At 58.6% G+C, this 57,671-nt stretch carries 47 protein-coding genes and 1 tRNA gene; 41 read left to right on the top strand and 7 right to left on the bottom strand.

All coding sequences use genetic code 11. From position 1 onward, the window contains the following. Nucleotides 1-29 precede the first annotated feature (29 nt). The 8 genes from dnaB to carB all read left to right on the top strand — a co-directional run bounded on the left by dnaB (nucleotide 30) and on the right by carB (nucleotide 12,852). The gene (gene dnaB / locus DWW12_RS06265) at nucleotides 30-1,427 is read left to right on the top strand and encodes a replicative DNA helicase (RefSeq protein WP_117855495.1); all 1,398 of its coding nucleotides are present in this window, start codon (nucleotides 30-32) and stop codon (nucleotides 1,425-1,427) included. A 93-nt stretch (nucleotides 1,428-1,520) separates the two neighbouring features. After that, the gene (locus DWW12_RS06260) at nucleotides 1,521-2,807 is read left to right on the top strand and encodes an adenylosuccinate synthase (RefSeq protein WP_022094075.1); all 1,287 of its coding nucleotides are present in this window, start codon (nucleotides 1,521-1,523) and stop codon (nucleotides 2,805-2,807) included. A 118-nt stretch (nucleotides 2,808-2,925) separates the two neighbouring features. Next, entirely contained in the window at nucleotides 2,926-4,230 is a 1,305-nt protein-coding gene (purD, locus tag DWW12_RS06255) for a phosphoribosylamine--glycine ligase (protein WP_117786843.1), read from the top strand. Nucleotides 4,231-4,251: 21 nt separating this feature from the next. Continuing rightward, on the top strand, nucleotides 4,252-4,947 hold the full coding sequence (locus DWW12_RS06250; protein ID WP_199570719.1) for an NUDIX domain-containing protein: 696 nt from the start codon (nucleotides 4,252-4,254) through the stop codon (nucleotides 4,945-4,947). 184 nt (nucleotides 4,948-5,131) lie between these two features. Continuing rightward, nucleotides 5,132-6,904 carry an ABC transporter ATP-binding protein gene (locus DWW12_RS06245; protein WP_117855493.1) on the top strand — a complete coding sequence of 591 codons (1,773 nt, stop codon included), beginning with the start codon at nucleotides 5,132-5,134 and terminating at the stop codon, nucleotides 6,902-6,904. Nucleotides 6,905-6,923: 19 nt separating this feature from the next. Further along, the gene (locus tag DWW12_RS06240) at nucleotides 6,924-7,889 is read left to right on the top strand and encodes a hypothetical protein (RefSeq protein WP_055251358.1); all 966 of its coding nucleotides are present in this window, start codon (nucleotides 6,924-6,926) and stop codon (nucleotides 7,887-7,889) included. A gap of 207 nt (nucleotides 7,890-8,096) precedes the next feature. Continuing rightward, entirely contained in the window at nucleotides 8,097-9,536 is a 1,440-nt protein-coding gene (gene carA / locus DWW12_RS06235) for a glutamine-hydrolyzing carbamoyl-phosphate synthase small subunit (protein WP_117840263.1), read from the top strand. 1 nt (nucleotide 9,537) lies between these two features. Beyond that, nucleotides 9,538-12,852 carry a carbamoyl-phosphate synthase large subunit gene (gene carB / locus DWW12_RS06230; protein WP_117855492.1) on the top strand — a complete coding sequence of 1,105 codons (3,315 nt, stop codon included), beginning with the start codon at nucleotides 9,538-9,540 and terminating at the stop codon, nucleotides 12,850-12,852. A gap of 217 nt (nucleotides 12,853-13,069) precedes the next feature. On the opposite strand, the gene DWW12_RS06225 is transcribed toward carB, so the two are convergent. Then, nucleotides 13,070-13,852: a GntR family transcriptional regulator gene (locus DWW12_RS06225; RefSeq protein WP_158564419.1), complete on the bottom strand. Its 783-nt coding sequence runs from the start codon at nucleotides 13,850-13,852 to the stop codon at nucleotides 13,070-13,072. A gap of 308 nt (nucleotides 13,853-14,160) precedes the next feature. On the opposite strand from DWW12_RS06225, the gene DWW12_RS06220 reads away from it, so the two are divergent. The 10 genes from DWW12_RS06220 (at nucleotide 14,161) to DWW12_RS06175 (ending at nucleotide 27,008) form a co-directional block, all read left to right on the top strand. Continuing rightward, nucleotides 14,161-14,595, top strand: coding sequence for a PTS sugar transporter subunit IIA (locus DWW12_RS06220; protein ID WP_089572603.1), 435 nt, complete (start codon nucleotides 14,161-14,163; stop codon nucleotides 14,593-14,595). A 79-nt stretch (nucleotides 14,596-14,674) separates the two neighbouring features. Continuing rightward, the gene (locus tag DWW12_RS06215) at nucleotides 14,675-15,163 is read left to right on the top strand and encodes a PTS sugar transporter subunit IIB (protein WP_089572604.1); all 489 of its coding nucleotides are present in this window, start codon (nucleotides 14,675-14,677) and stop codon (nucleotides 15,161-15,163) included. Between the two features lie 72 nt (nucleotides 15,164-15,235). Continuing rightward, nucleotides 15,236-16,093 (top strand): PTS sugar transporter subunit IIC, encoded by an 858-nt coding sequence (locus DWW12_RS06210; protein ID WP_089572605.1) that lies wholly within the window; start codon nucleotides 15,236-15,238, stop codon nucleotides 16,091-16,093. After that, nucleotides 16,093-16,920, top strand: coding sequence for a PTS system mannose/fructose/sorbose family transporter subunit IID (locus tag DWW12_RS06205; protein ID WP_117646152.1), 828 nt, complete (start codon nucleotides 16,093-16,095; stop codon nucleotides 16,918-16,920). The genes DWW12_RS06210 and DWW12_RS06205 overlap by 1 nt, the downstream gene beginning before the upstream one ends. 195 nt (nucleotides 16,921-17,115) lie before the next feature. After that, a complete protein-coding gene (locus DWW12_RS06200; protein ID WP_117646153.1) occupies nucleotides 17,116-17,442 on the top strand; it encodes a hypothetical protein in 327 nt (108 codons plus the stop codon). A 104-nt stretch (nucleotides 17,443-17,546) separates the two neighbouring features. Next, on the top strand, nucleotides 17,547-17,987 hold the full coding sequence (locus tag DWW12_RS06195) for a MarR family winged helix-turn-helix transcriptional regulator (protein WP_158564418.1): 441 nt from the start codon (nucleotides 17,547-17,549) through the stop codon (nucleotides 17,985-17,987). A gap of 512 nt (nucleotides 17,988-18,499) precedes the next feature. After that, nucleotides 18,500-24,808 (top strand): discoidin domain-containing protein, encoded by a 6,309-nt coding sequence (locus DWW12_RS06190; protein ID WP_117855489.1) that lies wholly within the window; start codon nucleotides 18,500-18,502, stop codon nucleotides 24,806-24,808. Nucleotides 24,809-25,025: 217 nt separating this feature from the next. Beyond that, nucleotides 25,026-25,490: a 5-(carboxyamino)imidazole ribonucleotide mutase gene (gene purE / locus DWW12_RS06185; protein WP_117776632.1), complete on the top strand. Its 465-nt coding sequence runs from the start codon at nucleotides 25,026-25,028 to the stop codon at nucleotides 25,488-25,490. Between the two features lie 35 nt (nucleotides 25,491-25,525). After that, nucleotides 25,526-26,524 (top strand): class B sortase, encoded by a 999-nt coding sequence (locus DWW12_RS06180; protein WP_117646156.1) that lies wholly within the window; start codon nucleotides 25,526-25,528, stop codon nucleotides 26,522-26,524. 88 nt (nucleotides 26,525-26,612) lie between these two features. Beyond that, complete coding sequence (locus DWW12_RS06175) at nucleotides 26,613-27,008, top strand: molybdenum cofactor biosynthesis protein MoaE (protein WP_187362348.1); 396 nt, start codon at nucleotides 26,613-26,615, stop codon at nucleotides 27,006-27,008. 90 nt (nucleotides 27,009-27,098) lie between these two features. Here the strand turns inward: DWW12_RS06175 and DWW12_RS06170 are convergent, their stop codons facing one another. Beyond that, nucleotides 27,099-28,328 (bottom strand): putative ABC transporter permease, encoded by a 1,230-nt coding sequence (locus tag DWW12_RS06170; RefSeq protein ID WP_117855488.1) that lies wholly within the window; start codon nucleotides 28,326-28,328, stop codon nucleotides 27,099-27,101. Between the two features lie 286 nt (nucleotides 28,329-28,614). Between DWW12_RS06170 and purF the strand changes: the two genes are divergently transcribed. The 5 genes from purF to DWW12_RS06145 all read left to right on the top strand — a co-directional run bounded on the left by purF (nucleotide 28,615) and on the right by DWW12_RS06145 (nucleotide 35,529). Then, nucleotides 28,615-30,285, top strand: a complete 1,671-nt coding sequence (gene purF, locus DWW12_RS06165; RefSeq protein ID WP_117564038.1) for an amidophosphoribosyltransferase — start codon at nucleotides 28,615-28,617, stop codon at nucleotides 30,283-30,285. Between the two features lie 157 nt (nucleotides 30,286-30,442). Then, on the top strand, nucleotides 30,443-31,546 hold the full coding sequence (gene purM / locus DWW12_RS06160; protein ID WP_117646159.1) for a phosphoribosylformylglycinamidine cyclo-ligase: 1,104 nt from the start codon (nucleotides 30,443-30,445) through the stop codon (nucleotides 31,544-31,546). Continuing rightward, on the top strand, nucleotides 31,536-32,234 hold the full coding sequence (gene purN / locus DWW12_RS06155) for a phosphoribosylglycinamide formyltransferase (protein WP_117855487.1): 699 nt from the start codon (nucleotides 31,536-31,538) through the stop codon (nucleotides 32,232-32,234). Before purM ends, purN begins: the two co-directional genes overlap by 11 nt. Before the next feature lie 453 nt (nucleotides 32,235-32,687). Next, the gene (locus DWW12_RS06150) at nucleotides 32,688-33,911 is read left to right on the top strand and encodes a zinc-ribbon domain-containing protein (protein WP_117855486.1); all 1,224 of its coding nucleotides are present in this window, start codon (nucleotides 32,688-32,690) and stop codon (nucleotides 33,909-33,911) included. Nucleotide 33,912: 1 nt separating this feature from the next. Further along, nucleotides 33,913-35,529 (top strand): zinc ribbon domain-containing protein, encoded by a 1,617-nt coding sequence (locus DWW12_RS06145; RefSeq protein ID WP_117855485.1) that lies wholly within the window; start codon nucleotides 33,913-33,915, stop codon nucleotides 35,527-35,529. Between the two features lie 43 nt (nucleotides 35,530-35,572). Here the strand turns inward: DWW12_RS06145 and DWW12_RS06140 are convergent, their stop codons facing one another. Next, entirely contained in the window at nucleotides 35,573-36,955 is a 1,383-nt protein-coding gene (locus tag DWW12_RS06140) for an ATP-binding protein (protein ID WP_117855484.1), read from the bottom strand. Nucleotides 36,956-37,057: 102 nt separating this feature from the next. Continuing rightward, a complete protein-coding gene (locus DWW12_RS06135) occupies nucleotides 37,058-38,416 on the bottom strand; it encodes a hypothetical protein (RefSeq protein WP_117855483.1) in 1,359 nt (452 codons plus the stop codon). A gap of 139 nt (nucleotides 38,417-38,555) precedes the next feature. On the opposite strand from DWW12_RS06135, the gene DWW12_RS06130 reads away from it, so the two are divergent. The 18 genes from DWW12_RS06130 (at nucleotide 38,556) to DWW12_RS06050 (ending at nucleotide 53,825) form a co-directional block, all read left to right on the top strand. Then, nucleotides 38,556-39,173 carry a zinc ribbon domain-containing protein gene (locus DWW12_RS06130; protein ID WP_117855482.1) on the top strand — a complete coding sequence of 206 codons (618 nt, stop codon included), beginning with the start codon at nucleotides 38,556-38,558 and terminating at the stop codon, nucleotides 39,171-39,173. 150 nt (nucleotides 39,174-39,323) lie between these two features. Beyond that, nucleotides 39,324-40,817 (top strand): zinc ribbon domain-containing protein, encoded by a 1,494-nt coding sequence (locus tag DWW12_RS06125; RefSeq protein ID WP_117855481.1) that lies wholly within the window; start codon nucleotides 39,324-39,326, stop codon nucleotides 40,815-40,817. 98 nt (nucleotides 40,818-40,915) lie between these two features. Further along, nucleotides 40,916-41,005, top strand: a tRNA-Ser gene (locus DWW12_RS09855). Nucleotides 41,006-41,200: 195 nt separating this feature from the next. Further along, nucleotides 41,201-42,577, top strand: coding sequence for an SPFH domain-containing protein (locus tag DWW12_RS06120; protein ID WP_117855480.1), 1,377 nt, complete (start codon nucleotides 41,201-41,203; stop codon nucleotides 42,575-42,577). Nucleotides 42,578-42,589: 12 nt separating this feature from the next. After that, nucleotides 42,590-43,291 carry a hypothetical protein gene (locus tag DWW12_RS06115; protein WP_117855479.1) on the top strand — a complete coding sequence of 234 codons (702 nt, stop codon included), beginning with the start codon at nucleotides 42,590-42,592 and terminating at the stop codon, nucleotides 43,289-43,291. 54 nt (nucleotides 43,292-43,345) lie between these two features. After that, entirely contained in the window at nucleotides 43,346-44,152 is an 807-nt protein-coding gene (locus DWW12_RS06110) for a hypothetical protein (protein ID WP_147345474.1), read from the top strand. A 72-nt stretch (nucleotides 44,153-44,224) separates the two neighbouring features. Beyond that, nucleotides 44,225-45,880, top strand: a complete 1,656-nt coding sequence (locus DWW12_RS06105; RefSeq protein WP_117855477.1) for a hypothetical protein — start codon at nucleotides 44,225-44,227, stop codon at nucleotides 45,878-45,880. Nucleotides 45,881-45,921: 41 nt separating this feature from the next. Beyond that, on the top strand, nucleotides 45,922-46,113 hold the full coding sequence (locus DWW12_RS06100) for a hypothetical protein (protein ID WP_089572626.1): 192 nt from the start codon (nucleotides 45,922-45,924) through the stop codon (nucleotides 46,111-46,113). A 284-nt stretch (nucleotides 46,114-46,397) separates the two neighbouring features. Beyond that, nucleotides 46,398-46,742, top strand: coding sequence for a type II toxin-antitoxin system RelB/DinJ family antitoxin (locus DWW12_RS06095; protein ID WP_117855476.1), 345 nt, complete (start codon nucleotides 46,398-46,400; stop codon nucleotides 46,740-46,742). Further along, nucleotides 46,739-47,206, top strand: coding sequence for a PIN domain-containing protein (locus DWW12_RS06090; RefSeq protein WP_199570717.1), 468 nt, complete (start codon nucleotides 46,739-46,741; stop codon nucleotides 47,204-47,206). The genes DWW12_RS06095 and DWW12_RS06090 overlap by 4 nt, the downstream gene beginning before the upstream one ends. A gap of 65 nt (nucleotides 47,207-47,271) precedes the next feature. Next, the gene (locus DWW12_RS06085) at nucleotides 47,272-47,739 is read left to right on the top strand and encodes a PTS sugar transporter subunit IIA (RefSeq protein WP_117855474.1); all 468 of its coding nucleotides are present in this window, start codon (nucleotides 47,272-47,274) and stop codon (nucleotides 47,737-47,739) included. A gap of 224 nt (nucleotides 47,740-47,963) precedes the next feature. Then, the gene (locus DWW12_RS06080; protein WP_117855473.1) at nucleotides 47,964-49,184 is read left to right on the top strand and encodes a peptidylprolyl isomerase; all 1,221 of its coding nucleotides are present in this window, start codon (nucleotides 47,964-47,966) and stop codon (nucleotides 49,182-49,184) included. Between the two features lie 54 nt (nucleotides 49,185-49,238). Then, nucleotides 49,239-49,682: a GatB/YqeY domain-containing protein gene (locus tag DWW12_RS06075; protein WP_006235801.1), complete on the top strand. Its 444-nt coding sequence runs from the start codon at nucleotides 49,239-49,241 to the stop codon at nucleotides 49,680-49,682. 319 nt (nucleotides 49,683-50,001) lie between these two features. After that, the gene (locus DWW12_RS06070) at nucleotides 50,002-50,733 is read left to right on the top strand and encodes an amino acid ABC transporter ATP-binding protein (protein WP_117803476.1); all 732 of its coding nucleotides are present in this window, start codon (nucleotides 50,002-50,004) and stop codon (nucleotides 50,731-50,733) included. 14 nt (nucleotides 50,734-50,747) lie between these two features. Continuing rightward, the gene (locus tag DWW12_RS06065; RefSeq protein ID WP_233540533.1) at nucleotides 50,748-51,617 is read left to right on the top strand and encodes a transporter substrate-binding domain-containing protein; all 870 of its coding nucleotides are present in this window, start codon (nucleotides 50,748-50,750) and stop codon (nucleotides 51,615-51,617) included. A 25-nt stretch (nucleotides 51,618-51,642) separates the two neighbouring features. Beyond that, entirely contained in the window at nucleotides 51,643-52,389 is a 747-nt protein-coding gene (locus DWW12_RS06060) for an amino acid ABC transporter permease (protein ID WP_035136546.1), read from the top strand. A gap of 3 nt (nucleotides 52,390-52,392) precedes the next feature. Further along, complete coding sequence (locus DWW12_RS06055; protein ID WP_117855472.1) at nucleotides 52,393-53,031, top strand: amino acid ABC transporter permease; 639 nt, start codon at nucleotides 52,393-52,395, stop codon at nucleotides 53,029-53,031. A gap of 170 nt (nucleotides 53,032-53,201) precedes the next feature. Next, nucleotides 53,202-53,825 (top strand): AAA family ATPase, encoded by a 624-nt coding sequence (locus DWW12_RS06050; RefSeq protein WP_117840354.1) that lies wholly within the window; start codon nucleotides 53,202-53,204, stop codon nucleotides 53,823-53,825. Nucleotides 53,826-54,203: 378 nt separating this feature from the next. Here DWW12_RS06050 and gltA read toward each other — a convergent pair whose 3' ends face one another. The 3 genes from gltA to pth form a co-directional block, all read right to left on the bottom strand. Continuing rightward, the gene (gene gltA / locus DWW12_RS06045; RefSeq protein ID WP_022094914.1) at nucleotides 54,204-55,613 is read right to left on the bottom strand and encodes an NADPH-dependent glutamate synthase; all 1,410 of its coding nucleotides are present in this window, start codon (nucleotides 55,611-55,613) and stop codon (nucleotides 54,204-54,206) included. Then, nucleotides 55,604-56,443 carry a sulfide/dihydroorotate dehydrogenase-like FAD/NAD-binding protein gene (locus tag DWW12_RS06040; RefSeq protein WP_117647773.1) on the bottom strand — a complete coding sequence of 280 codons (840 nt, stop codon included), beginning with the start codon at nucleotides 56,441-56,443 and terminating at the stop codon, nucleotides 55,604-55,606. Before DWW12_RS06040 ends, gltA begins: the two co-directional genes overlap by 10 nt. A gap of 374 nt (nucleotides 56,444-56,817) precedes the next feature. Further along, the gene (gene pth, locus DWW12_RS06035) at nucleotides 56,818-57,447 is read right to left on the bottom strand and encodes an aminoacyl-tRNA hydrolase (protein ID WP_192934494.1); all 630 of its coding nucleotides are present in this window, start codon (nucleotides 57,445-57,447) and stop codon (nucleotides 56,818-56,820) included. Between the last annotated feature and the right edge of the window lie 224 nt (nucleotides 57,448-57,671).

The following is a 57,671-nucleotide window of genomic DNA, read 5'->3' as shown; positions in this document are numbered from 1 at the left end:
ATGGATGCTCGCAAGCGATATGAATGAGGATGCTCATGGCATATAACGATAGGGAGACCGGGCTGACGGTTGAGGACCGCGGCTCAAAGTTGGGTCTTCCCCAAAACCAAGATGCAGAGGCCAATGTACTGGCCGCTATGCTGCTATCGCCCGAGGTGGTCGAAGAAGCCCAGGTCGAGCTGCAGCCCGATGACTTCTACCGGCCCATTCATAAGACCATCTATACCGCGATGGTCGATATGTACAACAGCCGCATTCCCATCGACTCCATCTCGCTGATCGATTACCTGCGAAGCATCAACAAGCTCGATGCCGTGGGCGGCGAGGCCTACATTTTGGAGCTGATGGGTCAGACCCTGTCGCTCGTCAACTGGCAGCACCATGCCGCCATCGTGCGTCGCGACTCGATGCTGCGCGAGCTGATCGGTGCCACCAACGAGATCAACGCGCTGGCCTATAACGCCCCTACCGACACCAAGGAGGTCGTGGAGCTGGCCGAGAGCAAGCTGCTCAAGGTCACGGCGCGCGAGGTCAAGTCGAGCTACAAGACGTTGACCGAGTTTATGGTCGAGGCCTATAACGAGGCCGAGGAAGTATGCCAGGCCGGCGGCCAGGCTGCGGGCGTGCCCACGGGTTTCCCGTCGCTCGACCGCATGCTCATGGGTTTTCGCGAAGGCCAGCTCATCATCATCGGCGCCCGTCCTGCCGTGGGTAAGACGTCGTTCGCTCTGAACCTGGCACTTAACGCTGCCGCTGCTGGTTATACCGTCGGCTTCTTCTCACTGGAGATGTCGGGCAAGGAAATTGCCCAGCGTCTGATTTGCGCCTACGCCATGATCTCGATCAGTGACTTCCGCATGGGCCGCATTAGCCCCGAGCAGTGGGCCAATATCAACGAGGCCACGCAGACCTTGTCCAAGCTCGATATTCTGATTGACGATACGCCCGGCACCACAGTGACTGAGATTCGCGCCAAGAGCCGCCGCATGCTCCATAACAAGGAAAAGGCAATCATCATTTTGGACTACCTGCAGCTGGTGAGTCCTCCACCGGGACGCCGCTCCGAGAGCCGTACCGTCGAGGTTTCGGAGATGTCGCGTGGTCTTAAGATTATGGCCAAGGAGCTCAAGATCCCGCTCATCGCGCTGTCACAGCTCTCGCGTCAGGTCGAATCCCGTACCGGCAAGCGCCCGCAGCTTTCCGACCTTCGTGAATCGGGCTCCATCGAGCAGGACGCCGATATCGTCATGTTCTTGGACCGCTCCGCCGACGAGGCCGAAGCCTCGCGCGACGATCGACCCGACGAGGGCGTTACGCGTATCGTCGTGGCCAAGAACCGTTCGGGCCCGATCGGCGACGTCGACCTGATGTTCCTGCCGGCATCCACCAAGTTCTATGAGCTTGATGGGGCACATGCCGAGGAGTAGGACAGGCGCCCGTTGCACGGGTATACTGGGAATGTTTTGTGCTTCTGCGTGCCGGCGTGGCGCGTAGACAGTCCATGAATGTAAGGAGTAAACATGCCGTCAACCGTTTTGGTCGGTGCCCAGTGGGGCGATGAGGGCAAGGGTAAGATTTGCGACCTGGTCGCCGGCGACTTCGATGCCGTCGTGCGCTATTCGGGCGGCAACAACGCCGGTCACACCATCGTCGTCAACGGCAAGAAGTACGGCCTGCACCAGGTGCCCTCCGGCATCATGTATTCCGACCATGTGTCGGTGATCGGTAACGGCTGCGTCGTCAACCCCAAGGTTGTCCTTGAGGAGATCGATATGTTCGAGGCCGACGGCATCACCACCAAGAACCTCAAGATTAGCGGCAACGCGCATGTCATCATGCCGTACCACATCGACCTGGATGGCGCCTTTGAGCAGAAGCTCGGCAAGAAGAACATCGGTACCACCAAGCGCGGTATCGGTCCGTGCTATCAGGACAAGATGGCCCGCATCGGCCTGCGCATGCAGGACATGCTGGACGAGGCACTGTTCCGCGACAAGCTGGAGACCGCTCTCGCCCGCGTGAACCCTGAGCTCGAGCTCATCTACAACCTGCCCACCTACACCGTGGACCAGATTTGCGACGAGTACCTGCCGATGGCCGAGCGCCTGCGCCCCTACATCACCGAGACGAGCCTGCTGCTCAACAACATGATCGATGAGGGCAAGGACCTGCTGTTTGAGGGCGCCCAGGCGACGCTGCTCGACATCGACCACGGCACCTATCCGTACGTGACGTCTTCTAACTGCACCGCCGGCGGCGCCATCACCGGTTCCGGCGTGGGCATGAAGAACGTCGACCGCGTGCTGGGCGTCATGAAGGCCTACATCACCCGCGTCGGTTCGGGCCCCATGCCCACCGAGCTTTCCTATGAGTCCGAGGCCGGCCACACGCTGACCGAGGAGGGCTATGAGTACGGCGTGACCACCGGTCGCCGTCGTCGTTGCGGCTGGTTTGACGGCCCTATCGCCAACTATGCCTCGCGCGTCAACGGCCTCACCGACATCGCCGTGACCAAGCTTGACGTGCTTTCGGCTTTCGACACCATCAAGGTGTGCGTGGCCTACGACGTCGATGGCGAGCGCTACACCAGCGTGCCCGAGCATCAGGTGCGCTTTGAGCATGCCAAGCCCATCTACGAGGAGCTCCCCGGCTGGAAGTGCGACATCACCGGTTGCCGCAGCTTTGATGAGCTGCCGCAAGAGGCTCAGGACTACGTGGCGTTTATCGAGGATCTGGCACACACCCGCGTGACGTTTATTGGCGTTGGCGCTGGTCGCGAGCAGATCATCAACCGATTCTGGAAGTAATCGGGACTATTTGGTTATTGCGATATACCCCTTTGCAGCCCGGACGGGCGGCCGAGGGGTATATTTGCTTGCAAAGGGCTCGCGCGGAGCGGGCCATTCATCCATAGAGGAGGCACCCTTGAAGGCGGACACTCAAACCATCGACATCCTGTTGTTGGGCAGCGGCGGCCGTGAGCATGCTTTGGCAGCTAAGCTCGCAGCATCACCGCGCGCCGGCAAGCTCTACATCGCGCCGGGCAACGGCGGCACCGCGAGCTGCGGCGAGAACGTTGTTCTCGACGACTGCGATCCTGCGGCCGTGGCGGCGTTTGCGCAGAGCCACGGATGCGGACTCGTGGTAATTGGCCCCGAGGCTCCGCTCGTGGCGGGCGTGGCCGACGCCGTGCGCGCGGCGGGTATTCCCTGCTTTGGCCCGGGTGCCGAGGGCGCCCAGATGGAGGGCTCCAAGCTGTTCTCCAAGCAGCTCATGGAGCGTGCGGGCATTCCGACGGCAGCCTATGGTTCGTTTACCGACGAGGCTTCGGCTCTCGCCTACGTGCGCGAGCAGGGCGCTCCGCTGGTCGTGAAGGCCGACGGCCTTGCCGCGGGCAAGGGCGTTATCGTGGCGACCGAACTTGAGCAGGCCGAGGAGGCCGTGCGCGAGTGCTTTGGCGGCACCTTTGGCGATGCCGGCAACACCGTGGTTATCGAGGAGATGCTCGTTGGTCCCGAGTGCTCACTGCTCGCCTTTACCGACGGCAAGACCGTGCGCCCCATGGCCACCTCGCAGGACCACAAGCGCGCCCTCGAGGGCGACAAGGGACCCAACACCGGCGGCATGGGCGTCTACAGCCCGGTGCCCATCGTGACCGACGAGGAGCACGCCACCATGGTGGCGGTCATGGAGCAGACCGTTGCCGAGCTTGCTGCCGAGGGCATCGACTACCGCGGCTGCCTGTATGGCGGCTTTATGCTCACGCCTGCCGGCCCCAAGGTGCTGGAGTTCAATGCCCGCTTTGGCGACCCCGAGACGCAGGTCGTGCTGCCGCGCCTTAAGAACGACCTGGTTGAGGTCATGCTCGCCTGCGCCAACTGCGAGCTCGATCAGATTGAGCTCGACTGGCGTGACGAGTGGGCCGTGGCCGTTGTCCTGACGAGCGCGGGCTATCCCGGCAGCTACGAGAAGGGCAAGGTCATCACTGGTATTGAGGATGCCGAGGCCATGGAGAACGTGACCGTGTACCACGCGGGCACCGCCGTGGTGGATGGCCAGCTCGTGACCAACGGCGGCCGCGTGCTTGCCGTAACCGCTCTGGGTGACACGTTCGAGAACGCTCGCAACCTTGCCTACGAGGCCTGCGAGAAGATTGATTTTGAAGGCAAGACCCTGCGCCACGACATCGGCCTGCGCGCGCTGCGCGGCCGCGACGCCTGGGATGCCTAAAATCCGAGAGGAATGAGACGGATGGACGAGAAGAACGAAGAGCTCGTGGATGCGCAGATCGTTGAAGAGGGCAGCCGCATGTATGGGCACGCCGAGGGCGAGCCTGGCGGCGAGGTCGCTGACGAGCCGGCGCTGGTGCTGGGCGACGACGACCCGCACGATGCCGAGCTGCACGAGAAGATTCTTTCGGAGGAGTGCGCCTGGAAGGGCAAGATCCTCGACGTCCACCGTCTTGAGGTTGAGCTGCCCAACGGTCGCCGCAGCGCCCGCGATATCGTTCGCCATCCGGGTGCGGCGGCCGTTGTAGCGCTGACCGAGAGCGGCAAGATCGTACTGGTGCGTCAGTACCGCACCGCTATCGACCGCGTGACGGTCGAGATTCCCGCCGGCAAGCTCGATCCAGGCGAGGACCCGCTCGATTGCGCCAAACGCGAGCTGCATGAGGAGACGGGCTTTAGGGCTGATCGCATTCGCTTTTTGACGTCGATTGTCACGTCCTGCGGTTTTTGCGACGAGATCATTCACATCTACTTGGCTACCAAGTTGGAGTTTGATGCGCCCAACCCCGACGATGACGAGTTTGTCAACGTTGACCTGGTGCCGCTGCACGAGCTGATCGACGCCGTGCTCGACGGCAAGATCGAAGACGCCAAGACCGTCGTGGGCGCCTTGGCCTGCGACAGCATCGCGCATCGCCTTGGGGGTGCGGAGCTTTAACGAGCGGGGATGATCCCGCAGGTTTGTGTAAGTCAGCGAAAGTGCTCCATTTGAGACAAGGTGGCCCAAAAGAGGAGGGAAGCGTATGGATATACGCGACCGACGATTGAAGGCCAGATTGTCCAAATGGAGCACTTGCAGCGTCGAGACGAAACGCGGTTTGGTAAAACCGCGTAAGGTGATTATGCTGAAGAGGTTTCTTTCTTACTACAGGCCCCAGATGGGGCTTTTTGTTGCTGATACTGTTTGTGCTCTGGTGCTTGCCGCCATTGACCTTGCGTTTCCTATTATTCTGCGCAATTTGACCGGTGGGCTGTTTACCCAGGGTCATGCTGCCATTATGCAGGCGCTCGGTATGATCGCGGTAGGTTTGGTGCTGATGTATGTCATCCGCTGCGCCTGCCGCTATTTTGTGAGCTATTGGGGTCACGTGATGGGTGCGCGCATGGAGTCCAAGATGCGCGAGGACCTGTTCGACCAGTATGAGCGCTTTAGCTTTGCGTACTTCGACCGTAACAGCTCGGGCGACATGATGAGCCGCGTGGTCAACGACCTGTTCGATATCTGCGAGGCGGCGCACCACGTGCCCGAGTGGATCATCATCTGCGGCATCGAGATTATCGGCTCGTTTGTGATCCTCTTTACCATCGCCCCGGTGCTGGCGCTTGCCATGGCTGCGGTGACAGCAGCGTTTTCGGTCATCATGTTTTGGCAGAACATGCGCATGCGCGAGGTCTTTAGCGACAACCGCAAAAAGATCAGCGGCATCAATGCGCAGCTGCAGGATTCGCTGGCGGGCATGCGCGTGGTCAAGAGCTTTGCCAATGAGGAGACCGAGCGCTTCAAGTTCCGCGCCTCCAACAATCGCTATCTTTCGTCCAAGGAGAACATGTATCACGCCATGGGCGTCTATACCGCGACGTATGGCCTGCTCTCGGGTGTGCTCTATGTGATCGTGGTGCTGCTGGGCGGCTGGCTGGTCGCCCAGGGACAGCTGCAGGCGGTCGATATGGCGACCTTTGCACTCTATATTTCGCTGTTCTGCACGCCGCTCGAGACACTCGTCAATTCGGCCGAAACGTATCAGAAGGCCATCGCCGGCTTTAAGCGCATGGACGAGGTGCTCTCGACCGCGCCGGATATCCAGGACAAGCCGGGCGCTACGGATCTGCAGGTGACTGCCGGCGCCGTGGAGTATCACGACGTGTGCTTTAACTACGAGGACGTTGAGCTGGGCGAGGGCGATGCCGAAGAGCGTCCCGTTATCGACCATATGAACCTGTCCATCAAGCCCGGGCAGACCATCGCTTTGGTTGGCCCTTCGGGCGGTGGCAAGTCCACGACCTGTTCGCTGCTGCCGCGCTTTTATGACGTGGCTGCCGGATCCATTAGCATCGACGGTCAGGATGTACGCGATGTGACGCAGCAGAGCCTGCGCCGCGCTATCGGCCTGGTGCAGCAGGATGTCTACCTGTTTGACGGAACAATCGGCGAGAACATCGCCTACGGCAAGCCGGGCGCCACGGCAGAAGAGATCGCCGGAGCCGCCCGTCGCGCCAACATCGATGCCTTTATCGAGTCGCTTCCGCAGGGCTATGACACCGTGGTGGGCGAGCGCGGCAGCCGTCTTTCGGGCGGACAGAAGCAACGCGTCGCCATCGCGCGCGTGTTTCTCAAGAATCCCAAAATCTTGATCTTGGACGAGGCGACGAGTGCTTTGGATAACGAGAGCGAGGAGGCGGTGCAGGAGTCACTCGAGGAGCTGGCACGCGGCCGTACCACAATCATCATCGCCCACCGTCTTTCGACCATTAAACATGCCGATGAGATTGCGACCGTTGAGCATGGTCGCGTTGTGGAGCGTGGCACGCACGAGGAGCTTCTCGCCCGTGGCGGCACCTATGCCCGTTACTATCGAATGCAGTTCGAAGGTGCGCGTGCGCACGAGCTCGACTGATTGATATGACAGGAAGTTTATGGCTGACAAGAACCCTTTGACTCCGGAAGAAGTGACGGAGTTATTCTCCGAAATCGATGCATCCGGCGTCTTGGATCCCACGCTTGCCAAAAAGCGAACCGAGCGCATGCGTGAGAAGGAGGCTGCGGCCAAGCGCGGTGACAAAGCGGCGCTAGCGCAGCTGCGCAGCGAGGACCGCGCGAGCCAGGCAAAACATATCGACCCGCTGTCCGAGGACGATCCTTCGGGCTCGCAGGTGAGCCATACCATTACGAAGACCGCGATGGCCGTAGTCATTGGTATTTTGGTGCTGATCGTGGGCATGCAGATCGGCTACGGCGTGATGCGCCGTCTGAATACCGCCAACCTGTCCGAGAGCGTTTCGGTGGATACCGTCTCGACCGCGCTCAAGGGTGGACTCGAATGGGGCAACGGCTTTACGCAGTTCCCGCTCGATTTTTCTGTCGACGAGGCCGATGAGCGTACGGGCACGGTTGAGGTGACGGTGTTGGACACGTCGTCTGCCAATGAGCTCGAGCTGCTGTCCAACGGGCAGATCCAGGCCGCGGCGCTTGCGACCAACGCCCTGCTCAACGACAAGATTGACCGCGTGGTGTATAACGTTCACGCCTATATCGACGAGGATAGCAACATTCAGCACGATTCCTTTTTTGGCATGTTCCCCGCGCGGGGTCATCAGAGCGCCATTTTGACGTTTGTGTGGACCAAGAGCTCATCCAACGCCACGAGCATCGACTGGAAGATGCGCATCGTAAGCATGGACGACACCATTGCCGAGCGCATTCAAAAACAGGTGAACTCGGTTTCGTCGCTGATCGAGGACCCGGTGGTGAGCCAGACCAAGATTGACGAGGAAAAGGCCGAACGTGACCTGGAGCATCGTCTGCATGGCCGCGAGATTTTCCGCGGCGGCAAGCCCGATCGCTCACCGTCCGATCTGCTGGAACAGGACAAGAAAAAGTAAGACGCCATCATCCCGCGTGAGCCACAAGCCCCGCGGGATGATTTTTCTGGGACGGGGATTAAATAATCATTATGCATAGAAAGTCATAATTATCATTTCGTAAACAATTTGATGAAATTAACGCCATGAGGCATGCTTGCGGTTACAATACCGCGAGGCCTAACTACACACCTTTAAGCCGGTCCTGTGAGACCGGGAAGGAGAATTATGGCGAACAACCATACCGCGGGCGCTGCCGCCCGCACCTTCGCGCCCAGCGAGCTTTGCCAGCATATGCTGGCCAAAACCAGCAAGGGCACCTGCGGTCCCTGTATCCTGTATCTTGAGGATGGGACCATTTTTTATGGACGTGCATGCGGCGCCGAGGGCACCGCGACCGGCGAAGTCTGCTTCAACACCTCGCTCGAGGGCTACTTTGAGGTCATGACCGACCCGAGTTATGCCGGCCAAATTGTAACCATGACCTATCCGCAGATCGGCAATTACGGTATCGACGAGACCGATGTCCAGTCGGCCTTCCCTGGCGACGCCGTGCGCCCTGCGAGCGCTCCGGCTATGCGCGGCATGATCGTTCGCGACATGTGCGCCACGCCTTCTAACTGGCGCTCGGCCGTCAGCGTGCCGGAGTACCTGCGCGCTCACGGCATCGTCGCTATCGAGGGTGTCGACACCCGCGCTCTGGTGCGCCATCTGCGCGACAATGGTTCCAAAATGGGCATTATCTCGACCGAGATCTTCGACGTCGACGAGCTTGCCGAGCGTCTGGCCGCAGCGCCCACGCTGGTAGGCGAGAACCTGGTCAAGACCGTAAGTTGCCCCGCGCCTCACGAGTTTGTGGCCGCCGACCTGCCTGCCACGCATGACTTTGCGCTTGCGGTTGCCGCTCCTGCCCGTCAGAAAGTGGTCGCCTACGACTGCGGTGTGAAGCGCGGCATTCTGGAGGGGCTGGTCCGCGCCGGCTGCGACCTTACCGTCGTGCCGTGGGATACTCCCGCCCAGCAGGTGCTCGAGATGAATCCCGATGGCGTCTTTTTGTCCAACGGCCCCGGCGACCCCGACGCCGTGGTGGAGACCTACGAGCAGGTGCAGCAGCTGATCGGCAAGGTGCCGGTCTTTGGTATTTGCCTAGGTCACCAGATGATCAGCTTGGCCTGCGGCGCCCAAATGGAAAAGCTTAAATTCGGTCACCGTGGCGGTAACCAGCCGGTTATGAATCTGGTGAGCCGTCGCGTGGAGATCACCGCGCAAAACCACGGCTTTGGCCTGCTGTTCCCCAGTCTGGGCAAACTGATTCCGGAGCTTTCCGGCGGCGAAACCGAGCATGCGGCCGATGGCGACCTGCGCGCCTGGGTGCGCCGCGGTATCGCGCCGGTCGTGATGAACGAGCGCTTTGGCCGCATTCGTCTGACACATGTGAACCTCAACGACGGCACCGCCGAGGGCATCCAGCTGCTCGACGCCCCGTGCTTCTCGGTCCAATACCACCCCGAGGCTTCGCCCGGCCCCACCGATGCCCACTATCTCTTTACCGCCTTTACGCGACTCATGGACGGCGAGGAGAACTACCTGGACATCGACACCGCGAAGGACCGCCTCGCCGGCTGGAATTTCGCCGAGTCCGAGAACGCTGCGACCGAGGAGAACTAACATGCCGAAACGTACCGACATCAAGCGCATCCTCGTTATTGGTTCGGGCCCCATCGTTATTGGCCAGGCCTGCGAGTTCGACTACTCCGGCGCCCAGGCCTGCAAGGTGCTCAAGGAGGATGGCTTTGAGGTCATCCTGGTCAACTCCAACCCGGCGACCATCATGACCGACCCGGGCTTGGCCGACCGCACCTATGTCGAGCCCATCACCGCCGAGTTTATCGAGCGCGTAATCAAGAAAGAGCATCCGGACGCGCTGCTGCCCACGCTGGGTGGCCAGACCGGTCTGAACGCCGCCGTCGAGCTGGCGAAAGACGGCACGCTGGACAAGTACGGCGTCGAGATGATCGGCTGCGACCTGGCCGCTATCGAGCGCGGCGAGGACCGCAAGCTCTTTAACGAGGCCATGGCCGAGATCGGCCTGGAGGTCGCGCGCTCGGGCTATGCCTACAGCGTGGCCGACGCCGAGGCTATCGCCGAGCGCGTGGGCTATCCCTGCGTGCTGCGTCCGAGCTTTACCCTCGGCGGCGCCGGCGGCGGCATCGCGCACACCCACGAGGAGCTCGTCTCCATCGTGAGCCAGGGCCTTGAGCTCTCGCCTGCCCATGAGGTGCTGGTCGAGGAGTCCATCGAGGGTTGGAAAGAGTATGAGATGGAGGTCATGCGCGACCACGCCGGCAACGGCATCATCGTGTGCTCCATCGAGAATCTCGACCCCATGGGCGTGCACACCGGCGACTCCATCACCGTGGCGCCGGCGCAGACCCTCTCCGACCTGGAGTATCAGCGCATGCGTGTCGCCTCGCTCGCCATCTTGGAGAAGATCGGCGTCGAGACCGGCGGCTCCAACGTGCAGTTTGCCGTGAACCCCCAGACCGGCCGCCTGATCGTCATCGAGATGAACCCGCGCGTGAGCCGTTCGTCCGCGCTGGCCTCCAAGGCCACGGGTTTCCCCATCGCCAAGGCCGCCGCTCGCCTGGCCGTGGGCTACACGCTCGACGAGATCGTCAACGACATCACCAAGGCCACGCCCGCCTGCTTTGAGCCCACGATCGACTACTGCGTGGTCAAGGTGCCGCGCTTTGCCTTTGAGAAGTTCAAGGGCACCGACCCCACGCTCACCACGCGCATGAAGGCCGTGGGCGAGATTATGGCGATCGGCCGCACCTTTGAGGAGGCCTTCGGCAAGGCCATGCGCTCACTGGAGGACGGGCATCAGGGCATTTGTGCCGGTGGCAAGGAAGGTGCCGAGAAGCTGAGCGACGATGAGCTCGCTCAGGCCGTGGCAATCCCGACCGAGCATCGCATCTTCTTTGTGGTCGAGGCCCTGCGCCGCAGCTGGGACGTTGCGCGTATCCATGCCATTTGCGGCATCGACCCGTGGTATCTCAACCGCATCAACGACATGGTGCAGGTCCAGGAGAGCATCCGCGGCCTGCGTGTGGAGGATATCGACGCCGACGCGATGCGCCTGCTCAAGCAGTACGGCACGAGCGACGCCGAGATTGCCGCGCTGACCGGCTCGGACGAGCGCTTTGTGCGCGCCTATCGCAAGGGTCTGGGCGTGGTTCCCAGCATGAAGACGGTCGATACCTGCGCTGCGGAGTTTTCGAGCGCCACGGAGTACCACTACAAGACGTACGAGAACATCTACCGCACGAGCCCGGATGCCAAGAAGTGCGTGGCTCCCGACGAGACCACGCCGGCGGACAAGCCCAAGGCGATGATCCTGGGCGCCGGCCCCAACCGCATTGGCCAAGGTATCGAGTTCGATTACTGCTGCGTGCACGCGAGCTACGCACTGGCGGCTCGCGGCTTCGAGACCATCATGGTCAACTGCAACCCCGAGACCGTTTCGACTGACTACGACACCTCGGACCGCTTGTACTTTGAGCCGCTCACCTACGAGGACGTCATGGACGTTATCGATGTTGAGCGCCCCGACGGCGTCGTGGTGACGCTCGGCGGCCAGACTCCGCTTAAGCTGGCGCGCATGCTCGAGGAGAGCGGCGTGAACATCATGGGCACCAAGCCCGATGCCATCGACTTTGCCGAGGACCGCGAGCGCTTTGCCGCCCTGCTCGACAAGCTGGGCATTATGTATCCGCCGGCGGGCCAGGCAACCTCGTTTGAGGAGGCCGAGGCCGTGGCCGCGCATATTGGCTACCCGCTGCTGGTGCGTCCGAGCTACGTGCTGGGCGGCCGCGGCATGATGATCGCCTACGATGCCGAGCATCTGCGCGATTACATGGCCGAGGCTGCGCGCATTAGCCCCGACTACCCGGTGTACCTCGACCGCTTCCTGGAGGGTGCGATTGAGTCCGATGTCGATGCCCTGTGCGACGGCGAAGAGGTCTACATCGGCGGCATCCTGGAGCATATTGAGGAGGCCGGTATTCACTCCGGCGACTCTGCGACCTGCATTCCGCCGTTTAGCTTTAGCGAGAGCCTGCAGGCGAAGCTCCGCGAGACCACGCGCCGCATCGCGATGGCGCTGGGCGTACGCGGCCTGGTCAACGTGCAGTATGCCATCAAGGGTGAGACCGTCTACGTGATCGAGGCCAACCCGCGTGCCAGCCGTACCGTGCCGTTTATCTCCAAGGCCACCGGCGTGCCGCTGGCCAAGTGCGCGGCGCGTATCATGGCGGGCGATTCCATCGCGAGCTTGGGCCTGCCGAGCGATGAGCGTCAGCTGGACTGGTTCTGCATGAAGGAAGCCGTTATGCCCTGGGGCCGTTTCCCGGGCGCCGACGTCATCCTGGGGCCCGAGATGAAGTCGACGGGCGAGGTCATGGGTATCGCCAAGAGCTATCCCGAGGCATACGCCAAGACGCAGCTGGCGATCGACTACAAGCTGCCCGACCCGAGTTGCGGCAAGGTGTTCATTAGCGTGTGCGACCGCGACAAGCGACATATCCTTTCGGTCGCCCGTATCCTGCGCTATCTGGGCTTTGACATCTGCTCTACCGAGGGTACGGCGCGCGTGCTGCGTGGAGGCAACGTGACGTGCGAGATCGTGGAGAAGATTAGCGGCCCGCACGACGGCGAGCGCCCCAACATCGGCGACCTCATCGCCGATGGCAAGATCGCGGTGATCATCAACACGCCGTACGGTCCGGGCTCGCGCGGCGACGGCTATCTGCTGCGCACCGAGGCAGTGCGACGCGGTGTGACCTGCGTGACCGCGATGTCTGCCGCCAACACGTACGTGAGTGCCATCGAGGCGGTGCGTGAGGACCAGCAGGGTCACGGCAGCGCCAACGACATGGGCATGGACGTCATCGCCCTGCAGGACCTGCCGCAGCACACGGTGTAGGTTGAGCTGGCCGGCCGGGGCGGGGGGCTGAGTTTCCCCCTTCGCTCCGGCTGCAAGCAGAGTCGCTCAGTGAGAAACTCAGCCCCCTCCGCCCCGGCCTACGGTGACTCGGTTGCACCGTGTGCTGCCGAAGGGGCTTTGTGCGATGACTAGGGCTGAATAGAAAATGAGTGTGGGCGCCGTCGTTCGTTTGAACGACGGCGCCCATGTTTTGGATTTATTGGGCTGTGGCGGTGAAAGTTGTTTTGTCGGCGGCGATGTGCACGTGCAGCTTTGCCTGACCGTCGCAGCTGATGAGCACGCCTACCTCGAACGGGGTTCCCGTCTTGTCGTAGGTCGAACGCACGATGCGCATCGCCGCCTTATCGGTGTTCTGTCCCAAAAGACGCGCCTCATGCTTGTCGAGGTTGACCGTCTCGTAGACGGCATCGACGCTTGCGGGCAGGATGCCGGTCTTTTCCGCGATGTAGGCGTAGAGCGAGCCATCCACGTCTTTGCGCGTGAGCTCGGGGCAAAGTGACACGGGGATATAGACGTAGTTGAGCTCCATGGGTTTGTCGTTGGCGAGACGCAGGCGGCGAATCTCCCAGACGGGTGTCCCTTCGGGCACTTTGAGCCCGGAGGCGATGCCGCGGACGGCCGGTATGCTTGAAAAGGCGAGAATCTGCGAGCTCGGAACCCGTCCCGCTTCGCGCATCCGCGCGCTGAAATTCAGGGCCAGGTCGATGCCGGGTGCTGAAGTTTGGGGCTTGATGAACGTGCCCTGGCCGCGCTTGCGCACCACGCGCCCCTCGATGACGAGATCTTGGAAGCAACGGCGCACGGTCGCGCGCGATAACTCCAGCCGCTCACAGATTTCGAGCTCGCGTGGCAGCGGCGTCTTGGTGTCGAACGCCTGGCTGGCGATAAGCAGAGCGATTCGATGTTTAAGCTGGACATAGAGCGGCGTATCACCGCTGCGGTCGAAGGGTTCGGAGGCGAGAAACGAGATCATATCCATGGGGTACCTCCATGTCGTGGGCGTACGTGACATGGTCTGACACTGCGGGGCAAACCGGAGATGCCAGGCCCGATTCTTGCTGGTATGTATGGTGCATAAGGAACATAAAACATTTATCAGGCAATCTACCTGCTATTTTAAAAATAATTAGAAGAAAAAATAATTTAGGCACAAAAATAGTTGCTACCGTTAACCGATGAATAGTTGCCGTTCACAACTATTTTCTTGTACCGAACATGCCCCGGCGCAACAATAATCTCAGCAAAAAGCAAAGCCGTGCGACACACGGCAGGTCGAGAGGAGACCGCATGCGGTATCTGGTAATGGTCAGTCACGGAACGCTCGCTCCCGGACTGCACAGTGTCCTCAAGATGCTCGGCAATGACGCCCCGAACATCTTGTCGACGAGTCTCGTGGACGGCATGGGCGCTGACGAGTATGTCGAGAACGTCAAGGCGATGCTCGCTCCCGTTACCGCCGATGACGAGGTTGTCCTGCTTGGTGACATCCTGGGCGGATCGCCGCTCACCAATGCCATGAACACGCTGGCCGAGAAGGGTTTGCTCGCCCACACCATTGCCTTCGGCGGTATGAATCTGCCCATGGCTATGACCGCCATGATGGGGCTTGCCACCATGGACCTGGATTCCCTCAAGCAGATGATGCTGCAGGAGGGCAAGAACGGTATGTCCGAGCTCGTTGTCCCGACCGATGACGCCGACGACGAGGACGACGACATCTAGGCAGCGCATCCGCCCAAATTTTCGTGATGGAGCGGGGGTTAAGAGGAAAGACCCCCGGTGATAAAGAAAGGGAGAACGCATGATTTCGTTCATCCGTATTGATGACCGTATGATCCATGGACAGACCGTTACCCGTTGGGCCCTCGAGTATCCCTGCGACGGTCTTATCGCCGTCAACGACGCTGCAGCGTCCAACCCCGTGCTCAAGGAGGCCTACAAGAGTGCCTCGGGCAAGAAGACGTTCGTGTGGACCAAGGAGCACTTCAAGGAGGTCTCCGAGAAGGTTCTCAAGTCCGACACCAAGTACTTCCTGATCACCAAGAACCCGCTCGACATGAAGGAACTTCTCGTCGATTTTGGCTTTAAGCCCGGCATGGACCGCATCATCGTCGGTCCCTGCAACGATCGTCCCGGCACCACCAAGCTTGGCAACAACCAGTCGATCACGCAGGAAGAGGCCCAGGCGCTCGAGGATCTCACCAACGCCGGCTACACGGTCGAGTTCGCCCTTATCAAGGAGAAGTCCATCGGTGAGTGGCCCAAGTTCCGCGGTCAGTTTGGCTTCTAGTTAGGTGCCAGCCGCATTTTGGTATCTACAGCCCTTGGTGAAAGGGGCTGAGGAATAAAGAAAGGGGAAAGCATGGCAATCAATGCATTCCAAGCCGCGCTGTTCGGCCTGTTCGCCTGCCTGGCATCACTGCCTGGCATGGGCGGCACGACGATCGGCAACTACACTCTGGGTCGTCCTCTGGTCGCCGGCCTCATCGTCGGCATCATCATGGGCGATATGCAGACGGGTATCCTCGTCGGCGCTGCCATCCAGGTTGTCTACATCGCTCTCGTGACCCCCGGCGGAACCGTCTCCGCCGACGTCCGCGCCGTGTCCTATATCGGCATCCCGCTGGCGATCCTCGCCATCAAGAACTCGGGCATCGATCCCGCCTCCGCTGAGGCTGCCGGCATGGCCGCATCCCTCGGTGCCGCCGTCGGCACGCTCGGCACTGTGCTCTTCTATGGCACCGCCACCATCAACCTGGTGTGGCAGGGCATGGGCTGGAAGTGGCTCGAGAAGGGCGATCTCCACAAGCTCTACCTGGTCAACAACGTTCTGCCTTGGATCGGTCACATCGTCTGCTCGTTCCTCCCGACGTTCATCATCACCATGGGCGGCACCGCCATGGTCGACCTCATGAAGACCTACATGCCCATGGACGGCATCGCGATGAAGACGCTGTTTACCGTCGGCTCGCTGCTGCCTACCGTCGGTATCGCCATCCTACTCAAGCAGGTCATCTCTAAGCCCACGGACTTCCTGACGTTCTTCTTCGGCTTCACCCTGTCCGCTGTTATGGGCTGCAACCTGATCGCCGCTGCCGGCATCGGCTGCTTCTTCGCCCTGATCAACTATGAGATCGCTTCGCTCAAGATCGACCTCGCAAACGCTCCCAAGGCAGCTATCGCCTCGGGCTCAGATGATGAGGAAGAGGAGGACATCTAATGGCAGAGAAGAAAAAGCTCTCTAAGAAAACGCTTGCCAAGTCGTTCCGTAACTGGTCCTATGGCAACCTGACCTGCTTCTCGCAGGAGCACATGCAGACCTTCGGTTACCTGTGCGCCATGCTTCCGATTGTCGAGGAGCTCTACGACACGCCCGAGGAGCAGAAGCAGGCCCTCCAGACCTACTCCGCGTTCTTCAACACCGAGCCGCAGATCGGCACCATGATTGTCGGCGTCACCGCCGGCCTCGAGGAGGCTCGCGCAAACGGCGAGGCCATCGACGACGACGCCATCAACGGCATCCGCGCCGGCCTCATGGGCCCGCTCGCCGGCCTTGGCGACTCGCTGATCGTCGGTACCCTGATCCCGATCCTGCTCGGTATTGCCCTCGGTCTCTCGACCGGCGGCTCCCCGCTCGGCGCCATCTTCTATATTGTCGTGTGGAACCTGCTCATGTTCCTTGGCATGCGCTTTGCCTACAACCAGGGCTATGAGCTCGGCGGCAAGGCGGTCGAGGCCCTCGTCGGCCCCAAGGCCAAGGCTCTGCGTGATTCCATCGTGATGGTCGGTACCATGGTCATCGGTGCAGTCGGTGCTACCTGGGTCTCCATCACCTGCAGCCCCAACCTGGTGCTGCCCGGTGGCGGTAAGTTCCAGGACACGCTCGATGGCATCTATCCGCACCTGCTGCCGATGATCTTCATCATCTTCTGCTGGTACATGATGACCAAGAAGAAGGTCAACCCCATCGTTATGATGCTGATCCTCGTTGTGATCGCATTTGTGGGCGTTCTCATTGGCTTCTTCGACCCGGCACTGAGCTACTAGTCATCATCCCCTGGCCCCCTGTAAGGCCGTGCGGCCTCAACCGCACGGCCTTCTGATTTTGCGCCGCCCTTCAAGGGCAATATGGCCAGCGACCTCCATCGCCTACACGACACCCGCTATATTGCTCTTGAAAGATGACGTATTCGACAAACGATGCACTTGCGCATGATGCACACTTTGCACGAGGAGGACCATATGCACGAGAAACATGGACACGACCTTTCGCGCGACGACTTGATTCGCGAGGCAAAGATGCAGACCGATGCTATTCAGCGGCTCAATGTTTGGCTGCGCCTGGGCTATTCGCTCGTGGCGATTGGCTTTTTGATGGGGATGTGGGGTATGCAGGGCGGCCCCGGCTGGGGTGTCCCCGTGGGCATCGTGTGCCTGGTGGTGGGCACTCCGCTTTCGATCGTGCTTAAGGTCGGCACGACCAACGCCAAAAAGAATGTCGAGCGCATGCTCGAGGCCGCTGGTGTCGACGTTGAGGAGCTTATGCGACGCAAGAAGGACGAGCAATAGACTTCCGCGTTGGGGTATCATAAATAATTGTTGCGAATGTTAACTAATGTACGGCAAATGACGGTTTTATGGCCCTTCTAGAGTTGCAAAGGACAATATCCCCAGTGGATTACGATGACGTCGCTCGAAAACTGATTGTGTACTCACGTTCCCTTGCCAAGGGATCCTTGAGTGCTGCCGGCGGCGCCAGTGTGGGCGAGGCACCGGTTTTACAGTATCTATCGGGTATTGACGGTGATGTCATTCCCTCCGAGATTGCCAAGAAGCTGAAATTCTCCCGTGCGCGCATGTCGCATATCTTGGATTCACTCGAGAGTAAGGGTTACGTTCAGCGCAGGACTGATCCAAACGATCGTCGGCGTGTGCTGGTGAGCATTACCGAGGAAGGCCGTGATTTCGCGGCGAAAAAAAATGCCGAGAGTGTGGCATCGCTCTCGAAACAACTCTCAGCGCTCGGCGAGCACGATGCCCAGGAGCTCGTGCGCATCCTGAATAAAGCTTACAGCCTTACCTATGATACCGACGACTACCTGGACAATCTATAAGGATAAAGACAGACATTTAGGTGCATCTTGAAATGCACCCGGGACAGTTGTGCCCATCAGCCACCGTCAACATCTCATTCCAAACCAAATCAGCCAACGTACGTCATGGCAATCCCCGGTAGGTTGCAGGATGGCGGCTGAGCCTTTCCCTCGGGAAACTTCGCGAAGCCCAGTTCCCGAGGGAAAGGTATGGTCTGTGTAATACCAGACAAACAGTACATTTTTGCTAGATTGGTATTTGACTGAAGAACCAATTGGTATGGCTTATTAAGCCCACCTTGCCGTTGACGCTTATTTTGCTGCCGCTGGGAGAATTCCGAACTTGGGTGCGCAAGTGCTCCCATATGTTGATATGACCTAGTAGGTGGCTATCTGGTTACTACCAGTTGGCCCCTTGGTAACGGGTGGCCCCCATTGTGCGGAATGTACCGAACATCTCCGTTTGATACGTTTTCCCATGCTGCCGGGGGGGCGTCCTCGGCACCTCAGCATGTCGGAAGAAAGGAGACCAGATGCGCAGGAATTCCATTTTTACGAAACGGTGGGTGAAGGGAAGCGCGGTCCTCGTTGCCACTGCAGCGACGCTCGTGTTTGCCAATCCCCAGCAGGCGATTGCCACGCCACTCAAGGGCGTCGACTCGGCGACCGTGTCCCAGTCTGCCTCGAATGTCGTCGACATCGATTTCGCTGACGGCATCAAGGGCCGTATTACGTTCCTCGAGGACGGTATTTTCCGTTATAACGTCGACCCCAAGGGTGAGTTTTCCGAGTACGCCACGCCGCGTAGTAAGTCCCACACGGCTAAGATCCAGGCTCAGCCCGATACCTCGGACACCTACAGCAAGCCGAGTGCGACGGTTGCCGACAAGGGCGACACTATCGAGATCACCGGCGGAAAGGCGACCGTGATCCTGGACAAGGCGACTGGCAAGATGAGTATCAAGTCAGGCGACCGTGTCGTGGTTTCCGAGTCCGCGTCCCTCGACCTTGATAAGAAGGGTACCGTCCAGACGCTCGCCAAGGAGAAGTCCGAGAACTTCTTTGGCGGCGGCACCCAGAACGGACGCTTCCTGCACACCAACCAGACCATCGCCATCTCCAACACGAACAACTGGACCGATGGCGGCGTTGCCTCGCCCAACCCGTTTTATTGGACGAGTGACGGCTACGGCGTACTCCGAAACACGTTTGCAGAGGGTTCCTACGACTTCGGTTCCACGGACTCATCGACGGTCACGACTTTGCACAGCGAGAATGAGTTTGATGCCTACTACTTCGTGGCGACCAACGAGGGCGCTTCGAACGTGGCAACCGAGATGCTGCAGGACTACTACAAGGTGACCGGTAACCCGGTACTGCTGCCCGAGTACGGGTTCTACCTTGGTCATCTTAATGCCTATAACCGTGATGGCTGGTCAACGACCTCGGGTCAAAAGAAGTGGGAGACCAAGGGCAGCAAGTCCTCGAGCGAGAAGGGCGACGTTAAGTACGAGTCTGGCATGTCGACGGGCTACAAGCTCGACGGCACACTTGCGGCCGAGACGCTCAACGGTGAGGGCCCTACGGTTGATACCGAGAACATGAAAGCGACCGATTTCGACCGCCAGTTCTCTGCTCGGCAGGTTATCGATGACTACGAGGACAACGACATGCCGCTCGGCTGGTTCCTGCCGAACGACGGTTACGGCGCCGGCTATGGCCAGAACGGTTACTACAAGACCGGCGGCGTCAACTCCGACGGAGCGAGCTCGGCCGACCGTCTTAACGCTGTGCGTGCCAATGTCGACAACCTTAAGAAGTTCACCGAGTATGCCAACTCCAAGGGTGTGAGCACGGGCTTGTGGACCCAGTCCAACCTTGAGCCCGACAGCAACCCTGAGACCCCGTGGCATCTGCTTCGCGACTTCGACGCCGAGGTCAAGACGGGAGGCATCACTACCCTTAAGACCGACGTTGCCTGGGTTGGATCTGGCTACTCCTTTGGTCTTAATGGCATCAAGACAGCTTATGACACGGTGACGACCGGCGCTAACAAGCGCCCCAACATCATCACGCTCGATGGTTGGGCCGGCACGCAGCGCTTTGGTGGCATTTGGACCGGCGACCAGTATGGCGGTAACTGGGAGTACATTCGCTTCCATATCCCCACGTATATCGGTCAGAGTCTTTCGGGCAACCCCAACATCGGCTCCGACATGGATGGCATCTTTGGCGGCGACCCCATCATCTCTGCGCGTGACTACCAGTGGAAGACGTTCACGCCCTCTATGCTTGACATGGACGGTTGGGGCACCTACCGTAAATCGCCCATGACGCACGGCGATCCCTACACAGGCATCTCGCGCTTCTACCTCAAGCTCAAGGCGCAGCTCATGCCCTATATCTACACGAGCGCGGCCTCGGCGGCCAACATCGACACGGGTAACGGCGATGCCGGCCTGCCCATGATCCGCGCCATGCTGCTTTCCGACAACTCCGAGTACGCCGCAAGCACTTCGACGCAGTACCAGTATATGTTCGGTGAGAACTTCCTAGTGGCACCGGTGTATCAGGATACCCAGGCAGACGAGAACGGCAACGACATTCGCAATGGGATTTACCTCCCCAACTACGGCACCGACGAGAATCCCACCATCTGGATCGATTACTTCTCGGGTAAGCAGTATCGCGGCGGCCAGGTTCTCAACAACTACGAGGCTCCGCTTTGGAAGCTGCCGCTGTTTGTGAGGGCCAACGCTATCGTGCCGATGTACGCCGAGAACAACAACCCCGAGGCCGTGAGCGACACCAACACCAAGGGTACCGACCGCAGCCAGCGTATCGTCGAGTTCTTCGTCACCGAGGGCGACGGCACCTTTACGCAGTACGAGGACGACGGCTCCTCCATCGAGAACAACACGACTGAGGACGATTCCTACGGCACGATCGACAATATCTCCTACGGTGAGCATGTGAGCACCGTCTACAGCTCCAAGGCCGCAGGCGGCACCGCGACCTTTACCGCCGAGGCCTCGCAGGGCGGCTACAACGGCTACGACTCCAACCGCACCACGACCTTCGTGGCCAATGTGTCCGCCAAGCCCACGAGCGTTGTCGCCAAGAACGGCGGATCCGCACTCAACGTGGTTGAGGTCGACTCGCAGGAGACCTTTGACGCCGCGACCCCCGAGGCCGGCCAGGCGGTCTACTTCTACAGCGAGACCCCCAACCTCAACCACTACGGCAGCGATGCGGACGGCACCGAGGCCGAGCAGGGCGAGAGCTTTAACAACACCAAGATCACCACGAACCCCAAGGTCTACGTCAAGTTCGCGAAGACCGATGTTGCTGCAGCGGCGCAGACGCTTGAGCTGGGCGGTTTCGTGAACGCCGACGCCACGCTCACAGCCGATCGCCTCAACGAGAACCTCTCCGCACCCACGAACCTTACTGCCCCCGAGGACGCCACGACCCCAACGAGCATCAAGCTCACCTGGGGAAAGGTCGATGGTGCTACCTCCTACGACCTTAAGGTCGACGGCACTGTGTTTGCCGTGGGTGATGCGGCCGAGTTCACGCACACCGACCTCGCCTACAATAGCAAGCACACCTACCAGATTCGTTCGCGCAACGCCGAAGGTTACTCCGCCTGGAGCGATGTGCTCGAGGCGAACTCCGCACTCGATCCGTGGCGGAACGTCCCCGACGCCGAGGAAATCACCTGGGAGGGCTCACTTTACGGCAGCCATAAGGCCGAGCTCGCCTTCGACCATGAGTTCCAGTCGGGCGACGGCGGTTTCCACTCCGGTGGCAACGATCTGGGCAAGGCGCTTACCGTTGACTATGGACGCGCTTACAAGCTCGATAAGCTCGAGTACTATCCGCGCGATGACGCCGGCAACGGCACCGTGACCAAGATGCGTGTTGAGACGAGTCTCGATGGCGTCCACTGGACGAGCCAGGAGGTCGATTGGGCACGTTCCGCTGATTGTAAGACGGTAGCGTTTGACGGCACCGTGGCCGCTCGTTACGTGCGCATGACACCGCTCGCCTCGGTCGGCAATTTCTTCTCCGCGTCCGAGATTGCCATCTACAAGACCGACGGCACGGATGGCTTCGCCGTGGGCTCCAACCTCAACAAGGCCACGATCTCCGACGGAGACTACTCCAACATGAAGAACTATCTGGGCCTCGAGAATCGCGAGCCCGATACCCCGACGTTCGGTTCGCAGATCCGCGACCACTTCGCCGACCTCAACGATAACGGCGTTTACGACATCTACGATTACTCGTTCACCATGGCGGGTCTTGACGGCGGCACTAAACAAAAGGGCAAGGTCGCAGGTTCGCTCGCGGTGATTCCGAGCAAGACCGAGGTCGAGGCCGGTGATGAGATCACCGTTGATGTCTATGCGGCCGACGCCAAGAACGTCAACGCCCTGGGTGCCCTCGTCAACTTCAAGAGCGACCAGTTCGAGTTTGTGTCCGAGAGCATCGCGCAGGACGGCTCGACTGCCGGCATGGAGAACCTGTCTCGCGAGAAGGTCCAGTTCGTGGACGGAACGCAGACTATCAATCTCGCCTTTGCCAACCGCGGCGATGGCAAGCTCTACAACGGTACTGGCGCGGTGGCGAGTTTCAAGCTCAAGGCCAAGACCGCCGGAAAGGTCGAACTGCCCTCGACATCTTGGCTTATCGGCCCGGCATGCGACGCACTTGAGTTTGCGAGCGACGGCACGGTGACGATGCCGGACGTTCCTCAGCCAACGGTCGCCGAGTACGCCCAGGATGCCTTCAACATCACGATGACCAACGATGAGCTCACGACCGACGACGGGACCAACGTCGAGAAACTTATCCAGCAGAAGAGCTATAACGCGCTGTTCGATAATAACGAGGGCGACAACGGCTTTGAGTTCCTGTGGAACTGGAGTGGCAACTGGGACAGCGAGGGTAAGCTACCGAGTTACGTGAAGCTTCCCACCACGATGACATTCGCATTTAAGACGCCGTCGAAACTCGATAGCGTCGAGGTCGTTAACCGCAACGGCGGCAACGGAACCGTACAGAAGATCAAGGCCGTCGTGACGTTCGAGGATGGCTCGATCCAAGAGTTCGCGGGCGGGGAGTACGATTCCTTCCTGGCTCGCTACGCCTTTGACCTCTCTGCCGAGAACAAGGGCAAGAAGGCGACCAAGGTCGAGGTCACGCCGCTTGAGGCATCGGGTGACCAGATGCTCACACTGCGTGAGGTCAACTTCAACTACACGCAGGGTGTCGAGGCCATCGAGGGTGTCGAGCTAGGCAAGAACCAGACCGAGTTCTTTGAAGGCGACATTACGCCCGTCGACGCCAAGGCTACGCCTGAGAGCGCTGGCTACCCCTATGTGACGGTCGAGAGCTCCGACCCCTCTGTGGTAAGCGTCTCCGCTGTTCAGGCTGGCGATAGCGTGAGCTACTACCTGCGTGCCAACAAGGCCGGCAAGGCAAAGATCACGGTGGCGTCGGTACTCGACCCCTCCAAGACCGCATCCTATGAGGTCGAGGTCAAGGCTGGTGTCGATACCTCTGCGCTCGTGGCAGCGCTTTCCAAGGCCGCGGGCTACAGCGAGTCCGTCTACACCAAGGATTCCTATGCAGCTCTCACCACTGCGGTCGAGGCGGCTCGGAAGCTCCTCGACAGCGGCCAGGGCAGCTATAGCAAGAAGGATGTCGCAGACGCCACTGCCAAGATCGAGAAGGCAATCGACGGCCTCAAGATGCGCCCTGTCGATGAGAAGATCCTCATCAACACGCCCGAGAACCGCAAGAACGTCAAGGTGGCCGACTTCTCGAGTGAGGCCGACTACGAGGGCAGCAACGCCGTCAACGCTCTCGACGGCGACGAGCGGACGCTTTGGCACAGCGACTGGGCCCATGGGACCGGTATGCCCCAGTATCTGAGTGTCGACCTGGGCCGCGACTACGATCTCACCGACGTTACATTCCTGCCGCGCCAGGACGGCGGCACTAACGGCGATATCTTCGAGGCCGAGATACTGGTCTCCGACACTGCCGACGGTTATGAGATGGGCACCGCCGCGTCGATGGGTACGTTCGCCTTCGACAACGACGGCCGCGTGCTCACCGACCGTGGCGACTGGAAGCAGATGAGCTTTGGCGCCGCGCGCGGTCGCTACGTGACCGTCAAGGTGATTCACGCCGGCGGTGGCGACGTTGATGCCTACTGCAGCATGGCGGAGCTCAAGTTCTACGGTACGGCCGTCCCCGATCCGGTGGCGAAGGATGATCTCGCTACCGCGATCGAAAAGGTTGATGCCGAGGTTGCTGCCGGCGACCTCAAGGCCGGTGACTACACCGAGGCCTCCTGGACGGCGCTCGAGAAGACCCCGGTGGTCCCGGTCGAGAATCCGACTAAGAAGCAGCTCAAGGCCCTGGTCAAGCAGGCGAAGGAGACTGACACCAGGGGCAAGACGGACGAGTCTGTCAAGGCCCTGACGGATGCCATTACCTACGCCGAGGACGTCTTGGGTGATGAGAATGCTTCCGACACCCAGCTCCAGGCGGCCTATGACCAGCTCAAGCTGGCCATTGAGAGCCTCAGGGATGCCGACTCCGGCAACCAGGGCGGCTCGGGCAACCAGAGTTCCGGCAATGGCTCGAACGGCGGCAACCAGGCGGGCAAGCCCGCAGGCGACAAGGCCCAGGGCAGCAAGAAGAACGGTTCGGCGATCCCCAATACCGGCGACCAGACGGCGGCGACCGTCGTGACCGTCGGTGGTCTCGGCGCCATCATCGCCGCGATCGGCGCTTTCTTCCATCGTCGCAGCAAGGCCAAGTAGCCCCAGCAACAGCTAAGCAAGCGTGCCCGCCGTCCCACCCAAGGACGGTGGGCATGCTTTTTGAATGTAGGCGGAAAGCTCCGACCCTTCGGCCTTAATCTCGCAAAGCATTCCGTCTCTCACCGAACACATCGGCATCGGTGGCTATACTTGAATTATTTGCAGTTAAGGGTCGCGGATTCGCTGCGTCACCGCTCTCAACAGGAGGTCTATGTTTATGGCAGATCAGAAGCCGGTTGTCGGGATCATCATGGGTTCCAAGTCCGATCTGGGCGTTATGGAAGGCTGCACCGCCGAGCTCGAGGCACTGGGTGTGCCCTATGAGCTCGTCATTGCGAGCGCGCACCGCACGCCGGCGAAGGTCCACGACTGGGCTTCGACTGCCGCCGATCGCGGTATCAAAGTGATTATCGCCGCCGCCGGCAAGGCCGCTCACTTGGGTGGTGTCGTGGCTGCCTTTACGCCGCTGCCGGTTATCGGCGTGCCTATGAAGACGAGTGACCTGGGCGGTATGGATTCGCTGCTGTCGATGGTGCAGATGCCTTCGGGCGTGCCCGTGGCCTGCGTTGCCATCAACGGTGCCAAGAACGCCGCCATCTATGCCACACAGATTCTGGGTGCTTGCGACCCCGAGTACCGCAAGGTTATCGAGAAGATGAAGCAGGAGATGGCTGACGCCTAAGCGTTCCGCCGTTTCACCGCAGTATAAGGAGAGCCATGTCCGATTATCAGGGAAAACGATTCAAGGCTTCTCAGATTCCCGATCCGTCGAAGCCGGGTGCTGCCCGTGCGGCACAGCAGGGTCGGACATCCTCTCCTCAGCAGCCGCGCGCGCCGCGCCCCGTGACACCGGCGACGCATCGTCGACAGGACGCGCCGGCCGCATATCGTCCTTCGTCTTATAGCTCCGCTAAGAAGCCGCCCCGGTCTTCATCGCATGCCGCGCCGTCGGATCGCACCGAGCCGCCGCGCAAAAAGCGCCACTCCATTATTCCCATTCTGCTCATCATCATCGGTATCGGTCTGATTGTCGCCGCCGCCGCTATTTTTATTAATGCCCAGATTGGCTATAAGCAGGCGAGCGATTCGTATCAGAAAATCGAGAAGCAATATGTAAGCGATAAGGACGCCAGCGGCGTGCCGATTATCGACTTTGATGCGCTTGCTCAGACGAACCCCGAGATTGTGGGTTGGATTTACGTGCCGGGAACCAACATCAACTATCCCGTGGTGCAGACCAACAACAACTCCAAATACCTCAACACGCTGTTCGATGGCACGTCTAACGCCTCGGGTGCCATCTTCTTGGATAGCGATGACACCGCGCCGGGAATGGTCGACCAGCAGACCACGATCTACGGCCACCATATGAACGATGGGTCGATGTTCAACGTGATTTCGGATACGACTGACCAGGCAACGTTCGATAGCATTGAATATGTGTACTACATCACGCGCGATGCGACGTATAAGTTGCGTCCGCTGGCGACCAAGGTGGTCGAGGACACGTATGCCAAGGCGCGCACGACCAATTTTGAGGGCGACGACGGACTCAAGAACTACCTGTCCGAGATGCTCGACGGCGCTTCTGCCGTGGCGAGTGATGCCACCGATCGTGCCGCTTCGGCAACTAAGGTTGTAACGCTTGTGACCTGTCGTTCGCTGTCGCTGAGCAACACACGCGCCGTCATGGTGCTCACGCCGGTCGAGGAATAAGTTGTTCGAGAGTAGCTAAAAAGGCCCCGTCCCAAATTGGCTACTCGACGACGGTAAGGGAGAAATGATGCTCGAGAGTGGCAAATTGATGCCTTCGATTGATGCTTGGCTGCGCGAGGCCAAGGCCGATGCTTCGGCGGCAGGCTGTGGGATGTATCTGACGCATAACGGTGTGGTGCGCGCGACGCCCAAGGCTGAGGTGCGCGGAGTCGAGACCGATGGCGTGGCGCCTGGGCATAAGGTGGGCGGCATGGTGTTTGGCTTCGATGCTCAGAAGGTGCAGGCTGCTATCGAGGCGACGCGTGCGATGCCGGGTATCGGCTATGTGCGTGTGTGGCTGGCAAGCGGCGAGCTTGCCGTAGGTGACGACATCATGCTCGTGCTCATCGGCGGGGACATTCGCCCGCACGTGGTCGATGCGCTGCAGGCGCTCGTTGGCACCATTAAGAACGAATGCGTGAGTGAGGTCGAGCGCGAGGCGTAGAGGCTTGCGTCGATAGAAGGATCGTTTATAAAAATGCCCACCGGTACGTGTGATACCGGCGGGCATTTTGCGTTTTGGGCGCGGTGGGCGCTACACGCGCGTCGCATCCTTGGGGCTCATGGTCATGCTCTGGAAGCGGTTTTCCATGTACTCGTTATCGAAGTGCTCTCCGTAGAACTGTGCGACGGGAATGTCCGGCTCCGTGTCGTTAACGCGCTGGTACCAGTAGTCGAGCGACTGCAGCGTCATGACGCCGTCGACCAGCATGATAACGGTAAAGATGACGGTGGCCGAGTAGCGGCTCTTCCAGGGGATCTTGTTGATAAGCTTAAGCAGCCTCGGCAGCAGCAGCTTGATCCAGATGAGGCCGCCCAGGCCCCACAGGCAGGCGAAGCCCGTGCAGGTGCGTCCGCCCGTGAGGACCACGAGCGGATCGGGCAAACCGAACAGCGTTATGTGCGAGTAGCTCCACGAGACCACGCCAAACGCGGTCTGCATAAACCAGCCCACGAACACCTCAAAGCTGGCGCCGAGCAGGGCGCTCACCAGGAAAATGATGATGGGGTTCTTTTTGTAGAAGCGGTTAAGCACCATGGTCATGAGCACGGCGCCAAATCCGTAGATGGGGCTGAAGGGGCCAAACAGCATGCCGGCGCGGTTCTGATAGACGCCCGGGTCGTCGACCGTCATGTGCCAGATGTCCTCGGCGATCAGGCCGAGTATGCAGCAGACAAAGAACACCCAGAACAGGTTGAAGTAGTTGAGCTTGATGTAGCCCTCGCCGGTTTCATCGCGGCCGAGCATGCCCTCGGCGGCGGCGTCGCGGTCGAGCATCTCCTGCAGGCGGCGCTGCAGTTCGCGCTCCTGACGCAGCGTGGGGTCGACGGTTGCCGAAAGTGCAACAAGGATGCCGAGCTGGATCGCGGGACGCAGCAGGAAGGGCCCGATGCCCTGGAGCATCACGTCGACCAAAAGCTCGACGACGGTGAATGCAATAAGGATGTAGGACAGGCGGGCGGCGTTGCGGCGCTGGTTTTTGATAAGGTCCAGGCCAAAGATGATTAAGATGACGGCACTTGCCGCAGAGAGCATGATGCCGGCGACGATAAGGCCGACTGCGACGAGCGTGTTGTCGCCGAGCTTTTCGGTGGCGTTGCCGTTAACAAGTGCCGTGATGACCTGCCACATAAAGGCAGCGACCGACGGGAGCGTGCCCACGCCGGAAAGGATGCACAGGACGGCGTACACCTTAATGATGAGGGGAATCTTCTTGACCTCTGTGGCGCTGGGGACGCTGGGGTCGAGTTCGTTTCGATCCATACAGAACCTTTCTCGCTTTGTTGTAGGTTATAAGGATACGCCGCCGACCTGCCAAAAGACAGGGCGAACGTCCCAATTGCAACTTTGTAATCCCCAACGGCGGACGCGGCGGCCATCTGGGGGCGCGGGCACTTACACTGGACAGACCGATAAAATGTTTGGCAACAAAACTGATTATTAGCTCGGTGGGCTTTTAAAAAGCGCTGCTCATGCGCTGGGGAGCACGTCGCGCCGTGCGTATAATAAGGCGGGTAACGCCAAAAATACGAGGCTCTGAGGGGATACCATGTCTCAAGAAACCATCCGCGCGGCCGAGCGTGCCGCGGGACAGGTGAACACCATGTCGACGTATGATCCGGACTCCGACCAGCTGCATGAGGAATGTGGCATTTTCGGCGTATGGGCGCCCGATCGCGACGTGGCTCGACTGACGTACTTTGGCCTGCGTGCGCTGCAGCACCGTGGCCAGGAATCGGCTGGAATCGCCGTGGGTGACGGCGGCACGGTTATGGTCCGCAAAGATCTGGGCCTGCTCGACCGCGTGTTCTCCAACGCCGACCTGTCGACGCTCTCCGGCCAGCTGGCCGTGGGTCATGTGCGCTACGGCACTGCCGGCGCCAAGAGCTGGGAAGCCTCTCAGCCGCACCTCTCTACCATCAATAGCGTCATTATCGCGCTCGCGCACAACGGCACCCTCGTCAACACCGACGAGCTGCGCCGTCAGCTGATCGAGCTGGGCGTGCCGTTCCTCTCCAATTCGGATTCCGAGGTCGCGACCAAGCTTATCGGCTACTTTACCCAGCGTACGGGCCACCTGCGCGAGGGTATTCGCAAGACCATGGAGCTCGTGCGCGGCGGCTACGCCATGACGCTCATCAACGAGCAGGCGCTCTACGCATTCCGCGATCCACACGGCATTCGCCCGCTCGTGCTGGGCAAGCTGGTGGACGAGGGTCTGGACCAGGCCGATGCCGCAGCCGTTTCGCAGCTGCCGTCGCAGGACGGCGCCGCGACGGTCGACTCCGCCGTCCGTGTCACGCGCGCCGGCGGCTGGGTCGTTGCTTCCGAGACCTGCGCACTCGACATCGTGGGTGCCGAGTACGTCCGTGACGTCCGTCCCGGCGAGATCTTGCGCATCAGCGCCGAGGGCCTGGTATCCGAGCAGGGCGTGCCTGCAGCCGAAGAGCCCGCCAACTGCATCTTTGAGCAGGTCTACTTTGCCCGCCCCGACTCCATCATGAACGGCAAGAGCGTCTATGCCTGCCGTTACGACATGGGTCGTCAGCTGGCACATGAGGAGCCTGTCGAGGCCGACCTGGTCATCGGCGTGCCCGACTCCGGCCTGCCGCCTGCGGAGGGGTATTCGCACGAGAGCGGTATTCCCTTTGGCGAGGGCCTTATCAAGAACCGCTACGTGGGCCGTACGTTTATCGAGCCTACGCAGGAGTTGCGCGCCATGGGCGTGCGCATGAAGCTCAACCCGCTGCGCGACAACATCGAGGGCAAGCGCCTGGTCGTCATCGACGACTCCATCGTGCGCGGCACCACCATGGTGCAGCTCGTCAAGATGCTGCGCAACGCCGGCGCCAAGGAGATTCATATCCGCATCAACTCGCCCGAGGTCATCTGGCCGTGCTTCTACGGTATCGATACCGACGTGCAGTCGCAGCTTATCAGCGCCAACAAGACGGTCGACGAGATTTGCGAGTATATCGGCGCCGATTCGCTGGCCTTCCTTTCGGTCGAGGGCCTGCTTAAGGTCATGCCCAAGGGCGGTTACTGCGATGCGTGCTTTACCGGCCGCTACCCCGTGGCGATTCCCGAGAGCTTTGGCCGCGACAAGTTTATGGAGGGCTTTAAGCCCCGCAACCTGGACAAGCCGCTGCACTTTGACGACGACGCCGTGATCGAGAAATACGACGACCGCAGCTGGGAAGAGGAGCACGGCGAGGCATAAAACCTGCCATATGGGGACAGGTTTATTTTGGTAGGTTTTACCTGCTGTTTTGTTGATATGACGGCGCGTGCTGTTATGGCGCGCGCCGAAATGAACGCAACTATGAGCACCGTTTGGCGCCCGTGCGGCGCCACGGTAGTGGGAGAGGAAGGCTCAGATGAGCGACAGCAAGCATGTGACGTACGAGGACGCCGGCGTCGACACCGCCGAGGGCGGTCGCGCCGTCGACGCGATTAAGCAGATGGTCAAGGACACTAACCGTTCCGAGGTTATCGGTGGCATCGGCGGCTTTGGCGGCCTGTTCTCGGCCGCCGCGCTCAAGGATATGGAAGACCCGATCCTGATTAGCGGTACCGACGGCGTGGGCACCAAGCTCGTGCTCGCCCAGATCATGGACCGTCACGAGACGGTTGGCCAGGACCTGGTCGCTATGTGCGTCAACGATATTCTGGCTTCGGGCGCCGAGCCGCTGTTCTTCCTGGACTACGTTGCCATCGGTCACATCGAGGCCGAGCACATGGCAAAGATTATCAAGGGTGTGGCCGACGGCTGCAAGCTCGCGGGCTGCGCGCTCGTGGGCGGTGAGATGGCCGAGCACCCGGGCGTCATGGCTCCTGCCGACTACGACCTTGCCGGATTTACCGTGGGCGTCGTCGACCGTCCCAAGATGCTCGACCCCGCAAACGTCCGCCCGGGCGATGTGATCCTGGGCCTGCCTTCCACCGGCGTGCACTCCAACGGCTACTCGCTCGTGCGTAAGGTCATTGGCGTCGACGGCGTTAAGCCGGGCACGCCCGAGGCCGTCGCTAAGGCCGAGGAGCTGAGCCGTCCGCTCGAGGAGCTCGGCGGTGCATCGCTGGCAGACGCTCTGTTGGCCCCCACGCGCATCTACGTCAAGCCGATCCTGGAGCTGCTGCGCGGCGGCGCCAACGTGCACGCCATCGCCCACATCACTGGCGGCGGTATTACCGAGAACCTCAACCGCGCGCTCGCCGACGACGTCGACGCCGTGGTCACCCGCAACGGCGCCGAGATGGGATGGGACGTTCCGCCCGTCATTACTTACGTGTCGCGTCAGGCCGAGCTCGCGCCCAACGAGGCATGCAAGACCTTCAACATGGGCGTCGGCCTGTGCCTGATCGTCGCCCCCGAGGACGAGGCCGCCGTGACCGAGGCCCTGGTCGCGCTGGGCGAGAAGCCGTTCCGCGTGGGCGAGTGCGTCGAGGGTTCCGGTAAGGTCGTGTACTCCGATGAGCGCTAACGAGCAGATGGCTGCTGGTGAGGGCCTGGGCTATGTGCCCTACACCCGTCCGACCGGCACTGATACGGCTGAGCCGCTCAAGATTGGCGTGCTCATCAGCGGTTCTGGTACCAACCTGCAGGCGCTGATCGACCTGATCGCTGCCGGCAAGCTCAACGCTTCGATTGAGCTCGTGGTGTCGAGCCGTCCTTCGGCCAAGGGGTTGCAGCGTGCCGAGCGTGCGGGTATCCAGACGCTGACGCTGTCCAAGGATGTCTATGCCGACCCCATCGCCGCCGACGAGATCATCGCGCACGAGCTGCTCGAGCGCGGCTGCGAGTATGTGGTCATGGCCGGCTACATGCGCATGGTGCACACGCCGCTGCTGGCGGCGTTTCCCAACCGCGTGGTGAACCTGCATCCGGCGCTGCTGCCGAGCTTTACCGGCGCGCATGCGATCGACGATGCCTTTGCGCGCGGCGTCAAGGTGACCGGCGTGACCGTGCACTTTGCCAACGAGGTCTACGACAACGGCCCCATCATCGCCCAGCGCGCGCTGGCTGTCGAGGAGGGCTGGGATGTCGACACGCTCGAGGAACACATCCACGCGATTGAGCACGTACTGTATCCCGAGGTCGTGCAGATGCTCGCCGACGGCCGCGTCCACGTGCTGGAGAGCGGCAAGGTGGCTATCGACCCGGCGCGCTAGCGCGTGTAAACAGGTCACCTAGGTTTCTTTGTGACATAAGCAATCGAAATAGCCGCTTGGGGCATATGGAACCACATGTGCCCCAAGCGGCTTTTACCATCTCTTCGATTTCGGGCTCCTGATAACGTGACAGGTGGGACCGAAAAATGGGGGGGTGGTTGGCTGCGCGCATGATATGGATATCAGCGGCGATTTCTCCATCTCGGTAAATAAAGATGGCTTCAAGTTCAGTATCGGTTCGAACTTCGAGGTAGCAACCCTGTTCAACGATTTTCTTGCACTGACACCCATGTCATGAGCAAGGATAACTAGCCGGTATAGAGTTGCTTGAGCGGGTATGCGTCTGTTCAAGTGACCCATCGATTTGTTTAAGAAATAGTTAAACTACGAAACAAACGGCACGTGGGTAACTCACGACTCAGCGAGAGTAAAAGGAATAGGAGAAGAAGGTTCATGTTTTGCCCCAAATGTGGCAGCAAGATTGGTGATGATGCGCGGTTCTGTACCGAATGCGGTCTGCCCTTGGGCGGGCTCTCGGGCAAGACTGCGGCCGAGGAGGGGCCCAAGGCCGAGCCGTCGGAGCGAGAATCATCGTCCGCTGAAGTCATAATGGAACCCACAGATACCGAAACGGACTCTGCGATAGGATCCGCGAATGCCGAGTCCACAGCAGAACCGAGCCCCGAGCCGGTCTCGAAGACCGCGAATAGCGGTCACTCCCAGATGTACAACTTCTTTATGCAACGCTGTCAGGTCGGCAACCGCCTAGTGCCGCAGTTTGCTATCATGATCGCCGCATTTATCGCCGCTGCAGGCATCGCTTACGCTGCTTTCATGCTCTACAAGAACGTCATCGAGCCCAATCTCCAGCAGCAATCCGTGCAACAGGAGCAAGCGACCGAAAGGCCCAAGAAGGACGAGAGAGCGGTCGAAGAAGTTGTCTATACGTTGGAGGCAAAGTCATTGACGGCGTCTGCTCCGGTCGACCCTATGCTCGAACAGGGCGAGCGGAGGGACATGGAATGGTCCTATCCGCAACTTAAGAGCTCCACCAAAGACGACGTTGCAGACAAAATTAACAAGGCGATTCTCGAGCCCCTTCAAATTGATGCGGAGCGAACGAATCGAGCATCAGATAATGAGCAATCAGATGCTGAGTTGTACCCCGACGGCGAATTTCCCTGCATATCGAGAAACGTGACGGTTACGTACATGGATGAGAACTATTTCTGTATCCGTGACGAGCGCTATTCGACGGGATGGGGCCCGCATGGCGGCACGGTTGTGACTGGTGTTATTTTTGATTTGCATACGGGTGATACTGTTAGTCCTCAGGATATGTTTGGCATTGATACCGAGGATCTTGCCAGTTCTATGAGTTCGGCAGTTTGGCCGTATCTTACGGAAATAGGCAGAGACAGAGAGTATCCGTCTGACTACAACTCTATGCTCATGCGGAGCAATTCTTCAGACTATTCAATCAAGGGTTCAACATGCTTGTATGTGACATCCAAGGGGCTGGTGTATCGCACCGAAGACTATGAGCTCGGTACTTTTGCGGACGGCAATTGCGAGATTTTGGTTGCGTCCTGGGATGATGAGTCTCAAGTTGGGTCCGAAGTAACCCCTGATGAGGTCAAGGACGGTACAACGGTGAAAGTCGATAAGGAGGACTAACATGTTCTGTCCCAACTGTGGATTTGAGCTTGATGGCGATTTGCGATACTGCACCGAGTGTGGCTATGCACTCGAAGATGCAAAGGCGGTGCTGAACTCTGCCAGCAACGAAGTGGCAGAAGAGCCTTCCGTTATCAATGAGGCTGCGGAAGAGATTTTCGCTAGTGACGAAACGGAGAAGGAGCCTTCCGCCGGTGCCGAGGCGGGGGAGGAAAAGTCGCCCGTGGAGAGCGAGCCCGTAGCGGACGAAGAAGACGACCGGCCCAAGGACGACGTGTCGTCCGATGCAACGCCTTCGATTCCAGCCGTGCGCGCCGACCGGCCAAAGCCGAGCAATCCGGTCGCCAAGCCCGTCGCGGCGCCAGCCCCTGCGCCTGCGGCGAATGTATCCGCACAGAAAAAGGACCCCAAGGCGCTCTATATCGTCGGTATCATCGTTGGCCTGGCAGCCATTGCCATCTTTAGCTACCTGCTGTTCTTTAGCAAGTCCAGCGACGACGTTGCCCATTACGGCCAGGACAAGGCCATCGTGGTAGCCCAAGAATCCAAGATTACCCCGACCGACGCAAAGGGCGAGAAGATCAAGAAGTACTCGGTGACCCTGAACGGCGACAACGGCTACAGCACCAATGCTGAGGTTAAGGGTGACGAGGGCTTCACGGTAAGCCAGCTTCCCGATATCAAACCGGGAAAATATACTCTTACCGTTAAGGACTCCAAGACCAAGGTTGAGTGGAGCGTTCCTGTCGAGGTGGTTGACAATTCCAAGTCCGATGAGGCCGTGAAGGATGTTTCGCTCGAGGTGCCTAAGGCTGACAGCGCAGACGCAAAGGCGGACGAGGGCGACAAAAAGGACGGAAACGCCGCTGCGGACAATGCTGCTGCATCCGCTGCCTATAAGCAAAAATGCCAGGAATATCTTGCGCGTTATGGTGAACCTCAAATGGTTGAGATTGAGGACTATATGTCAGCCCTTAGAGGTTTTTGCTTGGCTGATTTGGTTGATTTCGACAACGACGGCGTTTCTGAGCTCGTGACGGTTGTTAACGATATGAGCGCGGACGATATGAAAAGCGCCTGGGACGGAAATATTGAAGAGCTTCAGAAGTCCTACACCGTAGAGGTTTGGTCGGCGGAAGACGGCGGTATCAAAAGGATATATAGCCAAAAATGGCTCGACAACTCTAACGGAGGATCGATGTACCTGCCTCTTGTTAAGGATGATGAGCAAAACGTCTTACTTGGCAAGCGTACGTACGAAATGTGCGATGCGCTCAAAGCAAAGCTCTCAGGTAAACAGATAACCTATGGCGATAACTGGTCTTTATTCGGCAAAAAGGATGATTCGCTTTCGTTGGTGTTAAATCGCGAAGCTTGGTCCGTCTCTGTTTCTGGCGGTAATCTTGGAGACTATTACGCATCTAACGGCAAGGAGATATCCGAGAAGGATTTCAACGCGTTAAATTCCTACACAGATTTCAATCATCAATACTGCACGTATTATTTTGTTGACTTCTCAAGCTCAAGTCAGGGATCATTTTCAGATGTGCCCGTTGTTGGTTGCAGCCAAATGTCCGACCGCACCAATAGCACACTAAAAAAGTTGGGGATTGAATAAAAGTTGAAAAAGGGGCCTGGAAATTGCGTCCAGGCCCCTTTTCTTAGAGCAGCTGCTCAAGGTCAATAAGCCTTGTGTCGTTCACTTGGGCGGCTTTCTCTCGACATGCCTCCGTAAATCCACCCTTGCTAAACAGGTAATATCGTTGGATCGGCCTGCCCAACAATGTTCCGCGACGCATGAGCGTCTCAAGCACATCGACGTCAGCGGGCTCGTTTCTCCATTTGCACTCGCCAACGATGAGCTCCCCATCGGCGTCCTCAAGCACAACGTCAATCTCTTCTTGCCGGCGCGTGTTCGGGTTCGTGCCCCACCAAGAGCCGATTGCCTTGGGCAGCACATCCAGCTCGCTCTCAACAACCTGCCGCATCAACCACTGGCGGCACACTTCTTCAAATGCAGGACCCACAAAGGTGGACAAATCATGCTTGGCGATACGCGCGGCCACAGCGGCTCCGAGCCCCTCCTCAATTGTTCCCGCGTACTGTGGAACAAAACGATACCAAAACCTAAACAAGTTGTCGCAGATCCGATAGATTACTTGACGTTTTGTTGCCTTTACAACAGGCGTGACGCGCTCAACGATTCGCAGCTCGATCAATGCGTCGAGCAGTCGCGCGACCTGTGGTGTTGCGAGGTGGGTAACATCGGCAATCTCTTTGGAGCGTACATAGCCGTTGGCAATGGCGGTTATGACGGCATTGTAGATAGCCGGGCTGCGGACCTCTTGCAGCAGATAGTTCTGGGGTTCGGCATACAAAAACGCATCTTGACGCAGCAGCGCATGCTCAAGGTTCCATTGGGTGGAACGCGCGCCATCGAGCTGTGATAGATAGAGCGGCATCCCGCCAACAACGGAATACAGCTCGATGACTCTTTCGATGGGCGCATCAGGAAGCATGAGCGCCACGTCGAAGATGGTGAACGGGTCAATGCGCAGCTGCATGGTGCGGCGTCCATAAAGAGGGCTTTGGTGTCCTAGTACCTGGTGTTCCATAAAGCTCATGGACGATCCGCAGAGTACGAGGAACAGCTTGCTCGTGTCTTTATGTCGATCGATAAGCGTTTGCAGGCACGATGAGACGCCCGGATCGCTCTCGGCGAGGTAGGGATACTCGTCAATAATCAGAACGATTTGCTCTGTCTTGGCGTGTTCGAAGACGGATTCGAGTGCAACCTGGATAGAGGGGAACGCTGCTCCTGCGGCGCTATCGCCAAGTATCTCGCGGCTGAGCAGCGCGAGGTTTTCGCTTGCAACGGTTTGCTGCCCGGTAAAGAAGATCACATGAGGTTTGCCCTGTGTAAAGACGCGAAGCAGGCTGGTTTTACCCACGCGACGCCTTCCATAGACTACGGCAAACTGAAAGGAGCCCTTTTGATAGGCGGTTTCCAGGGATTCAAGCTCTTTCCGACGTCCAACAAACATGATGTGCCTCGCTCATATACGTATTATTAACATATATATTACTAACACGTATATGAGTAACTTTCCATCCGTCAATCGGACGGCAAGGAAATGACAGCGTTTCTACTTAACGAGGCGCTTGAGTTTGGCATAGTCCTGAATCTGCTTTTTGCGCTTGGCGTTGAGGAGGTTGTTGAGATCGAGCCTCTCGGCGGTGCAGCGTTTGAGTAGCTCGGAGCTGTCAAAGCCGTTTGACTCAATGTCTTCATCCAGATCGTGCTTGAGCTTGGTCCATTTATTGAGCTGCGAGCGCACGTAGGCCGCGGGACGTTCTATCTCGTTGGCGATATCGCGTACGCTGGCGCCCGCTCCAAACAACTCGCGTATCTTTGCCGTCTCCTTGCGCGTGCGCTCGTTTTTGGCATCGGTCTTGCATCGATCGCTGCAGTAGTGCCGTTTGACGCCACGATGCCCGGCAAGTGAGTAGGCGCGTCCGCACTGCTCGCAATAGCCAATTTTGACGGTGCTCAGCTTGCGCGAAAAATCAAACCAGAGCCACGAGAGATAGCTGTCAAAGGAGAGGAACCCTGTGTACTCGTTGCCCTGGAACACATCCACGTGCGCGCCCGAGAGATGCGAGATCACAAGCGCCTGCACCAAAGCGGTGAGCGCATCGCGGTCATCGTTTTCAAGTTCTTCGCGGCGCTCCTGGATATCTGCTTGAGGGTCGATTACATAGAAGCTCTCCTCGCTATTGCTGACCTTGAGTCGCGCTGAAATCTCCGAGCTGGAGTCTTCGTCCATGTAGAACATCGCCTGCAAAACACTGAAGTCATTGGCGGTGAGCTCGTGTTCAAAAGAGAGCACGTTGAGTGCAACGAGGGATTCTTCCTCGTCGATCATAAACATAAAGGCGTAGAAATATCCCGCATCGGATTCGATTTTGCGCACGATGGGCAGGCTTTTGAATGAGTCGGTATAATCACCGCCCGCCCTCAGGATAGTGGTGTAGATCTTGAAGGATGACCCGTTTGCCGCGCAGGTCACAACTGATTTCTCGATTCTTTCCAATGCGGAGACCTTTGCGATGGTGCAGCTCCCGTTGAGGTATTCCTGGATGCGCATGGCAATAAGTGCTGCCATCGCGGCATTGGCCCAATCGCGTACGGATTCTATTGCGTGCTTGCCAAAAAGCGGCCCGGTCTGTTCGGCGTAATCAAGTACGTTAAAGAGGCTTGCGCGGAAGGGCTGCTCTTTAACGGCGGTGGGTTCGATGCATGATGCCAGCCTGATCAGATCGGCATGGCGCTTGCTGTGTGCGGGCCCTTCGTTGCTTTTGTTGCCGGCCAGCTCGGTGGGCATGTAGAGTTCAAAGACAAGCTGGGCCTCGCCAACGGGCCTATTGGGTTCGTTCTCTATGAGGTTGACTTTCTTAAACGGAATCGAACCTTCAACGGTGCGTGTTTGGGAGAACTCAAACATTGTTACCCCTGTCTCTAGCTGCAGGTTTAATAGCGTAGCACGTTTAAGAAAATTACCCGGTCAAAATCTCTATATCGGATAAACGACAAATCGTATCTTGTGATCGTCAAGAAAAGGGGTAACGAGAAAGGACCCGATTATGCATTGCAAACAGTGTGGAGCAGAGATTAACGACGGCGCCAAGTTCTGCGGCGTGTGCGGAACGCCTACGGTCGCGGCTGCGGCCAGCGCGGTGGGGGATGCGATTTACGTCGAGGCCCAGCCGATTGAGAGCCAGTCTGTCGAGGCTCAGTTTCAAGCGGCGGAGGATGCAGGGGCCGCTGCTTGCCTGCAGGATTCGCTTCACGAGTCCATCGGGTCGCTTGGGCGAGCAGCGGTGATTTCATTGCTCTATGTGCTCTTTTTCAATTACGTGCTGGGAGGTGGCTCGCTGGGACTTAACAATATGATTCCGCTGGCGCTGCTTCTGATTGGTCCCTGGAAGGTGATTATCTCGCTGTACCGCAGCGGTGTAAGGCTTCCCTTTGTCTATGGTAGCGGCATTATCGGTATCACGATTATGCTAATCGAGCTTGTGGTTCTCGTGGGCCTTCCTGTCGTGGTTCTGATGCTTTTTTACTGGTTGGGCAGCGTGATTCACGGGGCGGTTCCGGTTGTTCCCGAATTAGCACCGATGACGATGGTGGCACTTTGGCCTATCGTCTCGGTTGCCAACATCATCTTCAAGGCAATCAAACTGCACATGGCTCGCGCCTAGCAAGTAGCCCGTCGCATGCCTTCCGCGTGGGGTCAGGCGAATTTGAAAGGTGAAAGAAAAGGTTTACAGTCGAGCAAATTGCTCCTGGGCCTTTTCTGTTTGCAGGCTGTGGGCTATCGTTTCGATATGCTGAAGTTCTAGGGGGGATTTATGTACTGCGCAAGCTGCGGGGCAAAGATCAAAGACGGGGCGCGATTCTGTTCTGCATGCGGAAAACCGTTGGATGTGGATGATGCGCCGGCGAATGCTCAGCAGCCGCTTCCTTCAGGTACACCAAAGGCGTCTGCTGATAGAAAAGCGACAAGCGATCCTGCTGTATCTCGCGCAGAGAGCGCTTCTCCGGCGCCCTCTGATCATATGTCCTTTGCGGCCTTTATGATGCAGCGTCGGCAGATCGGCCGTTTTGCTGTGCCTACGTTTGTCACCATTCTTGCAGCAATCATCTTTACCGCTGGTGTCGCTTACGCCCTGGTCAAAGCTTACGAAGCCTTTGTGCTGCCTCAAGCGCAGCAGCAGGAGCAGCCGGCTGCAGTCGAGAAGAAGTTGTCTAAAAAGAAGGTCGCGGCAACAAACAAGAAAGCACGCAAGGCTTACGAGGGCGTGGTGGCGCGTTACGAGGACTTTGCGAGCTATTGCGAGCAGAAGGGGGCTGGTGCTGCCAGCTACGACGACTGGGCCCAGGGACGCGGTGGTGATTCTGGACTGGGGCAGATATTCGTTTATAACAACCAGACTGCCCCCGGCTTTTTAAGCTACTACTATGCTTTCGATGATTTGAACGGCGACGGAATTGACGAGCTGCTTGTTGGGTTTGTCGATGCGCAGAACGATATTTCGGCGATTGTGGGTGCCTACTGCTTTGTTGATGGAGCGGCTGTTTCGGTTATGCCTTCGTCAGAGATGGTAGAAGGCTCCAGCAATATGACGAATCAGTATGACGGTTTTATTGCTCAGGGTGAGAGCCAAGTCATTACTGTCTGTAAGGACGGCATCGTTAAATTTACTTGTAGTCAGGATTGTAACCAGGCAGATTTCTATATTTCGCTTACTGCAAAGGGTCCTGAGGTCGTAGACGCGGTGCAAATTCAAAATAAGGAATTCGATAGGCAGAATGGCGCCTACTTGGTGAGGACCGTTGAGGATGGTGGCAAACCGCAGGAGGCGATGGTCCAGGGGCGTGAGGAAGCGTGCAAAATTCTTGACGAGGTTGCCGGGAAGTATCCGGAGGCCGACATTGAAATGCCGTCCGCAAGCAGCGATATGTGGAAGGCATTCAAAGGGGTGGAGCCTTCGGAGAGCTCTTTGAAGGACGGTTCTGGCACTGCGGACGATCGAGCTGGCGCATCTCAAGCACCATCTGAAGCGGCATCCGATAGCAGCGACGATGGGGAGGCCGCTGCACGCGGCGATGGCGTGATCGCCGACATGGATGCGTTCATTGCAAACGCCAAGCGCGAGTTGATTGTGCCAGATGACGCCTCTATTACGTTCAAGGTCGCTGATAGGTCAAACTATTGGGAGGGGGCGGCAACGTACGTTTGGTACGTCGAGTTTTATAAAGACGGAAAGGTCGTAGCGTCTGCGGAATGCGGCTCCGAAGGGTACCCATGTCGGTCGATTATGGCCTATCACGAGAGCTGGTAACTTTAACCGAGCCGTTTTGACATTACAGCGCGCGCAGCTCTTATACCTTTCCCCTTGTTCCATCCGACGAGTTTAGTTACGGCTAAAACGGCCGTTACGAAGAGCTGGCCGAGAGGCCGAAGGCACTCGCCCACTAAGCGGGTATGCCACAAAAGGGTATCTGGGGTCCGAACCCTCCCGGTTCTTCGTCAGTTGACCAAAGGTGCGACATTATTACCGCTCATCGGGGGTGGCTAAATGAGATGACTTGAGGGCTATAATTAGCCAAGCTAAGTTGGGGACAGATTGAGGCGCACAGGCTTTCGATGCGCCTATCGACTCGGCAGTTCACAATTTATTAGACACGCGGAACGCGTGGTTTGGGATTAACGAAAGGAATCAGCATGTCACTGTTCCATAGCGATAACGAAAAGGAAGAAAAGCACAGCGGAATTCTCGGTGCCTTTTCTGTCGACAATATCAAATGGGAGCCTGGCAACGACGAAGATGCCTCGCTTGTCTCATTCCGCTATCCCTACGAGGATTTTCCCAACGGGTCCTATCTTCAGGTTGCGCAATCGCAGATTGCCGTTTTTACCAACAATATGGGGGCGGGCAGTTCTACTGACGCTACGGGTGCCGGCGATTCTCAGGTAAGCGTGTTTGTCGGTCCGTGCAAGATCAAGCTCGACACGGGAGACAGCCGATTCGCCCCGTTCCGCAATGCCGCCCATTCGCTTACCGGCGGTAGCTCGGCGTTTCATTCCGTTGTGTACTTTATCAATACTAACTACATGAACGAGCTGCGCTGGGGCACGACCGAGCCCATCATCGTCCAAGACCCTGAGGAAGACGTCAACGTTCATGTTCGCGCCTTCGGTTTGTTTGGCGCGCATATCGAGCAGAATGACTCGAGCCTGGTTCCCATTCAGGTGAGGAAGTTCCTCGTTAAGGTCGTGGGCACGCGAGATCGCTATACGCGAGAAGAACTTACTTCCTTTATGCGGGCAAAAATCCTTGAGTATGTTCCTGACCTGCTTGCCAAGGCGATTGTTGACCAGGAGGTTTCCGTTCTTAAAATTGCGACGCATCTGAGCGACTTCTCGTCTCAAATGCAGGGCAAGCTCGTTAACTATTTCGATGAGTTTGGTCTCACGCTCGATAACTTCTCGTTCAACAGCATCAAGCCCTTCGAAGAGGATCTTGCCGCCATCAACGAGATGAAGATCCAGCGTAAGCGGAGCATTCTCGAGGCGCAGGGTAACGCTGCCCAGATGGACATCGAGTCCGAGGCACTTGCCAGGAAGCGTGCGCGCGAAGGCTACAACTATCAGCAGGAACGCGGCATGGACGTAATGGAGAGTGCTGCGGGCAATGAGGGGAGTGCCGCATCGGGCCTCATGGGAGCCGGCATGGGACTCGGTATGGGAGTTGGCATGGGCGGTGCATTTGGAGCTGGCTTCTCCAACTTGGCCAACCAGACCATGGGCGCTGTTGCTCCCATGGTTGGAACGGCTTCCGCGTCCGCAGGTATGCAAAACGGTCCCGTGTGTCCCAGTTGCGGAAACGTTAATCCGATGGGCGCTAAGTTCTGCCTGGAATGCGGACAAAAGCTCGAGCAGGGTGTTGCGTGTTTGGCGTGTGGGCATCTTAACCCGGTCGGTGCCAAGTTCTGCCTGGAATGCGGGAACCGGTTGATCTCGCCAAGGTGCCCGAGCTGCGGAGCCGAGTTGCCCGAAGGGACCAAATTCTGCCCCGATTGTGGAACTAAGATCCAATAAGGAGAAACAAAGATGAACGGTTCTGTTAAACGTGTCATTTTGGGCGAGGCAATCGTCTTGGTGGCGTGGCTTGTAATCATGTTTGTCTGCAAAAACGCGCTGATGAACCCTATCGTCTTTGCTATGTCGCTTGGCTTTGGGGTTTTGGCTTTTGCGGCGGCTTCGATTTCGGCTGCCATGTCCGATAAGCAGTCCACGGTCAAAAGCACGACCGAAATCCATTATTTGCCGGTCGCATCCAGCTGTGCCTACTTTGTCGTTGCCCTTCTGGCCAACACGTACTTTGTGTTTGCGGCATATGGGTGGGGCGGCAGCACGATTCCAGTCGTCGTAAACGTTGTCCTTCTTGCTGTGCTTGTCCTTGTGCAGATGGGTCTTGGCTTCAATGGCCGCCAGGTTGACCAAAAGGTTGCTGCCGTGGCCGCAAAGACGGTTCAAACGGCGCAGTTCGGATCGTATGTGGGACAGCTCCTCGCCGTGGCGCAGGACGCTCAGGTCAAAGCCGAACTCAAAGCGCTTAAGGACGACATCTCCTTCAGCTCCAACATGTCGCAACCCCATGTTCAAGAGGTCGAGCGACAGTTCTCCGCAGCGCTTGAGGCGGTCTCGAATTCCATGAGTGCCGATGAGCCGGCAGATGTTACGGTTGGCCTTGTCCATGATGCGCGCAATATCTGGAAAAAGCGCAATGCGGCGCTGACCGCTGTCAAATAAGGGCTCGCGCTGCTTTTTGCCAGGGCACTTTGATGGTTGAAGTGGGGGAAGCTATTGGAAATCAACGGAATAACTTGTGAGGGCTGCGGCAGCACCGATGTCGAGTTTGACCCCGCAACTCGAAAGGTTCATTGCAACCAGTGCGGTCGCGAGATGTACTATTCGCGGGCGCGTCTGGGGGCCACGGGCAAAATCGCGTTTGCCAAGGACAATGCCATCAAGTTTTTTAAGGGCGGCAACTGCCCGGAGGCCCGCAAATTTGCCGCGGACGTGCTCAATATGATGCAAGACAACGCGGCAGCACAGTTTATGGTTGCGTACTGCGATGAGTTTTGCGAAGGTCTTTCGGGTTCGATGACGGTTTTCTTTAAAAGGGCCGAAGATATCCCTCTCGAATATGACGAAGTGCGTGACTTGATCGACTTGTTTGAGTCGACGCTCTACAACATGCGTGACTTTGAGGTTCAGATGGTATCGCTCGTGGTCGCCAATATGCAGAGCATGGAGGATCGGTCTCGGCTTGAGAGCTTTATCGATGCTGTATGCCCGTTCTGCATAGTGCGGTATGCTTCGGAAGACTTTATGACCGCAGAGCGGGAGAGCTTCTATCAAGATATCGCCGCCAACTGCAACATACCCAAAACGTGTCTCGCACTACTCAAGGGCATTAGAGAGAACCCCGGGTCCCCCTATAAAACTGGTTCGTTTACGTTACGAAGAAGGACCTCGTACTTTCTCGAACACTATGTGGAGCCCGTCGGGCGCATCGTCAATTCGATGAAGGCAAGCCAATACAAACAGAAGTTTCTTGTGGCCTATCAGCAGGTGTCCGAGCAATACCGAAGCATGGCCTCTCAATAAAGCGGATGGCGGGTGCTTACTCGCTGAAAGCTCTTGGATGATCTAAACAGTTCAAACTGAAAGGTGGTACAGATGAGTGATTCGGGATTAGATACTGCCCTTATCGAGCGCAGGATCGCCGCTATTGGAACAAAAGTTGACCAGATGACCACGAAGGTCGATAAGGTCGAATCCCAAATGGAGGAAGTGCGGAAGGACCTTAAAAAGCTCCGAAAGGACTTTCTCGAGATGATGCTTGAACAGCGTCGTACTGCCGCACTTGAGCAGGCGACTACGGAGCTCGTGAGCGTCCGGCAGGAGATGGACAAGAAGTTCGGCAACTACTCGGTGGTTCGAAACACCATGGTCGGTATTCTCCAGGCAACCGATGCAGCGCTCGTGCGCAAGGCGACGATTTCGACGGTCTCCGAGGAGTTAATGATTTCTACCCCGGACTACTGGCTGGCGCCTGTCCTGGTTGCCCTTGCGGCATGGATCAACAACAACCGAGATCTTGCGGAGCGCGCAATACGTGAGGCTGTCAAACGTGACAACGAGCACACGTCGCTTGCGATGGCTCTGATTTGCAGACGTAATAACCGCACGGCTACGTGCTACGAATGGCTCGCACGCTACTTCTCGACGCAAAACGCCGCCCGTATTGATGCCGATGCGATGGTCTACATTGATGCCTATATCAACGGTATCTTTGGCACCGACGAAAAGCACCTGTGCGATGACTATATGGCGGGCTGGATCGAGCAGATCAGAAATCAGAGCCCTGAGTTCGAGAATGAGCAGTCAGAGTCATGGGCGGAGTACTTTACCGGCTACGAGGAGGATATGAGCTCGAGATATCCGGCGCTCAAGGTGGTGGTCAAGGAGTTTGACTACATCAATAAGTATCTCGGAAAAGTCGAGGCAATCGAGAGCATCTCCAATGACTTCGCCGACCTCAAGGCTTCTGATGTTGACGAGAGGACGCTTGCCGAGCAGGTTGACAGGCATTTGATGGAGCTCGTTAACTCCGATGACTCCAAGGAGCGAAATTTGCGTCGTCAGGAGGAGTATCTTCTTGCGGTCAAAGCATTTGGCGGAGACGTGGACCGCGCCCGAGAGCTCGTCAATCGTCGGCGCGATGAGAAGCGTCAGCAGACGATGAACATCATCGACCAGATGACACGCTCGATGCGCGACCAGAGCGCGTCCGTGGATGTGCATAAAAAGAAGACCGCGATTCAGTTTTTGGGTTCCTATATCAACGGTGGTTTCAACCGGTATCGCAAGAGCGATGTCCCCGAATTTCCGCAGGCGATCACCCTTGACTTCGACGGATGGACAAGCAGGGCGGTTACCGGCGATGAGGGTAATGCGCTGCGCGGCGATTATGTTCGCTATGTCGGTGAAGAGAAGAAAAAGGAGCTCGCTGAGCTTGATGTCAAGATCGCGAAGGGCAACAAGAGCTACAAGATAGCGGCCGTTGTCCTCGCTGTTTTGGGAGTAGCTTTCTTTGCGTTTGTAAACCAGGTTATTGGCATTCTGCTTCTTGCGGGGGCTGGCTATTGTCTAGTAAGGACGGGCCTCTCGAGCAAGCAGCGCGCTGCGGAGGCAGAAGAGATTGAGGCCAAATACTCCAAACGCATCCAGGAAGGCTGTTCCGAGATCGATCTGGCGCTTAATCAGTGGAAGAGCGCGAAGGAAGCGGCGGCCGAGCGCAGCGACCTGCTTAAGCTCGATAAGGTTGCCTAGCCGATAGGATTGACTCGATAACCATGAATGGAGTGAAATAGATGACTGATGAAGTGACTGATTTCGACCATAACGATGCTGCGATGCAGGACTTCGATGCATTGAGCGAGCTCGATAGTCTGTTTGAAGAGGACGAGCGACTGAAGCAAGCTGAGAACAATGTTTTGACTCAAAATCTCTCAGGCTTTGCAAACTGCTTTCCCGATTGGGATTTGCATCCGCCGGTAGCGTAGAAAAGCGCTTGAAACACAAGCTGCGACCATTTGGAAACATCGATGTTTCTGCGGGCTAGAAGCCATGGGGCTTTTGGCCCGCTGTCTTTCATATGCCGGTCGGCGGCATAGGGCATCAACCGTATTCTAGGTTCTTGGACGCCAGGCCGACTCGCTTCGGATCGGGCGCTACACCAACTTTCTCGAGACTACCAATCTGACAGGGCCTTGTCCGTACGTGGACGGGGCCCTTTTGTGTGGCCTAATAGGTTTGCTATACTGCTAGCACGTAGAAAGGAGCCGCTATGGGTACAGCAACGGTGCAGCTCAACACGCGAATCGATCCTATGCTCAAAGCTGGTGGCGATGCGGTCCTAACTCGCAATGGATTGGGGCCGAGCGATGCCATTCGCGCGCTTTGGGTCTATCTTGTCGAGCACCAAGCGTTGCCGGGATTTGTGGTGGCGGATAAGCGCGAGGCGCCCCGTGCGGAGAGTCTGGCCGAGCGGGGGTGTGGCCTAGCTTTCTCCTCGTTGGGACTAAGCCCTTCGGATTTTGCGCCAGTTGGATCATCTGCGGAAGACTGGGATGCCGTACGAGATGATATGTATGACGCGATGATTGCCGACATCGAGGCGAATTGCCGATGATTGAGGCAAAGCATCTCTTGGTAGATACGAACGTTTGGCTCGATTATTACCTGCAAGAGGGGGCGTTCGACGAAGCGAAAAGATTGGTTGAACTGGCCGAGGCGGGAAAGATCGACCTTCTGTATGCGCCAACGACGGCAAAAGATGTGTTCTATATTTTGCCTCGGCGACTAGCCCGGCGGAATGTGAATGGGATTAACGTGTCGTTTGCCTCGGCGTCGTGGGTCTGCATTGAGCACATGATGCAGGTGGCAAGCGCCTCCCCGCTTTCGTTGGCAGAGTGCGAGATGGCACGCATGCTTGGCAAGCGCATGCCGGATCTTGAAGATAACCTCATCATCGCTTCGGGCGAGACGGCAGATGTTGACTACGTGGTCACGAGTGACCGGCGCATGCTGGAGGCGATGCCCGAAGTTTGCCTGACGCCTGCCCGCGCACTCGATATGATTGGAATCCTCGGCTAACCTTGCCTGCCTCGTTTCGTTATCATATGGGGCATTGTGAACCTCATGCAACTTTGGAGGACGGTATGGCGGATAACGCCGAGATGCTATTCTCGCCCGAGCTGGTGTTTTTTGATTGGGAGTGCGCGACGCCGGATGAGATGTTTGCGCGGCTCGAGGACGAGCTTGCGCCTCGCGGCTACATTGCGCCCGGTTGGCTCGATGCCGTCCACACGCGCGAGGATGCCTATCCCACGGGTCTTGCCATGCCGGCGGCAAACATTGCCATTCCGCATACCGATCCGGGGTTTGTGGCCAAGCCCTATATCGCGGTGGTGAAGCCCTCCGCGCCCGTGACATTTAACGCTATGGCTGGCATGGGCGCTCCGGTGCCGGCGCAGATCGTCATCAATCTGGGCATCGCCGAGCCGGGCGGCCAGGTCGAGGCTCTGCAGGCGCTCATGAACATCTTTATGGACGCCGATGCCGCAGCCGACGTGCTCGGCCAGACCACGCCGCAGGGCATGGTCGACGCCATCCGCCGCCACTTCTAAGGTGGGGCTAAGCCGGCACCTAGGGACGTTCCTTATGTGCCGGCACTTGGGGACTGTCCCTAACTGCCGGCAGAAAAGGAACGTCCCTAACTGCCGGCTGCCAGAGCTGTCCCCTTTGCACCAAAATGGTGCAGATTAACCTGTCCCCAATGCACCAAGCGTGCCGCGGGGGCTGCGTTGTGACACAATGGCGTTTGTTCGATTCGTTATGCGAAAGGCCAACTATGGCAAATAAGAAAAAGAACCCCGCACTCGAGCCGACGCCCGAGCAGCAGGCTCGCGCCGCCTCCAACTCTCGCAAGAAGCAGCGCAAGACCCGCGTGTCCAAGACCGTCAAGATCGTTCTGGTGGTCATCGGCGTGCTGGCGATGCTGCTTTCCGTCTCGGCGATGGCGTGCTCCGGCCTTATGTCGCAGGCCGAGGACACCTCGGGCTACAAGCTGACCGGCGGTGTTGCTGCTACTATCAACGGCACCAACCTCACCGAGGACACCGTGACCAAGCAGATCATGAGCATGCGCACGTCCTACGGCTACACCAAGGACAAGGACTGGGCGCAGTATCTGGTCGACAACGACCTCACGCCCAAGAAGTATCGCAAGCAACTCATCGACTCCTACACGCAGCAGATTCTGCTTCAACAGGCACAGAAGGAGAACGGCGTGACGGTGTCGGACGAGGAGGTCGAGAAGGCTTGGAAGGACGCGTGCAAGAGCGCGGGCGGTGCCAAGGCCTTTAAGAAGACCCTCAAGACCTACGGCTATACCGAGGATACCTACAAGGATTCGCTCAAGGAGAGTCTGGCGCAGCAGAAACTCAAGGATGCCGTCGCGCCCACGAGCAAACCCAAGGACAGCGAGATTGTCGATTACATCAACGAAAACCTGTCCAGCTACAACGACGCCCGTCGCTCGTCGAACATCCTGATCAAGGTTGATTCCGACGCTTCCGACGAGGACAAGGCTGCCGCCAAGGCCAAGGCGCAGGAGTGCCTGGACAAGATCAACTCCGGTGAGCTGAGCTTTGAGGACGCCGTTGAGCGGTACTCCGAGGACACCGGTTCCAAGGAGAAGAAGGGCGATGTGGGCTGGGATAAGCTCACCACCTTTGTCGACAGCTACCAGACGGCGCTCGAGGGGCTCAACAAGGGCGACGTGAGCGAAGTCATCGAGTCGACCTATGGCTACCACATCATCAAGTGCACCGACTACTTCCATGTCGATAATCAGGTTGATGACATCAACCAGGTGCCCAAGGCCATCAAGAAGTACGTCTCCAACGTGGTGAAGACGCAGGCGGCCAGTACCGCGTACAGTGAGTGGCTGGAGCAGTACAAGAAGGACGCCGACATTACCGTCAACCCCATGCCCAAGGACGTACCCTATAACGTGAGTCTGAAGGGCATCACCAAGAGTTCGACCGACGATTCGTCGACGACTGAGTAATCATGGGGCGGTGCTCGCGCGAGTGCCGCCCACGCTATTAGAGAGGATTTGCAGATGACCAACGAAGAGCTGCAGAAGGAAATGATCGCGGCCATGAAGGCCAAGGACAAGGTTCGCCTGTCCATCATTCGCCAGGTTAAGGCCGAGGTGAAGAATATCGAGGTCAATGAGCGCCGCGATGTGACCGAGGAAGACGTCAACAGCATGATCAAGCGTCTGATCAAGCAGACGAGCGAGACACTGGAGATGTCCATCAAGGCCGGCACCGACCAGGAGCGTACCGACAACCTGACCGAGCAGGTCAAGATTCTGGAGAGCCTGCTGCCCGCGCAGGTTTCGGGCGAGGAGCTCGAGGCTCTGATCGAGCAGGTCATCGCCGAGCTGGGCGCCACGTCCAAGAAGCAGATGGGCCAGGTTATGGGTGCACTCGGCAAGGCCACTGGCGGCAACTTCGATAAGCCGGCCGCGGCAAAGATCGTCGGAGCCAAACTCGCGTAATTTGTTACGCGGTTTTACCAAACCGCGTAACGGCTCGACGCTGCAAACCCGTACACGCGGCAATCTGACGTTCAATTTCAAGGGCGCGACCATAAGGTCTGCGCCCTTTCATTTCACGTCACCTTGCTCGCGTGTACGGGTTTTCGCTGACTTATGCTCAACAAGGGCGGTTGGGCGCTCACTGGGGACAGACTTAAATGAGTGCCCAATGAGTGGGTGGAAGATTGCGGGTTCTTTACGGGAATGTAGTGTGGGCTGCGGAAACGTGGTTCTTTCCGTACAATAGTTCAACTCGTGTAAACGCAGGGAAGGGACATTCATGGCAGACATGATCGAGATCAAGCATCTCAACAAGTACTTTGGCGACCTGCATGTGCTCAAAGATATCAACCTCACCGTCAAGCGCGGCGAGAAGCTCGTAATGATCGGGCCTTCCGGCTCGGGTAAGTCGACGCTCATCCGCTGTGTCGATTATCTTGAGGAGCCCACGTCGGGCGAGGTCATCATCGACGGTACGCCGCTCACTAAGAAGAATCACCTGGAAATGGCTCGCAAATATAGCTCCATGGTGTTTCAGCAGTTCAACCTGTATCCCAACATGACGGTGCTGGGCAATCTGACGCTCGCGCCCATCAAGCTGCAAAAGAAGAGCAAGGAGGAGGCGACCGAGATCGCCGTCGCCGCGCTCAAGCGCGTCGGCATGGCGCATAAGGCCGGCGAGTATCCGCAGAACCTCTCGGGCGGTCAGCAGCAGCGCATCGCCATCGCCCGTGCCCTGTGCACCAAGCAGCCCATCATCCTGTTTGACGAGCCGACCTCGGCGCTCGACCCCGAGATGGTCCAGGAGGTTCTGGACGTTATGATTGAGCTCGCGCAGGAGGACATCACCATGATCTGCGTGACGCACGAGATGGGCTTTGCGCGCCAGGTGGCCGACCGCGTCATCTTTATGGAGGACGGCCGCATCCTGGAGGAGGGCACGCCCGAGCACTTCTTCGATAACCCCGAGAACCCGCGCTGCCGCGAGTTCCTGTCCAAGATTCTGCACTAGGCGCGGTGATGGACATGACGGATATGACGAGGGCGGCCGTGTCGCGCCGTCACTTTTTGCAGCTGGCGGGCGCCGGCATGCTCGCGCTGACGGGGACCGCGCTCACCGGTTGCGGCAACTCCACCAGCGGCGAGGGTTCCGACAAGGGATCCAAGCTTGCGGCCATCAAGTCGCGCGGCCATCTGAATGCCGGCGTCAAGAAAGATGTTCCCGGCTACGGCTATTACGACACCGCCAAAGGCCGCTTTGAGGGCATGGAAGTCGATTTGTGCTACCAGATCGCCGCCGCTGTCTTTGGCGTGAGCTACAAGGAAGCCCGTGCCCAGGAGCTTGTCGAGTTTACCGACGTAACGCCCAAGACACGCGGCCCGCTGATCGATAACGGCCAACTCGACGTGGTCGCAGCGACCTACACCATCACCGACGAGCGCAAGAAGAGCTGGGATTTCTCGACGCCGTACCGCACCGACTACGTGGGACTCATGGTCAAGAAGCGTTCGGGCTTTACCTCGATTGAGGACCTGGACGGCAAGGTCATCGGCGTGAGCCAGGGTGCCACCACGCAGGGCCTGATCGAGCAGATGATCAAGGACAACGGCTTTAGCTGCAAGCCCGAGTTTAGGGCCTTTAGCGGCTACCCCATCATCAAGAGCTCGCTCGACGCCGGCAATATCGACGTCTTTGCCATGGACCGCTCCACGCTGGCCGGTTACATGAACGAGACCGTTGAGCTGTTGCAGCCCGAGGTCAAGTTTGGCGAGCAGGGCTACGGCGTGGCGACCAAGAAGGGCTGCGACCTTTCGGCCGTGGTCGATCAGGTGATTTGCGATCGTCTGGCCGACGGCTGGCTCGACCAAGAGGTCAAGACCTGGGGTCTTGTATAGGCGCATCGTCCAAGGAAGGAATCAAATGCTCGAAGGATTATTTGACGCCGACCGTTGGTCGACGACATTTCAAAACATGGGGCCCTTCTGGGAGGGCTTTGGCGTGACGCTACAGGTGGTCGTTGCCGGTCTGCTGCTGTCGCTGGTGCTGGGCACGCTGCTGGGTGTGTTCTCTACCACCCGTTCGCGCGTGCTGCGCGCCATAAGCCGCGTATACGTGGAGTTTTACCAGAACACCCCGTTGCCCGTGCAGGTGCTCTTTATGTACATGGCTGGTCCGCAGTTTTTGCAGGCCATAACCGGTGCCGACCAGCCGGTGCGCATCGCGCCGTTCGTGCTGGGCTTCTTGGGCGTGGGCCTGTATCACGCGGCCTACATCTCGGAGGTCATCCGCACCGGTATCGAGGCGGTTCCGCGCGGTCAGATGGAGGCGGCGCAGAGCCAGGGCTTCACCCGTGCGCAGGCGTACTGGTACATCGTGCTGCCCCAGACATTCAAGATCATTCTGCCGCCGCTGTGCAACCAGGCACTCAACCTAGTCAAGAACACGTCGGTGCTGGCGCTTGTGGCCGGCGGCGACCTTATGTACCGTTCCGACAACTTTGTGAGTCTGTACGGTTACCTGCAGGGATACATCGTCTGCTGCCTTATGTACTTCATCATCTGCTTTCCGCTCGCCATGCTGGTGCAGTGGCTCGAGCGCCGCTCCAAGGAGCGTCCGCGCGGCGTGAGCCTCGCCGAGCTGGGGCTCGACAACGTAGAGGAGGCCTAGCGCATGGAAATCTTCAACGCGACCAACCTGCTCTACATTTGGGGCGGCTTTGTTAAGACGATCGAGATCTCGGCGCTGTCGATCTTTTTCTCGCTCATCTTTGGCACGGTGCTGGCGCTTGTTAAAAGCTATGCGCCCCGCCCGTTCCGTATTTTGGTGAGTGCCTATATCGAGCTGTTCCGCTGTACGCCGAACCTGCTGTGGATCCTGTTTATCTACTTTACGGTGCAGGGTTTGGACATTGTGATTTCGACCATCGCCTTTACGCTGTTTACCAGCGCTGTTATGGCCGAGATTGTGCGCGGCGGCCTCAACTCGATTCCGCGCGGCCAGTTTGAGGCAGCGCAGAGCCAAGGCTTCGGCTTTTTTGCCACCATGCGCTGCATCATTCTGCCGCAGACGTTTAAGACGATCATTCCGGCGCTGTTTAGCCAATGCACGACCGTCATTAAGGACAGCTCGTATCTTTCGGGCATTAACGTGGCCGAGCTCATGTACACGGCAAACGTCGTGATGGCCCACGCGATTGATCTGTCGCAGGTACTTATGCTCTACGGCCTGGTGTTTGCGATGTACTTTATGCTCAACTTTGGTATCTCGTTGTTGGTGAGGGCATATCAACGCCGCATCGTGGCCGCATAGTCCTGCTTCCCCAAGCACGGCACCTTGCCCCTCAATCGTCGCTTGCGTACATTTAGTACGCGGCGCTCCTCTTTCGGGGCAATCTGCCGCACTTGGGAAACCAGGACGGTCGTAAGTGACAAAATGGGAATCAGGAATTGCCTTTTCTCATTTGTTAGAAAGGAATCGCGATGAGCGATCTGGAGAACAAGAAGAGTCCTGTGGTCATTACCATCGCGCGCGACTTTGGTGCCGAGGGCCACGAGATCGGACGCATCCTCGCCAACGAGTTGGGGATTCCTCTGTACGACAACGAGCTGCTGGTGCGCGCGTCGCTGCGTGCGGGCGAGTCGCTCGATAAGATGGCCGCCTACGACGAGCGTCTGGCTGTGGAGAACATGGCGTTTCTGCCCGACCGCTACGACGCGCGCTCGTACTCGGACAAGTTGTTCCAAAAGATGAGCCAGGTGATTTTGGACCTGGGCGAGACCGAGAGTTGCATTATCGAAGGCCGCCTGTCCGATTATCTGCTTCACAACAACCCCAACCACATTGCCGTGTTGGTGACCGCACCCTTTGAGGACCGCGTCGAGATCGTGCGCAAGAAGCGCGGCCTTAACAAAAAGAAGGGCGCCAAGCTGGTCAAGCAGCAGCAGAAGGCGCGCGAGGCGTTCTACAAGCGCTACAGCGCCGGAAAGTGGAAGATGACGAGCGGCAAGGACATCGTCGTCAACCGCGCCAAGTTGGGCCGCGAGGGCTGTAAAGACGTCATCGCCGCAGCCTACCGCTATAAAGTGGCGCAGCTCGAAGGCTAGCCGACCAAAACCACCACAAAGGGGACAGGCACCTTTGTGGTGGTTTTTGTTTTAGGCTGAGGGGAAGGCCTTGGCGGCAGTGCCTATCCTCGGCTTTTGCATAGTCTCGATCTGTAACACCAAGCCAGCGAAAATGGCTCTAACTGTTACAGATTGAGATGCAGCGTGGCCGGCCGGCACAATATCTCAATCTGTAACAACTGCAGGGCTCAACGGACTCCAGCTGTTACAGATTGAGACAAAACGACCGGGCAAGTCCCAAACCACCACAAAGGTGCCTGCCCCATCGTGGTGGTTTGGGCGGCCGGCATAAAAAAGTCCCCGCCGGGCGTGTGCTCGACGGGGACTTTGCCGTTTGATGGCTAGCACTGCAGGTGATTACTCGCCCAGCAGGCTCTTGGTGATGGAAGCGGCGGCCTTCTTGCCGGCGCCCATCGCCAGAATGACCGTAGCGGCACCGGTGACGATGTCGCCGCCGGCCCAGATGCGGGGATCGGTGGTCTGGCCGGTCTCCTCGTCGGCAACGATGTAGCCCCACTTGTTGAGCTCCATCTTGCCGCCGATCTTCTTTGCGAAGGGGTTGGCGTTGGTGCCGATAGCCGAGATCGCGACGTCGCAGGGAATCTCCTCGATGGCGCCCTCGATGGGCACCGGGCGACGGCGGCCGGACTCGTCGGGCTCGCCGAGCTCCATCTTCTGGACCTTGACGGCGCACACGGAGCCGTCCTCGCCAGCGACAAACTCGAGCGGGGAGACGAGCGGCAGAACCTCGACGCCCTCGGCCTTAGCATGGTGCAGCTCGGCGCGACGGCAGGGCATCTCGTCCTCGGTACGACGGTAGGCGATGATGGCGTGCTCGGCGCCCAGGCGCTTGGCGGTACGGACGGCGTCCATAGCCACGTTGCCGCCACCAAAGACGACGACGTTCTTGCCGTGCTTGGTGGGGGTGTCGTACTCGGGGAACTTGTTGGCCTTCATCAGGTTCACGCGGGTGAGGTACTCGTTGGCGAAGAAGACGTTGGGCAGGTTCTCGCCGGGGACGTTGAGGAACTTGGGCAGGCCAGCGCCGGTCGCCACGTAGATGGCGTCGAAGCCCTGCTCGAACAGCTCCTCGGCCGTGGCCATGTTGCCCACGACGGAGTTGTACTCAAACTTGACGCCCATGTCCTCCAGGCCGTCAATCTCGCGCTTGACGACCGCCTTGGGCAGACGGAACTCGGGGATGCCGTAGACCAGCACGCCGCCGCCGGTAAAGAAGGCCTCAAAGACGGTGACGTCAAAGCCGTTACGGGCGAGCTCGCCGGCGCAGGTGATGCCGGACGGGCCAGAGCCCACGACGGCGACCTTCTTGCCGTTCTTGGGGGCCATCTTGGGCGTGGAGGCGAGCTCGGGGCGGTCACCCAGGAAGCGCTCGAGCTGGCCGATGGCCACGGGCTCGGACTTCTTACCACGGATGCACTTGCCCTCGCACTGGTTCTCCTGCGGGCAGACGCGACCGCAGATGGCGGGAAGCATGGAGTCCTCGCGGATGGTATCGAGAGCGCCGCCGAAGTCCTTCGCGCGGATCTGCTCGATAAAGCGGGGAATGTTGATGTTGACGGGGCAGCCCTCAACACAGAACGGCTTCTTGCAGTTGAGACAGCGCTCGGCCTCGGCCAGCGCCATCTCCTCGGTGAAGCCCTTGTCGACGGGGCGGAAGTCGCAGGCGCGCTCGGCAGCCGGCTCCTCGTTATCGGGGGTGCGGGGCGACTTCATATCGGCAACGAAACGACCGTTAACTAGTGGCATGCGCAGCTCTTTTCCTCATAGGCCTTGAGGGACGCGCCCTCTTCGGAACGGTAAGCGGCCTGGCGGGCACGAAGGTCATCCCAGTCGACCAGGGTGGCATCGAAGTCGGGGCCGTCGACGCAAGCGAACTTGGTCACGCCGCCCACCTCGACGCGGCAGCAGCCGCACATACCGGTGCCGTCAACCATGATGGGGTTGAGCGACGCGGTGATGGGGGTGTCGTACTTCTGGGCGGTGAGGGTCGAGAACTTCATCATCGGAACGGGGCCGACGCAGAAGACCTGGCTCACGGCCTTGTCCTGCAGCAGGCGCTCCAGCGGAGCGGTGACAACGCCCTGCTCGCCATAGGAGCCGTCGTCAGTGGTGATGTGGATGTGGTCCTCGTCGAGGAGCTCGCGGAACTGGTCCTCCATGAGCAGGAGGTCCTTGGTGCGGGCGCCCATGATGGCGTGCACCTCGTGGCCGGTCTCGACCAGGTGCTTGGCGACCGGGAAGGCAATTGCCAGGCCGACGCCGCCGCCAATGACGGCGCAGGGGCCCTCAGCCATCTCGGTGGGAACGCCCAGCGGGCCCACGACGTCGCGCAGCGACTCGCCGGCCTCGTAGGTGGAAAGCATCTCGGTGGTCTTGCCGATCACCATGAAGATGAACTCGACCCAGCCCTCGTCACCGTTCCAGCCGGCCAGGGTAAACGGGACACGTTCGCCCGTCTCGTTGGCGCGAACCATGAGGAACTGTCCAGCGTGCGCATGCTTGGCGATTGCAGGCGCCTCGATGCGGAACTTGAACACCTTCTCCGAGAACTGCGTCTTCTCCAGGATCTTATACATAGAACCCCTCTCTTGTTAGGGCCGCCGAACCGTGCCTCCACGGAAATGGACGGTAGCCCGAATAAAACCGTACGCGCACAGGCGTTGTGCAGACATACGGTGCAAATTATACCCTCATGGACATGTCGCTTACGTGTGTCTTCGGCGGTCGGGAAAAGGGTTTATCCACTTCGGCCTACCAAAGGGGGAGAGGTTTATTTTGGCAGGTTTTATCAGGCAAAACGGCAAAGGGGGCCGGCCTCGCGCATCGGTGAGGCCGGCCCCCTTTGGGGCGTTATGCATGTATGGTGGCAGCGTGTTTATTGCGATGTGCCGACTGCGGCGTTTACGCAGATAAAACCTGCCGAAATAAACCTGTCCCTAAATGGTAGGTTTTAGTGCTTGCCGTTGGCGGAGGCGGAGCCGTTGACGTGGTCGCGGGCATAGATCACGCCGTGCACGATTGCCAGGCCGGCGGCGTCTGCGGCGCGGGCGCAGGTGTCCTGGAAGTCCTCGGCCTCGCGGGCGCGCAGCTGCTTGAGCACGTAGTCGGCGACAGCCATCTTGCCGGGAGGGTTGCCGATACCGGTGCGGATGCGGCTGAAGTCGCGGCTGCCCATCTTGTCGATGATGGAGCGCAGGCCGTTGTGGCCGGCGTGGCCGCCGCCCACCTTAACACGCACATCGCCGGCGGGAATATCGAGCTCGTCGTGGATTACGAGCAGCTCCTCGGCCTTGATTTTGTACTCGCGGCAGAGCTTGGAGATGGGGCCGCCCGAGGTGTTCATGTATGACTGCGGCTTGACCAGCACAATCTGGCGCTTGCCGCCCTCTTCCTCGGCATCGTTGATATTGATGAGCGCGACCTCGGCGCCGGCCTGGTTTTTCCAGTACGTGACGCCGGCCTGACGGGCCAGCTCATCGATCGCCTTAAAGCCGGCGTTGTGGCGGGTCTCGGCATATTCCTCACCCGGGTTGCCGAGTCCGGCAACCATGCGAATCTTAAGCGGCTGTGCAGCTGCCATGTTCATCCTTTCGTTGATTTGTCGCCTGCTATGGTGAGCGACCCTGTTGCCGCTGTCAAATGGAGGGTAATTGAGGGCGTTTGGGGGCGTTTGGACGGACGTCGAAATCCGAGGTGGACAGTTAGTTCAGATACGTATAAGTTCTGAGGACTCGAATTACTCAATTCAATGCCGATACGTGGTAGCGCGCAGAGATGTGGTGTAAGAGGCGGGGAATGCCCCGC

Source organism: Collinsella sp. AF14-35, from assembly GCF_003464565.1.
In the GTDB taxonomy this organism is placed as follows: domain Bacteria; phylum Actinomycetota; class Coriobacteriia; order Coriobacteriales; family Coriobacteriaceae; genus Collinsella.
Note: the sequence above shows the minus strand (reverse complement) of the source record. Positions and strands in the feature narration are given on the sequence as shown.

Bases quoted from the DNA above. Each gene is read 5' to 3' on its own strand.
- dnaB (WP_117855495.1), top strand. From the start codon at position 30: ATGCTCATGGCATATAACGATAGGGAGACCGGGCTGACGGTTGAGGAC.
- DWW12_RS06260 (WP_022094075.1), top strand. From the start codon at position 1,521: ATGCCGTCAACCGTTTTGGTCGGTGCCCAGTGGGGCGATGAGGGCAAG.
- DWW12_RS06250 (WP_199570719.1), top strand. From the start codon at position 4,252: ATGGACGAGAAGAACGAAGAGCTCGTGGATGCGCAGATCGTTGAAGAG.
- DWW12_RS06245 (WP_117855493.1), top strand. From the start codon at position 5,132: ATGCTGAAGAGGTTTCTTTCTTACTACAGGCCCCAGATGGGGCTTTTT.
- DWW12_RS06240 (WP_055251358.1), top strand. From the start codon at position 6,924: ATGGCTGACAAGAACCCTTTGACTCCGGAAGAAGTGACGGAGTTATTC.
- carA (WP_117840263.1), top strand. From the start codon at position 8,097: ATGGCGAACAACCATACCGCGGGCGCTGCCGCCCGCACCTTCGCGCCC.
- carB (WP_117855492.1), top strand. From the start codon at position 9,538: ATGCCGAAACGTACCGACATCAAGCGCATCCTCGTTATTGGTTCGGGC.
- DWW12_RS06225 (WP_158564419.1), bottom strand. From the start codon at position 13,852: ATGGATATGATCTCGTTTCTCGCCTCCGAACCCTTCGACCGCAGCGGT.
- DWW12_RS06220 (WP_089572603.1), top strand. From the start codon at position 14,161: ATGCGGTATCTGGTAATGGTCAGTCACGGAACGCTCGCTCCCGGACTG.
- DWW12_RS06215 (WP_089572604.1), top strand. From the start codon at position 14,675: ATGATTTCGTTCATCCGTATTGATGACCGTATGATCCATGGACAGACC.
- DWW12_RS06210 (WP_089572605.1), top strand. From the start codon at position 15,236: ATGGCAATCAATGCATTCCAAGCCGCGCTGTTCGGCCTGTTCGCCTGC.
- DWW12_RS06205 (WP_117646152.1), top strand. From the start codon at position 16,093: ATGGCAGAGAAGAAAAAGCTCTCTAAGAAAACGCTTGCCAAGTCGTTC.
- DWW12_RS06200 (WP_117646153.1), top strand. From the start codon at position 17,116: ATGCACGAGAAACATGGACACGACCTTTCGCGCGACGACTTGATTCGC.
- DWW12_RS06190 (WP_117855489.1), top strand. From the start codon at position 18,500: ATGCGCAGGAATTCCATTTTTACGAAACGGTGGGTGAAGGGAAGCGCG.
- purE (WP_117776632.1), top strand. From the start codon at position 25,026: ATGGCAGATCAGAAGCCGGTTGTCGGGATCATCATGGGTTCCAAGTCC.
- DWW12_RS06180 (WP_117646156.1), top strand. From the start codon at position 25,526: ATGTCCGATTATCAGGGAAAACGATTCAAGGCTTCTCAGATTCCCGAT.
- DWW12_RS06175 (WP_187362348.1), top strand. From the start codon at position 26,613: ATGCCTTCGATTGATGCTTGGCTGCGCGAGGCCAAGGCCGATGCTTCG.
- DWW12_RS06170 (WP_117855488.1), bottom strand. From the start codon at position 28,328: ATGGATCGAAACGAACTCGACCCCAGCGTCCCCAGCGCCACAGAGGTC.
- purF (WP_117564038.1), top strand. From the start codon at position 28,615: ATGTCTCAAGAAACCATCCGCGCGGCCGAGCGTGCCGCGGGACAGGTG.
- purM (WP_117646159.1), top strand. From the start codon at position 30,443: ATGAGCGACAGCAAGCATGTGACGTACGAGGACGCCGGCGTCGACACC.
- purN (WP_117855487.1), top strand. From the start codon at position 31,536: ATGAGCGCTAACGAGCAGATGGCTGCTGGTGAGGGCCTGGGCTATGTG.
- DWW12_RS06150 (WP_117855486.1), top strand. From the start codon at position 32,688: ATGTTTTGCCCCAAATGTGGCAGCAAGATTGGTGATGATGCGCGGTTC.
- DWW12_RS06145 (WP_117855485.1), top strand. From the start codon at position 33,913: ATGTTCTGTCCCAACTGTGGATTTGAGCTTGATGGCGATTTGCGATAC.
- DWW12_RS06140 (WP_117855484.1), bottom strand. From the start codon at position 36,955: ATGTTTGTTGGACGTCGGAAAGAGCTTGAATCCCTGGAAACCGCCTAT.
- DWW12_RS06135 (WP_117855483.1), bottom strand. From the start codon at position 38,416: ATGTTTGAGTTCTCCCAAACACGCACCGTTGAAGGTTCGATTCCGTTT.
- DWW12_RS06130 (WP_117855482.1), top strand. From the start codon at position 38,556: ATGCATTGCAAACAGTGTGGAGCAGAGATTAACGACGGCGCCAAGTTC.
- DWW12_RS06125 (WP_117855481.1), top strand. From the start codon at position 39,324: ATGTACTGCGCAAGCTGCGGGGCAAAGATCAAAGACGGGGCGCGATTC.
- DWW12_RS06120 (WP_117855480.1), top strand. From the start codon at position 41,201: ATGTCACTGTTCCATAGCGATAACGAAAAGGAAGAAAAGCACAGCGGA.
- DWW12_RS06115 (WP_117855479.1), top strand. From the start codon at position 42,590: ATGAACGGTTCTGTTAAACGTGTCATTTTGGGCGAGGCAATCGTCTTG.
- DWW12_RS06105 (WP_117855477.1), top strand. From the start codon at position 44,225: ATGAGTGATTCGGGATTAGATACTGCCCTTATCGAGCGCAGGATCGCC.
- DWW12_RS06100 (WP_089572626.1), top strand. From the start codon at position 45,922: ATGACTGATGAAGTGACTGATTTCGACCATAACGATGCTGCGATGCAG.
- DWW12_RS06095 (WP_117855476.1), top strand. From the start codon at position 46,398: ATGGGTACAGCAACGGTGCAGCTCAACACGCGAATCGATCCTATGCTC.
- DWW12_RS06090 (WP_199570717.1), top strand. From the start codon at position 46,739: ATGATTGAGGCAAAGCATCTCTTGGTAGATACGAACGTTTGGCTCGAT.
- DWW12_RS06085 (WP_117855474.1), top strand. From the start codon at position 47,272: ATGGCGGATAACGCCGAGATGCTATTCTCGCCCGAGCTGGTGTTTTTT.
- DWW12_RS06080 (WP_117855473.1), top strand. From the start codon at position 47,964: ATGGCAAATAAGAAAAAGAACCCCGCACTCGAGCCGACGCCCGAGCAG.
- DWW12_RS06075 (WP_006235801.1), top strand. From the start codon at position 49,239: ATGACCAACGAAGAGCTGCAGAAGGAAATGATCGCGGCCATGAAGGCC.
- DWW12_RS06070 (WP_117803476.1), top strand. From the start codon at position 50,002: ATGGCAGACATGATCGAGATCAAGCATCTCAACAAGTACTTTGGCGAC.
- DWW12_RS06065 (WP_233540533.1), top strand. From the start codon at position 50,748: ATGACGGATATGACGAGGGCGGCCGTGTCGCGCCGTCACTTTTTGCAG.
- DWW12_RS06060 (WP_035136546.1), top strand. From the start codon at position 51,643: ATGCTCGAAGGATTATTTGACGCCGACCGTTGGTCGACGACATTTCAA.
- DWW12_RS06055 (WP_117855472.1), top strand. From the start codon at position 52,393: ATGGAAATCTTCAACGCGACCAACCTGCTCTACATTTGGGGCGGCTTT.
- DWW12_RS06050 (WP_117840354.1), top strand. From the start codon at position 53,202: ATGAGCGATCTGGAGAACAAGAAGAGTCCTGTGGTCATTACCATCGCG.
- gltA (WP_022094914.1), bottom strand. From the start codon at position 55,613: ATGCCACTAGTTAACGGTCGTTTCGTTGCCGATATGAAGTCGCCCCGC.
- DWW12_RS06040 (WP_117647773.1), bottom strand. From the start codon at position 56,443: ATGTATAAGATCCTGGAGAAGACGCAGTTCTCGGAGAAGGTGTTCAAG.
- pth (WP_192934494.1), bottom strand. From the start codon at position 57,447: ATGGCAGCTGCACAGCCGCTTAAGATTCGCATGGTTGCCGGACTCGGC.